The organism is Methylobacterium sp. E-065 (assembly GCF_022829605.1).
Lineage (GTDB): Bacteria > Pseudomonadota > Alphaproteobacteria > Rhizobiales > Beijerinckiaceae > Methylobacterium.
Genome location: NZ_JAKSYD010000026.1, coordinates 1 through 55,977 on the forward strand (window position 1 = coordinate 1; position 55,977 = coordinate 55,977).

Consider the following 55,977-nt stretch of genomic DNA (forward strand, 5'->3'; position numbering starts at 1 on the left):
GAAGCTGCTTCGCCCGCATGACCTTGACCCAGCAAACTGATCCAGACCAAGCGCGGACCAATTGGTTCGGTTAGGGTCAAAGTCATAGCGCACCGGAGAGAAGCCGGTCGTGCGCCGACAGGAGGCTGATGCCTCCATCTACGATCAGTATCGAGAGACATCCTGAAGCGCCACCGCACGGCGCCTTCGGCATCGCGAACGGCTGCGACGGAGTCCTGTCGACCGGGGCTATCGCTCAGGCCTTGCGCGATCCGGATCATGATCCTCAACGCCTGCGCACGCGCTGCATCCAGGTCAGGCAATTCGTATCCGTCTTTGTCATGAGCGACTTCAGTCCCATCGTGCAGGGCGATGAAGAAACAAGGCATCAGGCAGCTCGACGAATGCTGGGTACGCCCAGCTACGCAGGTTCTACGCCGTAGCGAATACGCCGTTCAGCGACCGCTATGAGATGGCGATCAAGATCGCGTGGCGGTTAACGGCGCCCGCGTGTCGGGAGGTGCGAGCCCCGCCGTGTCCGCAAGGCTACCCGGCCGATGGTCCAGGTTCAGCAGTTGTCGGAGCCACGCTTCACAGGCTGACCTTCAGGAGCCTTCTTCGAGCCGTCATCCTTCATGGCCGCGCCGGTGTTGTTCATCGCGCCCTGCCGTTCGCTCCTCGTAGATAGGGTGGCGTCTCCCCACATGGTGGACATGATCACCTTCAATCCGAACCCGCATACCCTGCGCGTGACGCCCTCTACGAAGGAGCCCGGCCGGTTCGACTGGTCGATCACGCGCGATGGTGTGGTCGTGCGTCAGTCAGTTCGATCCTTCGGCTCGGAAGACGCATCGGAGGCGAATGGCGACGTGGCCTTCCGAGACGTCACGTCTCGATGGCAGAACGCACGGTAAGTCTGACCGCAGAGCGCACGCCCCAACGTGAGCGGTCTGTAGCGGTACCCGGCACGCGCCGCTTGATAGTGAAGACCGCCGTGATCATGGGCTTCCCGGTTCAGCGATGTGTGAAGACGACTCGCCCAGACGCCTACACGCTAGGACGTAGCACAATGCGGTTCTATGGGATTGAGGAACCACATCAAGGCTGTTCGCGAGCAGTGCCAATTACGATAATTGTTTAGGATAGGGGTGCTGCTTCCTCTGTGGTAACATGAAATCCGGTCAGATTATTGGCCCCAAAAGTGAGTGTCAGCGGTACGTCTGCGGCATCGCGACCGTAGGAGATAAGGATCCGACCGATCCGCAAGCTGTTGTTGCGGGGGTCGAAGGTGTGCCAGCGGTCGCCGAGATACACTTCCATCCAGGCCGCGAAATCACCGGGTGCGTGCGGCAAAGGCAGACCGATGTCGCTCACATAGCCGTTGCAGTAGCGCGTTGGAATGTTCAGGCAGCGGCAGAACGCGATCGCCAGATGCGCGTAGTCGCGACAGACACCCCGCTGCTCTTCAAAGACGTCGAAGGCTGTCCGGGTCGCTCGTGCATGCTCGTATCCGAACGTAATCCGATCGTGAACGAAATCGCAGACCGCCTGCACCCGAGCCCAACCAGGCGTTACATGTCCAAATAGATCCCATGCGATGGACGAGAGCCGATCGGTTTCGCAATAACGGCTGCCGAGGAGAAACAGTAGGCAATCTGAGGGCAGTTTCTCTACGGCAATCTCCTGAGCGTCGAACTCCTGCACATCGCCGCTGCCGTGGTCCCGCACGATCGTGTCGGTCTTCAGCGTAAAGCTGCCGGCTGGTGCAACCATTCGATTGCACCAATTTCCAAAGCTGTCGCGATAGCCTTCTAAGGGAACCGAGGGACTTGTGATCAGATAGTCAGGCCGCTCAAGATCCGAGAAGCGGGATGCGTGGACGTTGAGCGTCGCGATGACGGGGGTGGGTTGCGGGAACTCGTAGGTCATCTCGCAGCCGACAAGAATGCGCATGGGCTCCGTCCTGAAAGGGGGGCATCAAGATCAGCGTTGGTGCCGCTGACCCGCAAGCTTCAGACCGCACTAGGCTGTGAGACGGTGATTTCAGGCATAATGATAACTTCCGAAGGGAGCGCATGTGCACCGTCCCGCAATAGGTGCGGCTTGCGCACCCTTCGTTGCGTCCCCACTCGCCACGGCAAAAGCTAGCTGCTTAGCGCCCCAGAAAGAAGCCTTTTAGGGATCACGAAAAATGGGGGGCTACCCAGGGATGCCCCTCTTCCCGAATAAAAAGGGGGTCGCTTTTTATGTGACGCCTCACGACGGATCGGTAGCGGGAAAAGTGGCTCCAGCGGTGCGCAGGGCCTGAACCAGAGCGTTCAGCTGCGCGATAGTGACCGTCGGTTCGCCTGGGCTGCCCTCGGCGCGTGCCACAACACCCAAAGGGACCTTAGCACGTCCGGCTAACCTCGCAGGTGACCAGCCGATGGAGATCCGGGCCGCGAGAAGCTGCAGGCCTGTAATCACCCCTGCCACTCCCTTGCTCAAATGGTGGAGGCCCTACTTGCCCCCACCGCCCTTGTAGGCCGTGATCGCGCGCCGGCAGTTCTCCGAGACCTTGTCCATATTCGTCTTGAAACAGGCGTCCATCTCGGGGCTATCTGGGTCCTTGCCGCTGCAGAAGGTGACGGCGTCCCCGGAGCAGTAGGTCTTCAGGTCTTCGTTGCCTCGCTTGGGCGCCTGTGCTGACGCAGGGGCGGTGATAGCGATCAGGCTGAGGGCGAGGATGAAGCTGCGCATTCTGGATACCTAGCCGGCGGGAGTTCGGTGACGCGCTAACCAACCTGGATCGGTATTCTATCCCTTCCGCTCCCGGAACCAGATCCCGGCCCCGCCCCCGTTCTCGGGGATGAACTTCAGGCCTGCGGTCATGGAGCGGTGGCCCATGTCAGAAGGGTCGCCGCAACGGCTGCAGCAAGGCAATCCCCCAGGGCTTCTTCCACGCCAGCAGCCTCCAACGCTCGCAGAGCGCCGACGAAGACGATGGCCACGCCGAGCGTCACGAGGCGCTTCGAGATCACCCGGGATCGTTCCGGCGAAGTTTCAAATTCAATCCGCCGCTAATGGCGAGTTCGCTGCCGGCGGCGGTCACCGTGTTGGCCGACGAGATGAAGGGCTGATCACCCCGCCCTTCGTAGCCGTGCGTACCGCCCCTGCCGGATCCGCCGGGCCTTCCCCTACATCCCGAGACCTAACCCCATGGGCGACGTCCTCACCTTCACCCCGCGGCCGAAGTCGGTTGCTCCTGCGATCCCAACTCAGCTCACGGGCCCCACGCTCCGCGTCAGCCTGGAGGAGGCGGCACAAACCGCCCTCGACGCGGGGGATCGCCTCATTGCCGTTCTGGACAGCCTGGACGGCGGCGCGGACCATGACCGCGGGGACTCTGGCCGTCCTTGGCCGCCCCGGAGAACACCGGGGGCAGCCAAGTCGTCTATATGCGCGGAGGCGACCAGAACTGCGAGCAGGAGGAAGCAGCCCAGCTCCTGTTGCCAGAGGTGGAGGCGACGCCCATCCCCGAAGCGACGATCCTGCTGTGGCGCGGGCACGGCAACGTCATCTCGGCGGCCGGCGTGGCGCTTCTCGGCTTGCTGGAGCGAGCATAATGCAGGGCCCGCTGCGGCTGAAAAACAGAAGTTCGCACGAGAGGCTGTTCGTTAGGCAGCTTCGCGAACCCCCTCTGAGGCGCGGTCGACTGCGGCGATAACCTCTGTCGGCGCCAGATGTTGGATCATGTGGCCCATGCCCGGTACGACGATGAGATCACTGTTGGGCAGCTCACCGTGCAGACGCTTCGACTGGCGGTCGACGTCGGCGATCTGATCGTCACCGCCCACAATGATGACCACCGGAAGCTTCAAGTCGCGGTAGTGCTTTTGCAGCTCGACAGTCACCGGTGTCATGAGTGCGGCGTCCTCCGCTGAGGCACGCAGCTGTCTCGGGCGCAGCATCATAGCCTTCGGGAACTGGCGGTCAAAGCGCTCTGTGACGGCGGCTGGCGCGAACATCGTTTTGATCATGGCAGGCTGCAGGATCCGACCGACCACGGGCGACACGGTGTGGCGCATCAAGTCGCCGATGCCTGGGATCGCCACCGGGGACGAGAGCATCACGTCGGCGCGCAGCGTCGGGTAGTAGTACCCGGAAGCTAGGACGAGGCTCCGGACGAGCTGCGGAGCCTGAAGCGCAAGGGCGACCGCGACCAGCGCACCCCAGGAGTGTCCAAGTACGACAGTCTGCGAGACGCCGAGCTGCTGGAGCGCTTTCTGGAACAGCGTTGCATGAGCGCGTGGCGTCCAGAGGCCACGAGGGCGATCGCTGTAGCCGTAACCGGGCCGGTCGATGATGATGACCCGGTAGCGCTTGGCTAGATCGTCGACGATGCCGCTGACCAGAAAATCCTGGATCATCATGCCGTTGCCGTGGATCAGCACCAGTGGCTCGCCACGGCCCCGCTCGACGTAGTGCAGCCGCACCCCGTCGACGGTCAGGAACTGGCCGATCGGGGGTGTCTCGCGCTCGGCCTCACGCGTCTTTGAGGCAGCGTACAGCGCCGATGCAGCGAGCGCCGCGGCAGATCCAAGTAGCGTCGGTCCGAGCCAACGACCGGCGGAGGAATGGCGTGTCATGCGGTGATCCTGGTGAAGTACGGGACATGCTCCTCGATCAACCGGATCGCTCTGAAGTCATGCAGTTGGGTCGGCGCGGGAACGAGCGTCGAGGCGGAAGCCGTCGCATGGCTCTACGGCAGCGCGCCGATCATGCCTTTGGCTTGGGTCATCGTATCCTCGCACGCGCGCTGATGACCCTGGCGATCCTCCTCAACCGCTCGGCTAAGAAGCCGACGTGCGTCAGCGACATGCCCTGACGTGGGGATCATCGCGGCATCACTGGGTTCGCCACCCGGGGCTGCTGCGAGAGCTTTTGGCGAATGGCTGCTGCGGATCGCATGGCCGTCCTGGAGACCTGCCACGTCAACAGCGCCGGCGCTATCGAGACGGCGTTCGATTGTCCCGATCTGCTCAGCGCAGGAGCTAGCTCGAGCTGGGAGCTGCGTGAGGCCGAGTAGAAGGGCTGAAGCCGCCAGGGAGAGTTCTAGGCGCATGAAGGGATCCATTGTACCGCAAGCGGATGATCCGCGCTCAGCCGGATGGGCACGTCGTGCAATCCGAGCGGCAGCAGGAGCTCCGCGCGGCCGACGGATGATCACTGAGATTGCTGCGGTGCAACATGCCAACCTACGTATCTCGCGAATGATCCCTGGGGTTGCGGAAAGATCTTGGGCTTGGCTCATCAAGCAGCATGGAAGCGGACCTTCCCAGGGTCCGTCTTGGGCTGGAACGAGCCGAACGCATGCTGCTGCACCTTGCCCGCTACTGGTTTGCCATCCACGAGCCGACCGGCAACCTGCTGATGGTCGAGGAGCCGGAGGCCGCGTTGCCCAGGTCCGAGTAGTCCCTACTCGTCTGCCAGGAACTGCAGACCGTCACGCTTCATGAGTAATTCATTGAGGTGGTGCCAATAAAGCTCGATGCTCGCTCGTTCTCGATTGGCAGCGTCCTCGGATAAGTTCGTGTCCCTGAGCGCGTGCGTCGAGGATCGGACGTTCTGCTGCAGGGTGGCGATCTCGCGCTCGACCTTCTCAAGCTCGGTCATCCTCGCCTCCAAAAAACGTTGCCGTGACTGAGTAGCCCGCGTGATAGCGCCTATTCGGACCCGGGGCTCTCCCACAATGCTCCTCGTTCGCGTACCCTCTGCCGATCATAGGCAGGTGCACGTTCATGACCGAGCGGCGAGAACTGTACCGAAGCGCGAATGGGGATACGTGGTATCTCGGACGTGAACCCCAAAGCGGCCGAGCCTTTGTCATCCACCAGCCGAATGCTCCCTCTGGGGGGCGGCTGTCTCACATCGAGCTGGGTGACTTCCTACGCGGAAGCGCTGGTGGGCCGGAACATCAGGCTCTGCTGCGTCTGATTGGTACGCTCGTAGACGTTCCCCCGTATGGGGATCGGCCATAAGGATCGATGCCGCCTCGCACACCTCGTTGAGACCGGTCAGGGGATAGCAGGACCTGTCAGAGCCACTGCACTCCATGCAGGCGCTGGCGACGACAAACTGATCCCATTCTACCGCTCCGGCTCGCCACCTTCGCCGAAGGCTCGCAAGCTGTCCCGCAGCGGCAGCAGCTCAAGCAACTCGGCCTCATAGCGCGCTATGGCCTGGCGCTCGCGCACTCTGCCTTCGTTGGAGAGCGGCTTCGTTGCGAGGTCGAGCAAGCCTTGGCGGATGCTCTCTAATAGCACGCCGATAGAGTCGTTGATCCGTTCGAGCTTCGTCATAGCCGAGCCCTTCAACGTTGACTTAGAGCGCCTAACAGAACCGTTTGATCTGGTTGAGGGTGATGAGGCTTGCGGCGAGACTTGTGAAGGCCTCGTAGATGTCGCTACGCCGCTCGTAGCGGATGGGCAGTCGGCGGAACCGGTTGAACCAGGCGTGGGTGCGCTCGACCACCCAGCGATGGCGGCCGAGCGGCTCGCTGCTCTCAATGCCCTTGCGCGCGATGCGCGGCACGATCCCGCGGGCCCGGCACTCCTGGCGGCGGGGCTTGGCATCGTAGGCCTTGTCGGCGTGCAGCTTGCCGGGCCGCTGGCGCGGCCGCCCCCGTCGACCGCTCCGCAGGGGCGGGATGGCGTCGAGCGTCGGGGCCAGCATCGGGCTGTCGTGCCGGTTGGCCCCGCTCAGGCAGAAGCCGAGCGGCGTGCCGCGCGCATCGGTGACGAGGTGACGCTTCGTGCCCGGCTTGCCCCGGTCGGTCGGGTTCGGGCCGGCGGTGGCAGAGCCCCCGCCGGGACAGACGCGCTGTCCAGGCTCGCCCGGCTCCAGTCGATCTCACCCGCCGCGTGCAGGCGCTCCAGCAGAACCTGATGCAGGCGCGCCCACACCCCTGCCTCCCGCCAGTCGCGAAGCCGGCGCCAGCACCTCATCCCGCAGCCGCAGCCCATCTCGGCCGATAGCATCTCCCAGGGCAGGCCCGAGCGCAGCACGAACAGGATACCGGTCAGCGCCGCTCGGTTCTCGATCGGACGGCGCCCGCCCTTCGGACGGGGCCGGGGCGGCGGAAGGAGCGGGGCGATCGCGTTCCAGAGATCATCGGGCAGAAGCGGGCGTGCCATGCTCAACAACGCCCGCCCAACCGATCCGCGCCCGTTCTGTTAGGCGCTCTAAGCCGGTGGGGCCCCCTCGCATGTTCCAATCGACTTCACCGCCGTGAAGGCCCACCGCTGAGCCGCGGAAGGCAGAGAGGGGAGCAGAGCCAAACCATGGGTCGCTCGCGGGGCGGGCGCACGATCAGGATCCACGCCCTGACCGATCGCTTCTGCCGCCTGCTCGCCTTTCTGCTGACCGGCGGGCAGGCCGCCGATTGCACGGCCGGCGCGCTGCTGCTCGAACGCCTGCCCGCCTGCCGCATCGTGCTGGCGGACAAGGGCTACGACAGCGACACCATTCGGCGGCAGATCGAGGCGGCTGGGGCCGCGCCCAACATCACGCACGAGATCAACCGCCGCTGGAAACCCTGCTTCTCGCCCGTGCTCTATTGGGGGTGGAACGCCATCGAACGCATGTTCGGCCGACCCAAAGACTTCCGCCGCATCGCCACCCGCTACGACCGTTTGGCGATCAACTATCTCGCTGCCGTCTGCCTCGCTGCCAAGATCGGCTACTGGTTATGAGTCCGGACGGTAGGGGAGGGGGATCGGTGTGCTGTCCGCCTGTGTCTTCCAGGATCGCACCGCGGAGCTGCGCATCATGTCTGCCAAGCTGCGTGCAACGCGATCTGAGTTGCATGCATGAGGTCCGAGCAGCACAAGATCGGCCAGAACTTTGACATGGGCATGCGGATGGCCGATGACGCCGAACCCGGTGTCCGCTCGGGCCAACTCGTCAATCCTCCGTCGATCTGCCACTCGGTTGAGGGATCGAGGACTGCCCTCCCCCGAACAGCCGGGAATCGCGGTTTGGTTCCATAATGTTCATTATGCGAATGCACGACATACTGAGTAAAGAAGTTTTTGCGAAGGCGTGGCGCCGCTAGGGCCAGCAGATTTTAGCATAGCGCGGTAGCGGTCAATGCATGCACGGCAGTACTCAACAACCCAGCGCTAGGCCCGCTTGTCGAGATCTGGCTTATTGGCGACTTCCACGCAGCGCCGCTGCAGGTGCGGTAGGAAACCGTACTGCGCTGCCGTCTCGCGCGAACTAACTGAGGCTTCATTTCTGTCGAGGCGCAGATACTGTGGCGCGAGGGAGTCCGGGAAGGTCGGGACACCGGGGCCGCTTCGATCATCTCATGCAGCAGGCGAGCGTTGACATCGATGCCGGCAATCGCCCGCCCGACAGGCACTTCGCGCCTTTCGACGAGCATCGAGCGCTAGCCGAGATCGCTCGGTCGAGCACAGTTTTCCCCACCCAGCGGCGCTTCGACCTGCGCTCCAAGGAGAGATAGACACGTCCAGTCGATGCCGATCAACGCCTCGTCAGCCAGAAACCCCCAACGTCAGAACGCCGCGGAAACCCCTGCTTTCGTCCGCGCTTGGGACCGGCGCTGGGCCGGGGACGAGGTGCAGATCCCGGTCGCATTAAGCGCGTTCCACCGGCAGCCAGCGCACAGCGGGAAGACGATCGCGTCCCCCGCCATACACTCGGGTGCGCGCGGGTTGTGGCATCCAAGGGGATGCGGCGGCCGGGACGGTAGAGGCGGTTCCGTCCGCATCCTCACTTCGTCGGAAAGGCGCCAGCCGTCGTCCGCTATCGCAGGACTCCGCCCTGCCCTGCCCTCGAGCGTCGGCATCCAACGCGGACGCAAACACCACGACCACCCGTCGACCGAGGCAGGCTCCCAGGTCTCGATCCGTAACCACGATCTGCTCGATATGCCCTGTCGTGTTCAGGAGTCCGCCGTCAGATCCACGAGCAGCGGTGGCGTTCTGGCTCCAGAAGGCGCATAGCCCTAAGATCCCTCCGCGCAATCCCGTGCCCTGGGCGACGAAGCGGAGACCAGCATGGCACGCGAATTCACGACCGGCAAAGCGCAGGCCGTTACGCCCGAGGACTTCAACGAGCGGGTGAAGCAACTTCTGGCCAACAAGCCCGAGGTTCTCAAGCCTGAGCCGAAGACCAGAAATTTCAAGACGAACAGGCCGCCGCAGAAAGCTTGAGGTCCCGTCTCTGGCGGCGTCCGCCCGAGTGCGGGCGCCGATCAGGTCCGCTGCATCGTAGGGCGCCGGTCACACGATGCTTCTCAGCGGGCGCGCTGGGCATCACCGCGAGATGGACTCTGTTCACCGCGGAGTACGACAACGAGACAGTGAGAGCACGCCGATCACGCGCGAATCACGAGTCCGCCCTGGCAGACGCACCGCGCCACCGAGGTCGGCCATGCCTCCGGATCGGTCATGTGGCTCCTGCACGCAGTGTTGTCAGGCTTTGGAGATTCAGATTCTCGACAAGCCCGCGGGAATCCTGTGCCACCACAACACCGGAACGGGCTGCGGGATTTACCCTGAGCGCCCGGAGGTCTGCGCCCGGTGGTATTGCCTCTGGCGCCGGATTGAAGCGCTGCCAGCTGCGCTGAGGCCAGATCGATCGGGCGTGATCTTCTCGTTGGAAAGCCGTCCCCCCGTCGCCGATTCTCCCGACGCAGCCTGCATCGTGGGCCGCGCCGTGGACGGAATCCAAGCCTTCGACCGCTGGGAGGCGGTCGAAGCATTCGCCATGTTCGTTCGCGAGGGATCGTTGCCGGTCTGGAAGGTTTCGGACGGCGATGCCACCCTGGTGAACCCTGGCCTCGATACCGCTCGCCAGTGACGTCAATGACGAGGCGATTTCATCATCTCCGGCGCGAGCCGATACGCAACACGGCTCGCAACCCGGATGGGAGATCCGATCGGACCAAGCGGGATGAGGCGCACGCCTCATCCCGTCAGTCGAAGGCTCAGGCGCTCTTCAGGTTGGCGGCGCTCTCCTTGCCGCTACGCCGGTCAGCCTCGACGTCGTAGTCGATCTTCTGACCCTCGATCAGATTGCGCATCCCGGCGCGTTCCACAGCGGAGATATGGACGAACACGTCCTTGCCCCCGTCATCGGGCTGGATGAAGCCGTAGCCCTTGGTCTCGTTGAACCACTTAACAGTACCGGTAGCCATAGCGGTAACCCTAGTCGCCAGCACGCCAACGCGGCGTGCCGTTACGTTCGAACCACCTAGGCCGGTCGACCGTTCCATGCAATGCTCAGATCGGTTCACCCAGAGCCGATGACCGCAAGCGCATTGACAGCGTTGCCGACGTTCGTCCCAGTTGCCGCATCGTCTCAGCTATCTTTGCGGCGCGCCTAGGCGCAGAATGTCGACGTTGCGGATCTCGTGCCTCGATCTCGAGCCGCTTCGGACTCGTGGTCTCGACGGCAGCGAACGGGCACCCGAATGGCAGATGTCGTGAGCTTTCCAGCCGGTCGCCGTTCGTCCTGCGCGCTCACACCTTACCGGGCCTACCGGTTCGCCCCGGATGGCAGCGTCAGCGCGACCATACCGATCGAGGCCGCCACCGACGCGGAAGCCGTGGAATGCGCCTTTCATCTGAGCGACGGAGACCGCGTCGAACTTTGGTCCCGTGCACGCTTCGTCGCCCACGTGGGACCGCACGACGGCCTGATTGCGGCCTCGATCGCATTGGTCGAAGAGGATCCGACGCCCGATCCGTGAACGCGGCCTTCCGCCGACGCGGTTGATCGGTCCATGAGATCGCGTCGCCTGATACGTATCGTGACAGACGGTCCGCTTCCTGCTCGCCCCTAACGCGAGACGTGCGCCCGTGGTGGCCGAACCGGGAAACTCCGTATGCGTCGATCCCCGCACACGGACGAGGCGCTCGCCGTCCCGTTGGACGCGGCGGCAGCGCGGTAGGCCTGGGCAAGCATCGCAAGAGCGGCGGGGCGGTGCCAGCCGACATCGGAATGAGCCGCGTACCGGTCAGGCCCAACCTCGCCCTTGGCCTGGTCGACAATGTTGTCGATAATCGAGCGCTGAGCGGCAATGCGCATCGGACGCGCGCACCCGCGCTCGTCACCGTCAACCCGGACCACCGCCGCCACGACAACGCAAAAACCCGGCTGTCGTATCGGCCCGCCCGGGACGAGGGACCGGCACCGCATCCTGCAGCGGTATCGCCGAACACGCGCCGTCAGCCGTCAAGCTCAGACAGGAAGGCGCTTGTCCCGCCCCGTAGCGGACGAGCACGGCACCTCAATAGGTCGTGAGGCTCCAGCCCGCCAAGGCCGCTGACCGGAGGTGGCGGCGCGGATGGCACGCTTCTTGTGAGTATCTCACCAGCGCAGCGTCGCTCCTGGGCGGCGAATAAAGGTTGGCGTGCCGTCGAGACCGCGAGGTGCCGGGTGATCCGGATCGCATCGACCGCCCTCACCTCTTTCCGAGCCTAGCATCTCCGCGCGCACGGCCGAGCGCCGGCACGCACCGCCTGAAAGCCCCCGACATCCGCCTCCTGAGGAGAGCCGATATGTGCGACCGTCACGGCGAGTACCGCGTTCCCCATCTTGCGTTCGATCTCTCGCGGTTCAAGCCCAGCCGCAGACGCTTCCTCGGCGGCACCGCCGCCGCCCTCACGGTCGCGGTGGGGCCCGGCATGACCGGCCGGGCGGCGGCCGCCACCGGCATCCGGGCGACCCACGGGACTGGCTTCTGCAACCTGAACTTCTTCTTGGCCGAGGCGATGCAACTCGCCAAGGATGACGGGCTGACCATCGACTTCGTCAACACCCCGACCTTCTCCGATCAGGTCACCTTCCTCGGCATGGGTCAGGTCGATGCCGGCGTGATGCCCTATACGAGCTTCATGGCGCTCTACGACGCCGGCGCCCCGGTGAAGATCGTGGCGGGCGGCGGCATCGAGGGCTGCGTGCTCGTGGCCCAGCCGGGCCTCGACAGCCCCGAGAAGCTCAAGGGCAAGACGCTCGGCACCTTCCAGCTCGATACGCTGGAGGTGCTGCCCTACGACTGGCTGAAGAAGAACGGCGTCGCCTTCAAGGACATCACGGTCCGCTACATGGGCTCGACCCCGGAGGCCGTGGAAGCGTTCCGCGCCGGCGCCCTCGACATCATCTCGACGATCGAGCCCTACGGCACGGCCCTGCTCACCGACGTGAAGGGTGCGGTCAAACTCTCCGACGGCACCGACATCTACGGCAAGGGCTACACCGACTGCGTTCTGGCGGTCCGGAACGAATTGATCGCCAAGAACCCGGCCGCGGTCAAAGCCATGATCAAAGGCATGATGAAGGCCCAAGCCCTGGCCGAGAGCGACCCGCAGACCGCCCTGAACACGCTGGTCGGCTCCTATTACAAGACCTCGATGAGCAACGCCCAGCTCGCCATGGGCCGGCAGCCCTCGGTGGTGGACGCCCGCAATCAGACGCAGTTCATCCTCGACCGGACCGATTCCGTCGCCGAGATGGGCTACATCAAGAAGAAGCCCGGCCGCGACGCGATCGACTGGACCCTGCTGGAGCAGGTCATCGCCGAGAACCCGGATCTCTACGGCAAGCTCAAGCTGAAGTCGGCCTGAGCGAATGGCTGTGGATCTCGCCCGCGCCGCCGCCGTCCCGCACGTCCGGCCGCGCCTCCCGTTCGGTCAGCGCCTCGCGCTGCCCGACGGCTTCGTCCCGCTCCTGCAACGGACCGGCTGGATGCTGGTTTCGGTCGGCTGCTTCGCCGGCCTCTGGGAGCTGCTCTGGGCCTTCGGCATCGCGGACGCCAAGCTGCTGCCGCCGCCGCACATCTTCCTCGGCAACCTCGCCGAGCAGGCGCGCTTCTTCAACACCGCCCAGCGCTGGCAGATCGGCACCGGCATGAATGCCGGCCCGAGCCCGGCCATGGCGGTGCTGATCACCGTGCTCGCCTCAACCGGCCGGGTTCTGGCGGGCCTCGCCCTGGCCGCGACCCTGTCGATCCTGGTCGGCGTTGCGATCCGCTACGTCGTGCTGTTCGAGCGGCTGACGTTGCCGACCATCACACTCTTGGCGCCGGTCTCGCCGATCGCGTGGCTGCCGGTGGCGATCTTCATGTTCGGGATCGGCAACGCGCCCGCCATCTTCATGGTGTTCATCGCCCTGTTCTTCACGATGGTCCTCTCGACCATCCACCAGATCGACGGGGTCAATCGGAACTATATCAACGTCGCCCGCACCATGGGGGCGTCGAAGCGCCAGATCTACGCGCGGGTGATCGTGCCGGCGATCCTCCCGGGGCTGCTCGCCGTGCTGCGCCTCAACCTGTTCGGCGCCTGGATGGTGGTGCTCGTCGCCGAGGCGACCGGCGTCGGCTACGGGCTCGGCCAGGTGATCATGCTGGCGCGCAACACCTTCAACCCGTCGCTCGTCTTCTTCACCATCACGCTGATCGGCCTGCTCGGCTTCGCCTTCGACCTGCTGTTCCGGCTGGTCCAGCGGCGGATGCTGTACTGGCTGCCGCGCGACGCGGGGTCCTCCCTTGGTCTTTGATTCCTTGGCCTCCGATGTCATGGCCTCTGATCCCGCCTCCGACGACGCCGTCTCCTGCCGGGGCGTCGCCAAGGTCTGGGCGGCCGGCACCACCCGCGCGCACGAGGCGCTGCGCGACATCGACCTCACCGTGAAGCCCGGCGAGTTCGTGGTGTTCCTCGGCCCCTCGGGCTGCGGGAAGAGCACGCTGCTCTACCTGATCGCCGGGCTCGAAGCCGCCTCCGGGGGTGAGCTCCTGGCGTTCGGCGCCCCAGTCACCGGCCCCTCGCCCGAGCGCAGCCTGATCTTCCAGGAGACTTCGCTGCTCCCTTGGCTCAGCGTCTGGCAGAACGTTAGCTTCGGCCTGTCGCTGAAGGGCGTGCCGGAGGCCGAGCGGCGGAGCATCGCCCGGGCCGCGCTCCAGCGCGTCGGCCTCGTCGAAGCTTTCGACAAGCGGCCGGACGAATTGTCCGGCGGCATGCGCCAGCGGGTGGCGGTGGCGCGCGCCCTCGCCATGCGCCCGAAGGTTCTGCTGATGGACGAGCCGTTCGCGGCGCTCGACGTCCAGACCCGCCAGAAGATGCAGGACTTCCTGCTCGACGTCTGGCGCGACAGCGCCGCCTCGGTGCTGTTCGTGACCCACCACATCGACGAGGCGGTGGCGCTTGCCGACCGGGTGGTGGTGTTCACCGCCCGCCCCGGGCGGATCAAGACCATCGTCCGCAACGACCTCGCCCGCCCGCGCGACCCGTTCTCCCCCGAGGCCGAGGCGATGCGGCGGCATCTGACGGAACTCCTGCGCGACGAGGTCGACCGGGCCTTCGCCGAGCAGGAAGCGCTCGTCTGATCCCTCCCCCAACACGGACACGACCATGACCACATCGCTGATCCGCAGCCGGCGGATGATCACCCGTACCCTCGACCACGATCGCTGGGAGGAGATGGCCGATGGCGCGGTGCTGCAGAAGGATGGGATCATCGAGGCCCTCGGCACCTACGCGGACCTGCACGCCCGCTACCCCGACGCCCCCGTGATCGGCTCCGGCCGCGAGATCCTGCTGCCGGGCTTCGTCAACGGCCACCACCATGTCGGCCTGACGCCGGTGCAGCTCGGCTCGCCCGACATGCCGCTGGAGCTGTGGTTCGTCACCCGCATGGTGGCGCGCAACCTGAACCTCTATCTCGACACCCTGTACTCGGCCTTCGAGATGGTCGGCTCCGGCATCACCACGGTCCAGCACATCCACGGCTGGATGCCCGGCAGCCTGGAGGAGGTCGAGGCGCGCTCCAACGAGGTGCTGCGCGCCTATCGCGACATCGGTATGCGGGTCTCGTACTGCTTTGCGGTCCGCGACCAGAATCGCCTCGTCTACCAGGCCGACATGGACTTCGTGTCGAGCCTCCCGGCGTCGCTGCAGGACCCGATGAAGCGCTGGTTCGAGCGCTTCCAGATGTCTCTGGAGGACAACTTTTCGCTGTTTCGCAGCCTGCATTCCGGCCAGGCCGGGGCGTCGCGGGCCAAGATCCAGCTCGCGCCGGCCAACCTGCACTGGTGCTCCGACGCGGCCCTCGAAGGGCTCGCCGGTCTGTCCGAATCCTACGACGTGCCGATGCACATGCACCTCGTCGAGACCGCCTACCAGAAGGCCTACGCGGAGAAGCGCGGCGGCGGCACCGCGGTCGAGTACCTCGACCGGTTCGGCATGCTGGGCCCCCGCCTCACGCTCGGCCACGGCGTCTGGCTGAACGAATCCGACATCGACCGGGTGGCGGCGACCGGCACCTGCATCTGTCACAACTGCTCGTCAAACTTCCGGCTGCGCTCCGGCGTGGCGGCGCTCAACCAATTCGAGGCGAAGGGGATCAACACGGCGATCGGTCTCGACGAGGCCGGCATCAATGACGACCGCGACATGCTCCAGGAGATGCGCCTCGTGCTGCGCGCCCACCGGGTGCCCGGCATGGAGGAGGGCGACGTGCCGAGCATGGCCCAGGTGCTGCGCATGGCCACCGTCGGCGGCGCCCGCACCACCCCGTACGGCGACAGCCTGGGCACCATCGAGGTCGGCAAGGGCGCCGACCTCGTCCTGATCGACTGGGACCAGATCGCCTATCCGTATCTCGACCCGGAGACGCCGCTGCTCGACGCGGTGATCCAGCGGGCCAAGACCGGGGGCGTCACCACGGTGCTGTGCGAGGGCGAGGTCCTGTACGCCGACGGCCGCTTCACCCGGGTCGACAAGGACGCCGCCCTCAAGGCGCTGCATGACGACCTGTCGCGGGCGCTGTCGGACGACGAGGTCGAGCGGCGCCAGCTCTCCAAGGCTTTGCTGCCGCACGCGAAACGCTTCTATGCCGACTACATCGACCCGTCGCGGCACGAACCGTTCTACCGGCCGAGCTCGCGCGTCTGACGGCGTGCGGCTCCTCCTCCTCAATCCGAACACCTCGGCCGCCATGACGGCCCGGATGGAGCAGGCCGCCGCGGCCGCCCTTGCCCCGGACGTGACGCTCACAGCGCTGACGGCCGCCCGGGGCCTGCCCTACATCGCGAGTCGCGCGGAGGCGCAGCTCGCGGGGGCCGCGGTGCTGGAAGCCCTTGCGGAGCACCAAGCCGGCTTCGACGCCGCCGTCATCGCGGCCTTCGGCGATCCTGGGTTGATCGCGGCGCGGGAGCTGTTCGACCTGCCCATCGTCGGCATGGCCGAGGCGGCGATGCTGACTGCCTGCCAGCTCGGTCAGCGCTTCGGCATCGTGACCTTCTCGGGCACTTTGCTGCCCTGGTACGAGGATGCTGTTGCGCTCTCGGGGCTCTCGGCACGCTGCGCCTGTGTCCGCGCGGTCTCGGCGGCCTTCCGCTCGGTCACGGAAGTGCAGCACGAACTGGAGGTGGAGATCGGCGCCCTGGCGAACCGGGTCGTCGCCGAGGATGGGGCCGACGCGGTGATCCTCGCCGGCGCCCCGCTGACCGGCCTCGCCGCGCGGATCGGCGACACGGTGCCGGTGCCGCTGGTCGATCCGCTGGCGGCCGCCCTTGGTCAGGCGCAGGCGCTGGTCCGGCTCGGGGCGCGTCCGCCGCACGCGGGCCGCTTCGCCCGGCCTCCGGCCAAGCCCGCCACCGGGCTGGCACCGGCCCTGCGGCGCTGGATCGAGCGGCAAGACACCTGAATCCAGCTTTTCAGGCCGGCGCGAACACGCGGCCCCATCCGGTGATCGCCGCCGTGTCCAGCGCGGCGAGATCCATTGCCTTCCACAGACTGACCGTCACCGAATCGTAGACTGGGATCCCGAGCTCGTCTTCAAGAGCGGGCGCGAGGGCGGCGCCCGCGAGGTTGGTACAGACGATGGCGGCCGCCTCGGCACCCTCGGCCGCCACGGCGCGGACCATCCCGGCGATCTCGGCCTCATCGGCCTCCGCGAACGCAAAGTTCTCCGACAGGCCAAGGTGCCGCTCGGCCGAGCAGTCTAGCCCATCGGCCTGCCAGTTCGCCTGGATTTGCGCCTGGACGTCCCCCGTATAGGGCGTCACCAGCCCGACACGCCCGATCCCGCGCCGCCGGAACAGGTCACGGAAGGCGAGCGCCGATGTCGAAGCCGGAACGCCGGTCCGCTGCGTGATCGCCGCAGACAGGGCCATATCGTTCTCGAAGCCGAGCCAGGACCCCGCCGTGCCATTCCACAGGATCGCGGCGACCCGGGCATCCGCGAGCAGCTCCGAGGCGGCCAGCATCGGCGCCTGATCGAATTGGTTGAGCGCGGCCGTCGACAGCCCGATCTGCGTCACCCGTAAACGTGCGAAGTGAGCGGTGATCCCCGGTTGCCCGGCCAGCAGGCGGGCTGTCATCGGTTCGAGGACGCTGTTCGAAGACGGCGTCAGCATCCCGAGCCTGACCGTCTGCCGCCTGTCTATCATTTCGGCCCGTCCCCGGTACGGCTCGGCGCGAGCCCGGCGGTCGCGGCTGGCAAGGATCGTTCCGGCGCAGCTGTGCGGCCGGCATCGTCGCGGCCCTCGAGAAGGCGGGCCTGAGCATCTCCGACGTGAAGCGCGCCTCCCTGCTGTCCTTCGAGGCCGCCGCGGCTTTCCGCGCATCCCAAGGCCCCGTATGGAGGGATCCGCCCCGCGCAGAGAACCGGAGCCGTCATGGCGCGCATCGTGTTGAAGTTTTGGTCGACCTGCCGCCCCGGAGCGCTCGCCCTGGCGGCCCTCGGGCTGCTCGCGTCGGATGCGGCCCGTGCGGACGCGACCCTCGACCGGATCAAGGGCCGGCAGAAACTCACGGTCGGCATCATCCTGTCGGGGGCCCCGTTCGGATACATCGACCCGCAGACCCGCGCCGAGAAAGGCTTCAACATCGACCTCGCCCGGGCGCTGGCCGAGAAGCTCGGCGTGAAGGTCGAGCTCGTCACCGTCACGCCGCCCAACCGCGTGCAGTTCCTGCAGCAGGGCAAGGTCGATGTCCTGATCGCCAACATGCAGTATACGGAGGACCGCGCGAAGATCCTCGACCACGTGCCGACCCCCTACGACCGAGCCGGGGGCGCCGCGCTGGGGCGCAAGGACAGCGGCATCCACGACTGGGCGGACCTCAAGGGCAAGCCGGTCTGCATCTCGCAGGGCTCGAACTACGCGCAGCCGCTCGCCGACACCTACGGCGCCGTGGTGAAGGGGATCCCGAGCCAGCCCGAGTCGATGCTGGCGCTCCAGGGCGGCAACTGCGTGGTCGCGGTCCACGTGGCGCCGACGCTCAAGCTCCTGCTCGCCGACCGTCCGAACGACTGGAAGGACTACGCCATCGTCATCCCCACCGAGCTGGATCCGGCTGACTCCGTGATCTGGCTGCGCAAGGGCGAGCGCGACACCGCGGCGGCTCTCGATGCCGCCGTGCGCGACCTGCACGGCTCGGGGGCCATGCTGGACATGGCCAAGGCCAACCGGCTGGTCGATCCGGCCTTCCTGGAGGAGGAGCAGCGCAAGTTCGCCGCGCAGGCCAAGCCGTGATTCAGGCTGTGATCCGGTCGCGCCCGGCATGATCGACGCGGCCCTGCAGCGCTTCATCGAACTGGCGGCTACTCTGGGCCTGCATTACGACTTCCTGCTGAGCGGCACCGAGGTCCGGTCGTGGCTCGCCGGGATGGGCACGACGCTTCTGCTCGTCGCCCTGGCGATCCCGCTGAGCCTCGCCGCCGGGATCGCCTTCGCGGCGGCCCTGACCTCCGGTCGCCCGTGGCTCGCCCTGCCAGTGCGGGCCTATGTGGAGCTGACGCGCAACACGCCGACGCTCGTGCAGCTCATGTTCGCGTTCTTCGCTCTGAACATGCTCCTGTCCCGGGCGCTGGGCGGGGCGGCCCATAACCCGTTCACGCCGTTTTTCTGGGTGGTGGCGGTGACGGGTCTGCACGTCGCGGCCTTCCACGCGGAGGCCTTGCGCGGCGGGATCGAGGCCGTGCCGGCGCCCCTGGTCGAGGCCGCGCAGGCAACCGGCTTTTCAAGCTTGGAGATCCTGCGCTTCGTGACGCTGCCGCTGGCGTTGCGCACGGCCTTGCCGGCTTTGGTGAACAACCTCGTCAACCTCGTGAAGCTGACCACGATCGGCTCCGCGATCGCGGTCGGTGAGGTGACCTACGCGTCGATCATGATCTGGACGCAGCGCGACAACGTCCTCGAGCTGATGATCGGGATCCTGCTGTTCTTCGGGCTCATCAACCTGACCGTGTCGCGGATCGGCCGCCTCGTGGAGCGCCGCCTCGCCGTGCCGGGATACGGCGCGTGAGCGCCGCCGCGCTGCCCGCCCGCGGAGCCCTCCGCTGGGCCTGGCCGTGGCTCGCCGCCGCCTGCAGCGCCATCCTCCTGTGGTGGCTCCTCGATGCGCGTCTGACGCGCGATCTCCTCGACTGGCTGCCCTACCTCGCCTCAGGCTTCGCCATGAACGTCCTGATCAGTATGCTCGCCATGACGCTGGGCACGCTGGGCGGGGTCGCACTCGGCGCGATGGAACTCTCCGCCACGCGGATCGTGCGCGCGCCGGCCGTGGCCTACGTGCAGGTGTTCCGCAACGCGCCGCACCTCGTGCTGATCTTCGCCACAACCTACATCTTTCCGTTCGAGATCATTGTGGCCGGCCATTACCTGCCGTTCCCCGATTGGCTGAAGGCGGTGCTCGGCTTGGCCATTCCGGCCGCCGCCTACGTGGCCGAGATCGCCCGGGGCGCGATCCAGTCCGTGCCGACGACGCAGTGGGACGCCGCTAAGGGCATCGGCCTGTCGCGGGGGCAGACCCTGCGCTGGATCATCCTGCCCCAGTGCCTGCGCCGGGCGCTGCCGCCCTGGATGAACCTCTACGCCTCGATCACCATGAGCACGGCGCTGGCCTCGCTGGTCGGCGTCCACGAGTTGCTGCACGCCGCGACCGATGCCAGCACCGCCGTGCGGCGGGACGACTTCACCATCGCGATCTACCTGACGGTACTGCTGGCGTTCTTCCTGTTCTGCTACCCGATCTCGCGCCTGACGCGGCGTCTCGAACGCCATCTCGCGCGCCGCTGACAACGAAAGCCGATGGCTCACGATTCGATGGCTCAGGATTTCGCAAACCGGCCGAACCTCGTGGACCTTCAGGACGTCCACCTGTCCTTCGGCGAGGTCGAGGTGCTGAAGGGCATCGACCTCACGGTGGCGAAGGGCGATGCGGTCTCGATCATCGGCCCGTCCGGCTCGGGCAAGTCCACCATCCTGCGCTGCATCAACGGTCTCGCGCAGCCGCAGGCCGGTCGAATCACCGTGGCGGGCGTGCGCGTCGATACCCTGCGCAGCGAGGCCGAGCGGATCGCCCTGCGCAAGCGCATCGGGGTGGTGTTCCAGCAGTACAACCTGTTCCCGCACCTCACGGTGCTCGAGAACATCACCCTGGCGCCCGTCCGGATCCTCAAGGTGCCGCGCGCCGAGGCGGAGGGCCACGCCCGGGACCTGCTCGCCCGGGTCCGGCTGGCCGACAAGGTCTTGGCCTATCCGGGCGAACTCTCGGGCGGCCAGCAGCAGCGTGTAGCCATCGCGCGGGCGCTCGCCATGCGGCCGGAACTCGTGCTGTTCGACGAGGTGACCTCGGCCCTCGATCCCGAGATGGTCGGCGAGGTGCTGGCCGTGATCCGCGAGTTGGTGCGCGAGGGGCTGACCAGCATCCTGGTCACCCACGAGATGCGCTTCGCAGAGGAGATCAGCGACACGATCGCGTTCACAGAGAACGGCCGCATCGTCGCCCAGGCGCCGCCGGCCGAGCTGTTCTACCGATCCGATAACCCACGCATCCGGCAGTTCATCGGCGGCTTCCAGGGGTTTCGCGACGCAGTGCAGGACCGGGAGGGCATCTGATGCCAGATTCACGCAGCACGGCCCTGGCTGAGGCCATCGTGGCCGCCCGTCCGGACGCGGAAGCCGCCGCGATGGCGGCGGCGCGCTTGGCGCTGGTCGACTTTCTCGCCTGCGCCCTAGCGGGGAGCCCGGACCGCACCGTCGCGACCGTGCGAACTGCCATGGGCGACACGCCCGGCCGGTCCCCGGTGATCGGCTCCGGACGGCCCGCAGAACCGCTTCTCGCCGCCTTGCTCAATGGCTATGCCGGACACGTGCTCGACTACGACGACGTCCACGCGAGCGTGCGCGGGCACCCCACCACGGTGATCGTGCCGGCGCTCCTGGCGGCCCTCGATCCCGGGGCGCTGCCCTCCGCCGACGCGTTCCTCGCCGCCTATCTGGTCGGCCTGGAGACGATGGCGCATCTCGGCCGCGCCATCGGTCCCGCCCATTACGAGCGCGGCTTCCACGCTACAGCGACGCTGGGTCCCTTCGGCGCGGCCGCCGCGATCGCGCATCTGAGCGGGTTCTCAGCCAAGACCACCGGGATCGCCCTCAGCCTCAGTGCCACGCAGGCGGCCGGGCTGCGCCTGCAGTTCGGGTTCGACGCCAAGCCGCTCCATGCCGGACTCGCCGCCCGCAATGGCCTGATGGCAGCCCGGCTCGCCGAGGCCGGCCTGTCCGGCGCCCCCGAAAGCCTCGATGGCGCCAACGGTTTTTTCGAGATCTATGGGTTCGGCGAGGCGCGGCCCGAGCGCGTCCTGGAGGATTGGGGATCGCCCTGGCAGATCCTTCGCCCCGGCCTGACCCTGAAGGCGTTCCCGTGCTGCACTGCGGCCCACCCGGTGGCTATGGCCGGCCTCGCCTTCCACGGTGAGGGATTCCGGGATCTGGCGCGGGCGACCATCACCTTCCCGCCGGGAGGTGACGCCGCCCTGGTTGTTCGGACGCCGCGCACCGGGATCGAGGCCCGCTTCAGCCCGGAATACATCCTGGCCGCTTCCCTGGTGGACGGCGCGGTGCGCCTCGATCACTTCGACGAAAGGCCAGTCCGCCCCGACCTCGCGGCACTCGCCGAACGGGTGGAACGCCGGCACGACACGTCCGCGCCGCACCTGTCCTCGGATCCGGGCACACGGTTCGTGGTGGTGGAGATCGCCGACGCGCAGGGCCGCACCGCCCGGCAGCGCATCGACGGCCTGCCGGGGCTCGACGACGCCGACGCCAAGTTCCGGGACGCCACCGCGGGGTCCGACGCATTCCAAGCGGTGCCCGATCTCGTGCGCACCATGCGCACGCCCGGCGACCTCGCGCGCCTCCTCCAGCTCCTCGCCCAGCCGTGAGCCACCCCATGACGACCGACCGGACCAAGCCCGACGCCGCGCCGCGCCAGATGCATCTCGGACTGTTCCTCCAGGGGGCCGGTCATCACGTCTCGGGCTGGCGTCATCCGAACGCGGAAGCCGGAAGCGAGAATTTCGATCTGCTGCGCCGGGTCACCCAGGCGGCCGAGGCCGCCAAGTTCGACATGGTCTTCCTGGCGGACGGGCTCACCAGCGCGGTGGACGCCCACCCGTCCATGATCGCCCGGTTCGAGCCGCTGACGCTGCTCAGCGCGCTCGCCATGGTGACGGAGCGGATCGGTCTCGCGGCGACCGCCTCGACCACCTACGGCGAGCCCTACCATGTGGCCCGCGCCTTCGCGTCGCTCGACCACCTCAGCGGCGGCCGGGCAGCCTGGAACGTCGTCACCACCTCGTACGCGCGCACCGCCAACAACTTCTCCAAGGCGCATCCGGCGCATGACGAGCGCTACGCGGTCGCCGAGGAGTTCGTGGACGTGGTCTGCGGCCTTTGGGACAGCTGGGACGACGATGCCTTCGTGAAGGACAAGACCCGCGGGGTCTACGCCGATCCCGCCAAGGTCCGGATCCTCGACCATGCGGGTCGCTACTTCAACGTGAAGGGACCGCTCAACATCCCGCGCTCGCCACAGGGACACCCGATCCTGATCCAGGCCGGCTCGTCGGGGCCCGGGCAGGACCTCGCGGCCCGGCGGGCCGACGTGGTGTTCACCGCCCAGCAGGATATCGCGGAGGCGCAGAGCTTCTATGCGAGCCTCAAGCAGCGGGTCGCCGGTTTCGGGCGCGATCCGGCCTCGGTGGCGGTGATGCCGGGCTTCCTGCCGGTGATCGGTCGCACGCTCGCGGAGGCGAGCGCGAAGCTCTTCGAGCTCGATCAGTGGACCCCCATCGCCAGCGCGATGCCGCTCCTGGAGGAGCGCGTCGGTCATTCGCTCGCATCCTACGGCCTCGACGGCCCCTTGCCAGACCTGCCTATCTCGGACCAGCTTCGCAGCCGAGCCGAACTCCTCACCGCCCTGGCGCGCCGGGAGGGGCTGACCATCCGCCAGCTCGCCCTGCGGGTGGCGGCGGGGCGCGGACACCACATGATCGTCGGCACGGCCGCGGACGTGGCCGACCGCATGCAAGCGTGGTTCGAGGGCGGCGCGGCGGACGGCTTCAACGTCATGCCGCCCTTCTTTCCCGAAGGACTGGACGACTTCGTGCGCGAGGTCGTGCCGCTGCTGCAGGAGCGCGGCCTGTTCCGGACGGAGTATGCGGGCACGACCCTGCGGGACCATCTCGACTTGGAGCGTCCAACGCCTGCAGAGCCGATTTCGCGGTCCTGATCGGAACCGCGATCGCGCCGCGCTCTACGCCGGAACGCGCGTCCCGTCCCAGGCGAAGACGCCGCCCGTATCCTTCACGTCGAGGGTGCCGAGCACGCGCAGGAGATGCGCCGCGCTCTCGTCAGGCTGCAGGATGCCCCCGGCCTGCGGGTCCGGTCGGAAGGGGCGCGACAGGTTGGAGGCGACCGTGCCCGGATGCAGGCCGACGACGATCGCGTCCGGCCGGTTGCGGGTGACCTCGATCGAGAGGGTTCGCAGGATCTGGTTCAGGGCCGCCTTCGAGGCGCGATAGGCGTACCAGCCGCCAAGCCGATTGTCCTCGATCGATCCGACCCGCGCCGACAATGCAGCGAACACGCACCGTCCGGTCCGCGCCAGCAGCGGGACGAAATGCTTGGCGACCAGGGCGGGGCCGATCGTGTTGATCGCGAAGACGGCAGCCATCGCGGTGGGATCGAGCGCCTTGAACGTCTTCTCGGGCGAGACGCCATCCTGATGCAGGATGCCGGTCGCGACGATGATGAGGCCAACGGGTCCGGCCTCACCGACCTTGGCCGCAGCCGCAGCGATCGACGCCTCGTCGCCGAGGTCGATCGCCTCGGTGCGGACACCGTGCGGGCATGGCGGCTGCGATCGGGAGAGCGCGAAGACCGACGCGTAGGCTTCGCTCGCGGCGAGTTGGGATACCAGAGCCTGGCCGATGCCGCCGGACGCGCCGATCACGACCGCGCTGGTCGAGGCCGAGAGGGTCATCGCGCTGGCACCCGGACCGCCGCACGGGATGGGCCTTCCGATTGGCGGATTGGGGCAGGCTTCGCAGCCGCAGCCCTGTCCGGCACCGCGCTCATCAGGGCGGCCTCGACCGTTGCCCGAAAGCTGCTGACTGGCACTGCGATCGAGGTCCCCGTCCGGGAACTGGCCACTAGGATGCCGACGATCCCGGGCTCACCGTCCTGCAGGATCAACGCCGAGCCGGATTCGCCCGGCACGACCGGGCAGAAATGATCGAGGAGCGGCAGGGTGGCGGGTTCGTAACGGGCTCGGCAGCCGTGCTCCACGCTGATGATCTGGTTCGCGTAGGATTTGTAGCCCGCGTGAACGATGCCTGTCAGCGTCGTCGCCCGGGTGTCCGGGCCGATGGCTTTGCTGAGGCCCAGCGGCTTCAGGGATAGAGGCTCGGCCAGCTCCACCACGGCCCAGTCGCGACTGAGATCCTCCCGACTCGTACCGAACCGGTACGCATCCGGTTTCGTGTAGGCCTTGGCGATCGAATGTGCGGTGTAGCGTCCCTGCTCGTAGCCGGCGACGAAGTGAACGCCGGCCGCATCGACCCAGCGCTGCCGCGCTCCGTCCCACAGGCAATGGGCGGCCGTGAGCACATGGCGCGGTCCGACGAGCGTGGCCGTGCAGTATTTCCGACTTCCGGGCCCCGTTACGACGTTCAACTTGCCCACGGCGCTCAGGGGCCAGACCCTGGGATCGAGATCGGGCGTCGGCGCCTGCGGCAGCGGCTGGACTAGGGATTGGGCATGCAGGGCCGATGTCGCGACTAGGCCGAGCACCGCACAGGCCAAGCTTCTGGAAACCGGGCCCATACTTACTGGCTCCGCTCGCTGATCCCGACGGACGAGCCGTGTGTCTTGGCTGACATAGGGGAAACGGCGGTGCTTTGTCCAAAGTCGTTTGAGACTGAGGACGCTCCCGCTTGCTCAGCACGATGGGGATACAAGACTTCGACAGCGCATGCGGCTGACGAGACGCGACATGGGTCTTCGAACGGTAGCTCGCAGCTGACCTGGCCGTCCGTCCGTCCGCAACAGCGTCGTCGACACGCGCAGCGCTGCGCAGGGGATTTGTATCCGCTTGGGCGGATCGCGCTGGCGGCGGCCTCGGATCGTGCACCGCGTCAGACCGGTTCCCGATTGAGCCGAACGACGAGCTGATCGGCGAACTTCGCAGCCGCGACGGAGAGCGACCGCCCGCGCAACTGTGCGAGGACCAGGGTCATCGGCGTCAGGTCGCGGACGTCGATCGGGCGGCTGTGCAGGCGCGGATCCTGGGGAATGCCGCTCGGGATCTGCAGGCTGACGAGATCCTCGCGCAGAACGAGATTGCGCAGGAATTCCAGCGAGCCCGACTCGACGACCGCCCGGAGCTCGACCCCACGCCGAGCCAGCGCGTGTTCAATGTGATGGCGGATGGCGAGCGAGTGGTCGGGCAAGGCCAGGGCATGGCCGAGGCAGTCGCGCAGCCGGACCGGTCCGGTTTCCGACGCCAGCGGATGCCCTGTGCGCATCAGCGCGCAGAGGGTCTGGTGTCCGGAGAAGAGCGGATGCAGTTCCGCCGAGGGCGGCGGTTGCAGGATCAGGGCGAGATCGGCCTCGAACGCCGCCAGGGCCGTCACGGCCTGCGCATGGTCGCGGACCTGGATCATGAAGCCGACCTGGGGAAACCGGGCGCGGTAGGCCTCGACCTCCGCGGGCACCACCTGCGTGACGAAAGCCTGGCTGCAGGCGAGCGACACGTGACCGCGGCGCACCCCCGACAGATCGGCGATCTGCGAGCGCACCCGGTCGAGGTCCGCCGCTTGGTCGCGGATGTGCCGCGCGAAGAGTTCGCCGGCCGCGTTGAGCCGCATGCCCTGCGGCAGACGTTCGAAGATCGGCGTGCCGAGCTCGTACTCGAGATCCTGGATCTGCCGGGTCAACGCCGAAGGCGTCAGGTTCAGCCGTTCCGCGGCGCGCCGGATCGAGCCGGCGCGCGCGACCTCGGCGACGTAGGTGACGGTGCGCAGATGCTTCACACCCCCATCGTGCACGCCCGTTGCCGGAACAGCAACAATACGCTCAGAAAATAGCACTTCCTTGCAACAGGGGCTGCACCTAGCGTTGTGGCATTACGACCCTGCAGGAGCCGTTCGATGATCCGCCGCCGCACCCTTTTGGCCGGTCTCGGGGCCGGCCTCGCCCTCGGTCCTCTGTCGCGGGCCAACGCACAGGAGGCGCCCGTCACGATCCGGATGGGATCGCTCAAGCTGATCCACTCGATCGCGCCGAGCTTCTACGAGCGCTTCACCCCTGCGGGCGTGACGGTCGAAGTGGTGCCCTTCGAGAGCCCGACCGAGTGCAAGAACGCCGTTGTCACCAAGTCGGTGGATTTCGGAACCTTCGGCATCGCCGCCGCCACGCTGGGCGCCGCTGCCGGCGAGCCGCTCGTGGTCATCGCCTCCACCTGCAACCGCGGGATGGCGGTGATCGCCAAGAAGGATTCCGACATCCACGCCATCAAGGACCTGCGCGGCAAGCGGGTCGCGATCTGGCCCGGAAGCACCCAGGAGGTCTTCGTCCTGGAGCGGATGCGCATGGAGGGCCTGTCCGTGAAGGACATCACGCCGGTGCGGGTCTCCTTCTCGGAGATGCACATCGCGCTCGCCCGCGGCGACGTCGACGCCTATGTCGGCGCCGAGCCGGGGCCCGGTGTCAGCCTCGCCTCGGGCATCGGCCAGCTCGTCGAGTATCCCTACGGCACCGAGATGGGCGCCCTCAACATGGTGTTCGGCGCCCATCGAGACACGCTGGCCGAGCGGCCCGATCTCGTCCGGACCATGCTGGAGATCCACCGCAAGGCGACGGACTTCGCGGCCGGCGACCGCAACGCGATGATCGCCATGGCGGTGGCCAAGCTCGGCCAGAAGCGCGAGGCGCTGGAACTCTCGGCCCCGAACGTCGAGCTGACCTGGCGCCTCGGTCCGAATGAGGTCCGGCAGGCCGACGCCTACGCGCATCACATGCTCGCGCTCAAGCAGATCAAGCGGCTGCCCGAGCCCGGCTTCATCGATACCCGCTTCGTCGACGCGATGGGGCGGGCGTGAGCACCGGCGTCGAAGCCAGCGCCCTGCCGGTGACGGCGCCGGCCTCCGTCACTCGACGGTCCGGCGTTGGCCTCGCCTCTCTGCGCCGGCTGACCCTGGCCTGCGTGGTTCCGGCGATGCTGCTCGCGGTCTGGCAGGTCACCACGGCGGGCCGGCCTTACAGCCTGATCCCGCCGCCCGCGGAGGTCTGGTCCGAACTGCGCGATCTCGCCATCGGCGGCGTCAACGACGACGCGTTCAGCGGCACCCTCTGGACCCATCTCGCAGCCTCGCTGAGCCGGGTCTACGGTGGCTTCGCGCTGGCGGCCGCGGCTGCCCTGCCGCTCGGCCTGCTGATCGGTCGCGTCCCGCTGATCCGGGCATTGCTCGATCCGGTCCTGCAGGTGTTGCGACCCGTACCGGTGACCGCGTGGCTGCCGCTCGCCATGATTCTGTTCGGCCTGGGACCCCGCTCGGCCTTCTTCCTCGTGTTTCTCGGGGCGTTCTACCCGATCCTGGTCAACACCGTGTTCGGGGTCCGATCTGTGGAGCCACGCCTGTTCGAGGCGGCCGCGATGCTCGGCTGCACCGGTCCGGCGCAGTTCGTCCGCGTGGTACTGCCGGCGGCGCTGCCGTCGATCTTCACCGGCCTGCGGCTGGGGCTGGGCTTCGCCTGGGTGGTGATCGTGGTCGGCGAGATGACCGGGGTCCAGACCGGTCTCGGCGCGATCATCATGGAGGCGCGCCAGCTCTCGCGCACCGAGATCGTGATCTGCGGCATGGCGGTGATCGGGGTCGCAGGCTTCGTCTCGGACTGGCTGGTCATGCAGCTCGGCCGCCGGCTGCTCGCCTGGAGCCCCACTCATGGCTGACCCCACGATTCCAATCCTCGACATGCGCGCGGTCTCCAAGACCTACACGGCCGGCGGCCGACGGACCGAAGCGTTGCGCGAGGCGAACCTCACCGTATCGCGGGGCGAGTTTGTCTGTCTGCTCGGCGCCTCGGGCTGCGGGAAGTCGACGCTGCTGCGGGTCGCCGCCGGCTTCGAAGCCCCGACCTCCGGCGAGGCCCTGATGTGGGGCAAGCCCATTGCCGGACCGGGACCGAGCCGCGGCATGGTGTTCCAGGATTACGGCCTGTTCCCGTGGCTCACCGTGCGTGACAATATCGGCTTCGGCCCGAAGGCGCGCGGGCGCCCCGCCGCCGAGGTGCGCGACACAGCCGAGCGCTACATCGCCCTCGTGGGTCTCCAAGCCTTCGCCGACGCCTTCCCGCACCAGCTCTCGGGCGGGATGAAGCAGCGGGTCGCCATCGCCCGGGTGCTCGCCAACGAGGCCGAGGTGGTGCTGATGGACGAGCCTTTCGGGGCGCTCGACGCCATGACCCGCGAGCGTTTGCAGGACGAGTTGCTCGACCTCTGGTCGCGGACGGGCCTGACGATCCTGTTCGTCACCCACGCGATCGAGGAAGCGATTTTTTTGGCCGACCGCATCGTGATGATGTCGCCCGGCCCCGGTCGGATCGAGGCGGTGCACACAATCGACCTGCCGCGGCGGCGCGACGTCTCGAGCCCGGCCTTCAACGACCTGCGCCGGATGCTGGCCGCTCAGCTCCACAGCCACCACGCGCCGCGGGCCGCCGCCTGATGGAGACCGCCTTCGACGATCCCCGGCGGCCCGAGAACCGCCTCGCCTACCGCGCCGCCGTGGACCGGCCCCGGCTCACCTTGCCCGGGGGCAAGCACGTCGCCGTCTGGCCCGTGGTCAATGTCGAGCACTGGCTGATCGACCATCCGATGCCACGCCAGATCCTGGTGCCGCCGACCGCCGCGAGCCTGCTACCGGACATCCCGAATTGGGCGTGGCACGAGTACGGGATGCGGGTCGGTTTCTGGCGCTTTCTTGAGGCGTTCGAGAGCCGCGGTATCCGCCCGACCCTGTCGATCAACGGCTCGGTCTGCACGGCCTATCCCCGCATCGCCGAAGCCGCCCACGCGGCCGGCTGGGAGTTCATGGCCCACGGGTTCCACCAAGTCCCCACCCACCGGGTCGAAGACCAACCCGGGATGATGGCTCGTACCGTCGCGGCGATCACCGAGGTCACGGGGCGTCCGCCGCGCGGCTGGCTGGGGCCCGGCCTCACCGAGACCCTCGATACGCCCGATCACCTGCACGCGGCCGGCATCGAATACGTCGGTGACTTCGTGGTCGATGACCGCCCGTGCCGGGTATCGACGCGCACGGGCGACCTCGTCGCCCTCCCCTACTCTGTCGAGCTGAACGACATCCCGTTGCTCGCCATCCAGCATCACCGTGCCGACGAGTTCGTCGAGCGGGCGCTTGCCAATCTCGACCGCCTCGCCACCGAGGCCGCGGGTCCCGGCCTGCTCAGCGGCGCTAAAGTGATGGGCTTCGCGATCCACCCCTACATCACCGGCGTCCCGCACCGGATCGGCCTGCTGGAGCGGCTGCTCGAAGCCATCCTGGCGCGCAGCGATGCGGTCTTCATGCAGGGGGCCGAGATTCTCGACTGGTACCGCGCCACCGGCGACGAAGCCTGAGCCTCGATGCGAGGATTGACCGTGCCTCCCTTCCCGACGATCCCCGCGCTGCACGCGGCCTATGCCACGGGCCAGGACCCGCGCACCGTCGTTGCCGAAGCCTACCGCCGGCTCGCCGCGGTGGACGATCCCGGCATCTTCCTCGCCCTGGTACCGGAGGCTGAGGCTCAGGCTGCCGCAGCGGCGCTGCCGTTCTTCGACCCCGTGTCGATGCCGCTTTGGGGCGTGCCCTTCGCCGTCAAGGACAACATCGACGTGGCCGGCCTGCCGACCACCGCCGCCTGCCCGGATTTCGCCTATACGCCGACCGAGACGGCGCCCGCGGTGGCGCGGCTGCTGGCCGCCGGGGCGATCCTGATCGGCAAGACCAACCTCGACCAGTTCGCCACCGGTCTCGTCGGTGTGCGCACGCCCTACCCGGCCCCGCGCAACGCGATCGACCCGGCCTACGTGCCCGGTGGTTCCAGCAGCGGCTCCGCCGTCGCGGTGGCCCACGGTATCGTTACCTTCGCGCTTGGGACCGACACGGCGGGCTCCGGCCGGGTGCCCGCGGCGCTCAACAATATCGTCGGGCTGAAGCCGTCCCTCGGGGCGGTCTCCAGCCGCGGGATGCTGCCGGCCTGCCGGACCCTCGACACGCTCTCGGTCTTCGCCGGCACCGTCGCCGACGCCGACGCGGCTTTCCGGGCCATGCTGGGCTTCGACGGCGCCGATCCCTGGTCGCGGGCCTTGCCGGTCCCGCCAGCGCCCGCCGGCTTGCCGCCGGGCCTGCGCCTCGGAGCGCCGGACGCGGCGAACCTCCGCTTCTGCGGCGACGGCCTCTCGGAGGCGGCCTTTGCGGCGGCGATTGCTGATCTCGAAACGCTCGCCGGGGCGGCCGCGCTGGTTGATTTCGCGCCGATGTTCGCTGTCGCGGCTCTACTCTACGACGGGCCCTGGGTCGCCGAGCGCTACGCGGCGATCCGGCCGATCATGGAGATGCGCCCCGAAATCCTGCACCCGACGACGCGGGCCGTGATCGCCGCCGCCGGACGCTACAGCGCCGCCGACGCCTTCGCGGGCCTCTACCGCCTCGCGGAGCTGCGCCGGGACATCGACGCGATCTGGGATCGCGTCGATGTGCTCGCCGTGCCGACCTATCCGCGTCCGCAGACCTGCGCGGACTTGGTCGCCGACGCGATCGGCCCCAACAGCGAGCTCGGCACCTACACCAACTTCGTCAACCTGCTCGACTGGTGTGCCCTCGCGGTCCCGGGGCGGCCCCGCGCCGATGGCTTTCCCTCCGGGATCACCCTGCTGGCGCCACGCGGGTCCGACGGGCTCCTCGCCGCTCTGGGCGCGCGCCTGCACGCGGCGTCCGCCGGCCGGATCGGCTCGGGGGAGTCGCCGGTGCCAGCCGCGGAACCGGGGCCGGTCCGGGCGCGGCCCGGCGAGATCGAGCTGGCGGTCGTTGGAGCGCATCTGTCGGGCCTGCCGCTGAACCACGAACTTGCCGCGCACGGCGCCCGGTACCTGCGGACCGTGGCGACCCGACCGGAATATCACCTCTACGCCCTGCCCGGCGGGCCTCCGCATCGTCCCGGACTGCTCCGGGTGGCCGGCGACGAAGGGGGGGCGATCGAGACGGAGGTCTGGGCCCTGCCGCCAGCCGCCTTCGGGGCCTTCGTGGCCGCCATCCCGGAACCGCTCGCGATCGGCACCCTGCGGCTCGCCGACGGGACCGCGCCGAAGGGCTTCCTGGTGGAACTGGCGGGGGCAACCGGTGCGACTGACATTACGCGGTTCGGCGGCTGGCGCCGCTACGTCGCCAGTCGTTCCGCAGCGTAACCGATCTGGCAACGCTGAGAATTTTTGGATCCTCGGATCGAACCCGCACGTGCCTGACGACTGTTTTCGTCGGGCAGCGTCACCGCACGATGCGTCGCCGCGGCCGAATGATTGCCCGGGATCAGCGTGACGAGTTCAGGCGGACCTGAGCGTTTTTCGCGCCCACGGGATCATCTGCTAAGGTCTTCAGTGAGCCGCAGATATTGGTCGAAAAATCCACAGATAGCTTCACGAAAACTGTTCATAGCCCGATGTTCCGACCCGGATGCGCGTCCGAAAGCTTCGCGCGGCGGACATAGCCGCGCATCGTCTTGAGATCGCGATGGCGCGAGTGGCTCATGATCTCCTCGTCGCGCGATCCGCGCTTGTAGGCCTCGGTGATGAAGCCCGCGCGGAACCCGTGGGCCGAAATGCGCTCGCGCGGCCCGGCGACGAGGCCGGCCTCCGCGGCGCGCTTCTGGACGATGCGGCCGATCGAGTCGGGATGAAGCCCGTCATCCATCACGGTCCCGTCGGCTAGGACGGCTCGGAAGACGTAGCCTTGGGTCGGGGCGGCCTGCAGCCAGCGCCGAAGCGCGGCAACGGGGCACGTTGCGATGTTCTCGCCGGCCACGACAGTCACGATCGTGCCCTCACCTTCCTGATCACCTTTGGATTGCGGCAGGAACACATCGACCGCGCCGTCGCGGAAGCCGAGATCCTCGAAATGGATCCGCGCGACTTCAGAGCGCCGAAACGCGCCGGCGAAGCTCATCAGGAACAGGGCGCGGTCGCGCAAAGCCGCCACCGTCCCCTCGCAGGCTGCGACGATCTGGAGTGTTTCCGGTACGCCGAACGCCGCGGCCTGCTTCTTCGGCCTGCCGTACCGCCGGAACATGCCGCGCAGAGCCGCCCGGACCGCGGGATGCGCTGGGATCCACGGAAGACCTTGGAGCTTGTGGGCTTGACCGATCGTGACGAGCCGGCGCTCGATCGTGGCGCGCTTATGGGTCTCGGCCATCGAGGTCAGGTAGCTCGCAACCTGCTCGGGGCCCGCGGGCAGCGGCTCGATCCCGTGGCCACGGCACCACGCCGTGTAGTGCTGCCAGTCGGCGCGATAGGCCCGACGGGAATTTTCGGAGAGCGCCTGATCGGCAAATGCGCGGGCTTGTGCCGCAAGCGTGGCGGGTAGCATCATAGCTCTTTCCCTCGATCGAGCCTGAGCGTAGCGCTACGTCTGATAAGGAAGCGTTATCAGACGTTGGCCATCGCGAAGAAATCCATACGAACGGAGACCGGCGCGGCGGTGAACCGCACCAGGTTTTCCGGCGACTCCAACACGCGGGGGGATGGGGCCATGATGACCGATGGCGTGCACCGAGCGGATCAGGTGTTCTTTGAGGTACCCCGAGGACACGGGCTGTTCACCAAGGGCAGCTCGGGATCTGCGACGCTCGCGCGCCCGGGAACTCCTCTCACCATGCGAGGCAGGATGGGCGGTCAGACGTCGGAGCCTACCACCTGGCAGCATCCGGTCTGTCTGACCGGCATCGTGAACTACGGCATCAAGCAGTGGTACGGGGTACAAGGAGCTCCCGGATTGCTCGATCGGACGGCATGCAAGGACATTCTTGTTGAGGGGCGCGTGGCGTCAGATGGAACAGCGGTGATCGACGGCTTCACAGTGGCGGGCAAACCCTTCGCCAAGACTGTTCGTCTCAGGTGAGGATCGGCTTCAAGCGCAGGAGCAGCACCGAGAGACATCAGCCGGCCGTTTGTCTTTTTGGCCGCATTGCGCGACTCGACGTGCTGGCCGTGGGCGCCGCAAGCAGAGCCTCATTGCCCGCTGGCAGGAACGCATCCGGGGTGAACCCAGTTCTTCTGGCCACCAACCGGGAGAACCAGTATGCGACTCGTCGGACACGCATCGGCCATCGCCCTCGCGACACTCATGAGTGTCGGGGCCGCCGAGGCGAAGGGCTGTATCAAGGGCGCAATCATCGGCGGCTTGGCGGGCCACTATCTGGCCGAGCGTGGCGTCGTCGGTGCCGTGGCAGGCTGCCTCGGTGGCCGCTACCTCGCCAACCGGCGGGCTCGGCGAGAGATCGACTACGGCGCTCGCGTCCAGCCGAGGGGAACGGGCTACGGCCAGCCACAAGCTTACCCGGGCCGCGATTACAGCTACTGACTGCCGCGCGCGAGAAGCATTGCGTCGGAGACTGGCTGAACGCGGCTTGTCCGCTTCAATGAAGGTTCACTGGAAAAGCGCTTAGTCTGCTGCCGACCCACGGTGGACCTTCTCCTCGCCCTCGCCGCTTGCTCGGAGTGGCGCTTGTAAGCCTCCCGGCAGCGTCGTCGGTGAATGGAACGCGGACCCGCCACCGAACGGGTCTGCACATCTTTACGCTTCAAGCGCAACAAGCGACCCTGGAGCCCGATGCGGAGGCAATTTGGTGGCTTGATTTGAATCTCGAACTAGCTGCGCAGTCATTCAATTGATGAGGCAGAAGCCGGCGTCCTCGTGCTCCACACCCCCGACGCGCTTGCCCGACTCGCAGGGCGGAGCAATCGCGCGAACCTCACGGATGCGCGGCGACGCGGGCGCTAGAATCACAGCCGAAGGCTCGATTCGCGCCCTTAGATCAGTGCCGGCTGTTGCATCGCCGGATGTTACGAGCGGTATGGTGCTCGCCGCCGCCGCGATGGAGGCATGGCCCGGCGTGATCGTGATCGCAGGCCGGTCGCCGATCCGTCCGGCGGAGCTGTGCTGAACTACGGCAGTGGCGGGGGCCGGCATGACGGGCCGCTGGGTTGCCACCGTACGCCCGAAGGACAAGCGCAGCCGTGCACGCGCCTCCGCCATGGTAACACTTCCCATCATCGCGAGAAATGCCAAGCCTACCGCCATCGACGTCCGCATGGTCTACCTCCATCGTTCTGGGCAGAATGCGCGTGCTCCCTTTCGAAAATGATGTCCTGATCACTCACTTTCGACGAATTGAATAATCAGCGAGCCGACCAGCAACATCCGCCGCAGGTCATCGACCGATTCACCGAGGTGGTCGGGCTGGACACCGACGCGCTCTATGTTTTCGACTGCGGCGCGCCTACCGGCTTCCGGGTGGCCCTGGCGCATCCAGAACGGGTGACGGCCATCATCGCGCAGAACGGCAACGCTCACGAGAAGGGGCTGAACGCGGGCTGGATCCGGATCGGCGCAAGTCCGCAGCGTAACCAACCAATTCCGCTGGCAGCCATCGCCGCCGCGAACGGTTGGTCCACGAAACCGCCACAGAGCATCACCGCGATGAACAAATTTATCTATTACCTCGTCACCCTGTGCGAGTCCGTCCTCGGGGTCTTCGGTGTCCGGAGCTTCTATGATCAGCCGAGGTATACCGTGGTCGAACGTCTCGACCGCGGTGTCGAAATCAGGGCCTATGAGCCTCGCCTCGCCGTGGAAACTGACGGGCGTGGGCTTGGAGATGGCGCGGCGTTTGGGCGCCTCTTTCGCTATATCACCGGCGCAAACCAGCGGGGCGACCGCATCGCCATGACCGCACCCGTCGAGACGGGTGGTCAGCGCATCGCGATGACGGTCCCGGTCGAGCAGGGCACTGGCGGAACCATGCGGTTCTTCCTCCCCCACGACGTTGCCGAGGCCGGGGCTCCGAAGCCCACTGAGGCAGGCGTTCGTCTCGTCCACGTTCCGGCCGAGACGATCGCCGCCCTTCGCTTCTCAGGCTCGACTATACCTGAGGTTCGCGCCGAACAGGAACGTATCCTTATCGAGGTCCTGGTTGCGGGGGATAGAAAGGTCGCCGCTTCCCCCGTCTTCATGGGTTACGATCCACCTTTTGCGATTCCGTTTCTTCGACGGAACGAAGTGGCCGTCCAGTTGGCCGCTGACTAAGCAAGTTACGTTACCGCTGCCCGGGGCAAGCAAACGCGTTCGAGCCGTCTCACAGAAAATGAGTTGGTTCAAGCCCCGGCTAATGCGACACGACATGCTGACGTTATGACCATCCGTGACGCGTCTGTTTCAGGCCGCAGCGCAGATTTTTGAAGTGGTGATGCTCGACGTTACCTTAGGTCTGTTTTGCGCTGAGCATGTTGTGTTTTTTTTCGGTAGAATCCGATTATCGCAGCACCATGATAGAGGCCTCAATACATCCAGCCCGCAACGCCTCTGGTGCTCAGAGGCGCATCGCGCCAACCACATAGGACGAACGATTACCGTATCGGAAGATCGTAAGCAGCGAGTTTGGGCAGCATCGCCTTAACGACGAAATCTAACGCCGACGGCACATCCAAGCACAACTCGCGACTGGTATAGGCAACGAGACGAACGGGTAGCCCCCGCGCAGCGAACCATGCAGCCAGCCGGTCAGGGTCAGCTTCTGGATGGTAACTGAGGAATGAGATCCGCAAGCGCTCCCGGCGGCGATTGCAGTGCGCGATTATGAGCAGGTCGGCAGTAAGACAGGGGGGGGAGGAATAAAAATATCATGTCTCGGTTGCTGAACCGCCCGGCCCTGTAGCCATACAGGTAGCTAGCACATCGACATCTGTTTGCCGCCGTTTGCGCATCTCTACCGGTGCGGAAGGCATCGGATGCCTGAGCGTTGGGATGAAGCGATCATGACCATGAGCAGGCAGGCCGGCGCTGGACCACGCCGCGTCCTGCTTCTAGGGGCCACCGGTACGATCGGGCGGGCTACCGTTCGGGCGCTGGTGTCACACGGCCATGAGGTCGTCTGCCTGGTCAGGCGCCGTGCCGACTTCGCTATCCCGATTGGTGCGACTGAGCGGATCGTGAGGCTGGCCGACCCGTCATCGTTGACGCGCGACGGTATCCGCGGCGAACCCTTCGACGTTTTGGTGTCGTGCCTGGCGTCACGCACCGGGTTACCCGACGACGCTTGGGCCATCGATTACAGGGCGCATGTCACTGCCCTCGATGTCAGCCGGGCAGCCGGCGTCACGCACGTCGTGCTTCTCTCAGCAATCTGCGTCCAGAAGCCGATCCTGGCCTTTCAGCATGCCAAGCTAGCCTTCGAAGCGGCGCTGATCGCCTCCGGGCTCGACTACACGATCGTTCGGCCGACAGCCTTCTTCAAATCGCTTTCCGGGCAGATCGATCGCGTGCGACGTGGCAAGCCCTTCCTAATTTTCGGGGATGGGACGCTGACGGCCTGCAAGCCAATCAGTGATGATGACCTCGGTCGCTACCTCGCTGACTGCCTCGACCGCGATGAGAGACGCAATCGCGTGCTGCCGATCGGTGGACCAGGCGAAGCGATCACACCGAAGGCGCAGGGCGAGCGGCTGTTCGCCCTACTGGGGCGTCAACCGCACTTCAAGCACGTCCCGGTGGTGCTGCTGGATGTAATCATCGCGACTCTGGCAACGACCGGACGATGGATGCCAGCCCTGGCTGCCAAGGCCGAACTCGCGCGGATCGGGCGCTACTACGCGACCGAGTCGATGCTCGTGCTGGATCCAGCGACCGGACGATACGATGCGCAGGCCACCCCTTCGACGGGGTCGGAGACGCTGTTGGACTATTATGCCCGCGTGATCCGCGGAGAGGCAGTTGCCGAGCGTGGCGACCATGCGGTGTTCTGAGCATGCTGGCAGCTAAATAAGGCGCGCTGACGTGGCGAAACTCCGATCCGGCCATGAAGAAAAGCGGTGGCACTCATCGGAAGGCATTTTCGTAACGAGGGTCGGTGCACCTAAGCTATACCGATAACCAGTTTTAGACTGTCGCCGGAACGTCAAAAAATTAGTCTTTCGGAGGTCTGATTAGACGCGAATGACTGTAAGTGCTCGTGGGCGGGATGGCTGCTTCTGAGCAGGCCGGCCGGAAAAGCGGACGGGCACCTATCGACCCAGTCGTCGCGACTCGGGGAAGCGGTTCCTGAACGCCAACATGTCCCGAAGGCAAAACGGCTTCGCTGAAGTGGAGCCGTTGCTGATGCACATGGCGACGGTCGCTCGGGCCTGCCTGCGCCAATCGCGCTGACGCTCGATACGCTCACATTGAACCAAGCCGGCGCTCGACGAAAGGAAGCGATCTCCGCCATGGCCGCCACGCCGCGCTTGCGCAGATCGATAGACAACGATGAAGGAGTCGCGGGCCCCGTCACCACTTGACGCCGCAACCGTAATTTCATCACCACGCACCCGGGAACGGCTCTCGTTTGCTGGGTCTGGTCACCCACGGAACAGCTTAGATCTGCTGATGTTGAGAAATTAATAACCAACTCACATCCACGCTCACGGCTTAAACACCTGGTCCGGGGGGGGCGGTTATTAGCGCTAACCAAGTATCGGTCACGAAATTTTTTTAAACATTTGTCATAATCAACCTGACTTGATCGAACGCTTCGCCAGCAGGGTGTAGGACATATTGTCGGATATCGTGTATTAATTTTGAAACTGCGACCTACCAAGATGTATATATGAAGAGAGGTTTTTACGGTTTTTTGGGCTGATCACCAGTATTGACGGCAATATTATATTCAATGTCGTACTCTCGGTATATAGTATTTTGATCATAGTTAGAACAATGATGACGACGGCTCACTTGATGGGCGCGGCGTTAGGATATACGTGATTTTAGAGCCTGATCTTGCGCATTAGATCAGACTGGGTCAGGGTGCCCTGCGCGATAGTGTGTTCGGAAGTTAGTTAGGTACGGAATAACGTTGCTGCGTTCGCGGCCGGCCTCGGACGCGTCTCCATGATCGCCGGCGATATGCGCCTCGTGTGAACGCCATCGAACTGACAGCGGTATGGGGCCATGGTGGTGTCATCGCGTGCCATATTGGCGTAACTCGATCGCCGGATACGGAATAGACCGATGAATGCTCAATCTGCAGTACGCGTCGCAGACGTTATAGGCAAAATCGGCGTCAATTCGCACATAAACTATACCGACGGACAGTATGCCAATATTAATCAAGATCTGAGTGACATTCAGTATCTTGGTCTGACAAATCTTCGTGACGCCGCACCGAATCCGGTCTTGGCGGGTCAGGACAATCTTGCCGCCGCGGCACTGGCAGGAATGAAGTTTGATTTCATCGTACAAGGTTCGCTCAATCCCGTGGATGCTGTCAAGCAAATCCATGCGTTTGTCGTGGCTCATCCAGGTTCGGTGACCGCGATCGAGGGACCGAATGAGGTGAACAACTTCCCGGTTACCTATCATGGTCTTACCGGGACTGCGGCTGCTCAAGCTTATCAGCAGGATCTCTATGCTGCTGTGAAGGCCGATCCCATCCTCAAAACTATACCCGTACTAAGCTTTACTGATTTTCCAATCTCCAAAACATTCTCAGATTTAAATAACATACACCTCTACAACAAAATTGGCGGCCAGCCTCGAAGTGATATTAGTGGCGGTGATGCCGATGCGGTTGCAGCCGATCCTGGTAAGCCGGTCGCAATTACAGAGCTCGGTTATCAGACCTCGATCCCGGCAGGGGTAGCCATCAATTGGGAAGGCGTCGATGAGGCGGCCCAAGCAAAGCTGATCATTAATAGCGTTCTGGATGCTGGTCAACTTGGTTCAAATAAGATTTATCTATATCAACTGCTTGACGCGTATTCGGATCCGCAAAACACGAATATAGAGAATCACTTTGGTCTTTTCCGCCTCGACAATACGCCGAAGCCTGCCGCAACGGCACTCCACAATCTGACGTCAATCCTGAGCGATCCGGGCTCTGATGCATCTAATTTCAGCCCTGGAGGACTTGCCTATTCGCTGAGTGGAATGCCAAGTTCGGCCTACAGCCTTCTCACGCAAAAATCCGACAGTTCGTACCAGATCGTACTCTGGAATGAGCCTGATATCTGGAATGAACAGGCACATCGATCGATACCTACGGCATCAAGCCCGATTACAGTACAATTAGATCAAGTATTTTCAACAATCCAGATCTATGATCCGGTGAATGGTTCTACACCGGTGCAGACCTTGCACAACGTGTCCAGCGTTTCTTTGGCCATGGCCGACCATCCATTCATCATTCAAGTATCCGGTGTCGCTGCATCCGGCACGGGCGCGTCGAGCGCCGGCACCGGCGCCGCGGTGGCGACCACGGTGGGCACCGGCCCGGACAAGCTGGTGCTGAAGCTCAGCGAGGACGCCTACAAGGGCGATGCGCAGTACACGGTCTCGGTCGACGGTCAGCAGGTCGGTGGGACCCTGACCGCGCACGCCGCCCACGTCGCGGGCTCGACCGCGCTGGACGATACGCTCACCGTGCCGGGCAACTTCGGCGCCGGGCCGCACACGGTCAGCCTCAACTTCCTTAACGACGCCTACGATGGCCCGGGCAACGACCGCAACCTGTACGTGGATGCGGCCAGCTACAACGGCGCCGGGGTCGCCAACAGCAGCCTGACCTTCCTCAACCCCGGGCCCCAGCAGTTCGCCGTCCCGGGAACGGCTGCGAGTACCGGCGGCGGTACGCCCGGAGCATCCACGAGCGCCGTCATGAAGACGGGCGCAGCCGCTACCGCACCAGTCGCCCCGACTGTCGCGCTCACGCACGACACCGGAACAGGCGGAACCCACGTCTCCAGCGACGGTCTGATCACCTATGCGCCGTCCGTGAGCGGCGATACGCTACACTACAAGCTCGACACCGGCGCATTCACCACGACGGCTCCAGTCCTGGCCACCGACGGCAGCACCGACGGCCAGCATACGGTCACCGTCTACGAGACCAATGCGGCCGGTCTCACGTCAGCCGAGGCCAGCCTGGTCTTCTCGCTCGAGACGCATCATGGCAGCAACGGATTCCACTTGACGTGAGGGGCGGCACAGAGCGCTCTCGGTTTGCTCCGCCGCGGTGATCAATCGGCGGTCGTGAACAAGGCCCAGATCGGCGGTGACCCTCGCAGTCGAGACATTGAGCGGTGCCGTCCCGCATCGGATTGTATTTTGCCGGTTTTACAAGATTTGATCCATTAGGCCGCGTCTATAAGATTATAGCTCAGCATCGAAAGGTCGAATCGTCACCCGCTCCACTAAAATCGCTCTCTCAGTGCCGCAATTGGATCCAAGCACCGCAATGGTTCGCTTAAGACTTGATTCATTATAGCGGAGCCTGCGATACACCTTTAGAAACTAAAATTTTGCATCGCAGCAAACTAGAGAGAATCGAGGCACCGCATCGAAGCGGCGGCCCTATTCCTTACCGGCAGTGAGCTGACGCGGATCTTGGGTCGGTCGGGTGTGGCAAGCCGCATCGTGTACAGGCCGGAGCCGCTGGTCGTGTCCGCAGGCTACCCGAGCGGAAGCAGCAAGCCGTCGCAATGACATTGACGTTCGACGCACTTAGGCATGCCTGGCCAAGGCGCCGATGCAGGCGCCTTCAGGGGCGATCCGAACGAACACCGGCGAGGAAGAGCGCTACGGCCGCGCGGCGCCGTTTTTCCTGCGCTTCCGGATCCACCTCTACGCCATAGAGCGCCTGCTTCGAGCTGCGCCCCATGATAAGGTTGAGGAAGAGATCGGCGGCAATCTCAGGGTCGTCCACCGAGATCTGCCCCTGCTCGGCCATCACGCCGAGTAGACCTCCCACCGCCCGGACGCCGCGAAGCCAGCCTTCCTCGTAGGCAAGCTTGGCGAGATTGGGGAACTGCATCGCCTGGGCGGCGATGCAGCGGGTCAGGGCAGCGGCTCCCGGCGCCTGGGAGCGGTCGAGGAGGTTGCGGCTCAGCTCGTCCAGCACCGTCGCGGCATCCAGCGGGGTCGCCCGCAACGCCTGCGCCTCGGTCGCCGCCGAGAGAGGCGCGAGCCATTCCCGGATGCGGTCCTGCAGGACTGCCTCGAACAGCGCGCGCTTGTCTTGGTACCGGGCATACAGCGTCGGCTTGCTGACGCCTGCGGCTTCCGCCACCGCATCGATCGATGTGCCGTCGAAGCCGCGCTCGATGAACAGCCGGGTCGCGACCTCGACGATGCGTGCCTCGCGCCGCGCGGCCTCTTCGCGCGTCGGCCGCCCGCCGGAACCACGCTTCGCTATCACCTCGGGCTCGGCGGGGATGGCCGCTGCCATCGTCGTGCTCCTTGTCATGGTCCACTCCGTCATGTATCGATACTTTACCGTATCGTATTGATGTTGGCCACCGTCATGGACGTTCGACCCAGCGATCTTTCCGAGCCCGCGGCACGAACCGCTACCGCGGCCGGGGCTGGTGGTCACGCACCGGCCTCTGCAGGGCTTGCCGCCCGTTCGTCTGCTCCCAGACGCCGCAAGTCGCGCCTGATCCTGTCGGTCCTTCTCCTCGCGGCTCTCGGCGGCGCGGGAAGCTACGGCTGGCACTGGTGGACCATCGGTCGGTTCCTGGAGACGACCGAGGACGCCTACCTGCAGGCCGACAAGGTTACGGTCGCCCCGCGCATCGCCGGCCACGTCGCCGAGGTCCTCGTCGGCGACAACGCGCCGGTGAAGGCCGGTGACGTGATCGCGCGCCTCGACGACCGCGAGTCCCGGGTCATGCTCAAGCAGGCCGAGGCCGAGGTCGGGAAGAGCCGGGCCCAGTTGCTCGGGACCGCGGCCGCAATCCTGCAGCAGCAGGCGCAGGTCGCCTCGGCCAAAGCCGAGGTCGAGAATACCGATGCGGCCCTCGACTTCGCCGGCAAGGAATACACCCGGTATCAGAACCTGTTGCAGACCGGCTCCGGCACCGCGCAGCGCCAGCAACAGGCGGATTCCGACCTGCGCCAGAAGCGGGCCGCCCACGACAAGTCCGTCGCTTCCCTGGAAGCGGCCAGGAAGCAGGTCGACAGCCTGAGAGCGCTGGAGGGCAGCGCCCGGGCGAGCCTGGAGGCTGCCCAGGCCAAGGTCGAGCAGGCGCAGCTCAACCTCAGCTACACGACCATCACGGCGCCGGTAGACGGCATGGTCGGCGACCGCTCGCTCCGCGTCGGACAGTTCGTCTCGGCCGGCACCGGGCTGCTCACCGTCGTCCCGATGGGTCGCGACATCTACCTCGTGGCGAACTTCAAGGAGACCCAGACCGGGCAGATGGTCGAGGGCCAGCACGTGACCTTCACGGTCGACGCCCTGGGCGACCACGAGTTCGAGGGACGGGTCGAGAGCTTCTCGCCCGGTACCGGTGCGCAGTTCGCCTTGCTTCCCCCGGAGAATGCCACCGGCAACTTCACCAAGGTCGTCCAGCGCGTGCCGGTGCGGGTCGCGCTCGACGATGCCGATCCGATGCTCGGACGCCTGAGACCCGGCCTGTCGGTCGAGGCGACCGTCCACATCCATGACGCGGTCGGGACGGTGAAGCCACGCAACGGCCGATCCGGACATGCCCTGGTCAGCGAGGCGCTTTCCCGATGAACGCCGTACCGGCCGTCGCCACGCCCGAGGTCAAGGCGAGTGTGCGCGACTGGCTCGCGGTGTTCGGCGCGATCCTCGGCGCGTTCACCGCCATCCTCGATATCCAGATCACCAACGCCTCGCTCTCCGATATCCAGGGCGCGCTGGGCGCCTCCACCGAGGAAGGGAGCTGGATCTCGACCGCCTACCTGATGGCCGAGATCATCGTGATCCCGCTCACCGGCTGGCTGTCCTCGGTGATCGGCCTGCGCCGGTACCTGTCGGTGAACACGATGCTGTTCACCGGCTTCTCGCTCGCCTGCGCGCTCTCGACCTCGCTGTCGCAGATGATCCTGTTCCGCGCCGGCCAGGGCTTCACCGGCGGCGTGCTCATCCCGACCGCCATCGTCATCGTGCGCACCCGCCTGTCGAAGAGCCAGCAGCCGATCGGCATCGCGATGTTCGGGCTGACCGCCACCTTCGCGCCGGCCATCGGCCCGACGGTGGGCGGCTGGCTCACCGACAACCTGTCGTGGCACTACATCTTCTACCTGAACCTGATCTTCGGTCCGCTCGCCGCCGCGATCCAGCTCGGCGCCTTCGACAGCGTCCCGGCGCGCTGGGCCGAGCTCCTGAAGGGCGACTGGATCGGCATCGGCCTGATGGCTACCGGCCTGCCGGCCCTGACCTACGTTCTGGAGGAGGGCCAGCGGAAAGACTGGTTCGGCTCCCCCATCATCGTCCAGGTCAGCCTCCTGGCGGCGGTCGGCATCGCCGGCTTCATCGTCCGCGAACTGATGACCGAACGCCCCTTCATCAACCTGCGGGTACTGGCCAACCGCTCGGTCGGGGGATCGTGCGTGCTGATGACGGTGCTCGGCGCCGTCTCGTTCGGTTCGATCTACATCATCCCGGTCTACTGCGCGCAGATCCAGGGCTACAACGCCCAGCAGATCGGCTACGTGGTGATGTGGTCCGGGCTGCCGCAACTGCTGCTCTTCCCGCTGATGCCGCTGTTCATGCGGGCCTTCGACGCCCGTATCCTGGTGGTGACCGGCACGCTGTTCTTCATCGCGAGTTGCTGGATCAATGTCGGCCTGACCCACGACGTCGGCGCCGACCAGCTGATCCTGCCGCAACTCCTGCGCGCCATCGGCCAGCCGCTCTTCACCATCCCGCTCTCGCAACTCTCGACGGCGGGCCTCGCCCCGCGCGACACGGCGGACGCCTCGGCACTATCGAACATGATGCGAAACCTCGGCGGATCTATCGGCATCGCGATGCTGTCCACGATGATCGACCGGCGCGAGCACATGCACTTCTCGGTGCTGGCCGAGGCCATCACGGTCAATGCCACGCGCACCCAGGAACGCCTCGCCGCGCTCGCCGCCGGCCTGCACGGGCACATCGCCGACCAAGCAGCGGCCAAGGGCGCCGCCATCGGCATGCTGGGCGCCCAGGTCCGCCGCGAGGCCTACGTCATGGCCTACGCGGACGGGTTCTGGCTGGTCGGCGTCAGCCTCGTGTTGAGCCTCGCCGTCGTCGCCATCCTGAAGAAGCCGCAGCGGACGTCTGGCCCCATCGAGGCCCACTGACCCGACGGCGCTAACGGATCGTGCGGTTCGATCTCCTCCGACTGCACGATGGACGACCGGTCTGCGCATCGCCCCTTCACGCAGGCCGGTGGTGCCCCGCCGCGCGACCCCCGGCGCCCCTGCCGCCGGACCTATTAACCGACGTCAAGCGCGGCCCTCCGGCCTTACGGTCCGGCATCCCGGGTGGGGCGGAGGACCACGACGTTTTCGGCCGTCGCCGTCGCCGCTCCCGTCGCGGCAGTACCGAGAACCTCGGCGACCTTGCGAGCGAGTTGCTCCCGCTTGAACGGTTTTCCGACGAGATGCACCCCGTCGTCGAGCCGGCCGTGATGCACGATGGAGTTCTCCGTGTAGCCGGACATGAACACCACCCGCACGTCCGGCCGGATGGCCTGAACCCGCTCGGCGAGCTCGCGGCCCCGGACCTTGCCGGGCAGGACCACGTCGGTCAGCAGCAGGTCGACGGCCGCCGCGTTCGCGCCGAACACCCGCAGCCCCTCTTCGCCGTCGGTCGCCTCCAGCACCCGGTAGCCGAGGTCGGACAGGATCGCGCAGGCAATCTCGCGTACCCCCGCCTCGTCCTCGACGACCAGCACCGTGGCCGAGCCACGCGGCAGCTCCACCGGGGACGCCGTACGCTGCCCGGCTGCGGCCAAGGCCCCAACTGCCCGGGGCAGATAGATCTTCACGGTCGTACCCTCGCCGGGCTCGGAATAGATCTTCACGTGCCCGCCCGACTGCTTGACGAAGCCGAACACCATGGCGAGGCCGAGCCCGGTGCCCTTGCCGTCGGGCTTGGTCGTGAAGAACGGCTCGAACACGCGCGCCACCACCTCCGGCGTCATGCCGTGGCCGGTGTCGGAGACCGCCACCATGGCGTAGTCGCCGGGTGCGACCTTGGCGTTGTCTCGGGCATAGGCCTCGTCGAGGACCTTGTTGCCGAGCTCGATGGTGAGCCTGCCGCCGCCCGGCATCGCATCCCGGGCGTTCAGCGCGAGGTTGAGGACCGCGCTCTCCAGCTGGGCCGGGTCTGCCATCGCTGGCCATAGCCCGGCGGTCTCGACGTAGCGGACCTCGATGTGCTCGCCGAGGGTTCGCCGCAGAAGCGGGATCAGGTCCGGCATCGTGGCGGCGAGGTCGACGGGCGCAGGCGCGAGCGGTTGCTTGCGCGCGAAGGCGAGGAGTTGGCCCGTCAGCGTCGCGCCGCGCTGGGCCGCCCAGGCCGCGCGCTCGATCCGCTGCTGCAGCCTCGCGTCGCCGTCGAGCTTCGCCCGGACGAACTCCAGATTTCCGAGGATGACCTGCAGCAGGTTGTTGAAATCGTGTGCGATGCCCCCGGTCAGTTGCCCGACCGCCTGCATCTTCTGGGCTTCGCGCAGCACGGCCTCGGCCTGGGCGCGCTTGGTCATATCGGAAATCGTCAGGACGAAGCCGCCGTCCGGCATCGGGGTCCGGCGGATCTCCAGGTGATGGCCGTCGGCGCGCTCGCGCTCGTAGGTCACCGCCTCGCGCGGATTCCAGCTGCCGTGGCGGACCTGATCCTCGGTCTCCAGGGTGAGGCGGCCGGGCTCGCCGGTGTGATCGGCGAAGGTGCCGTAGGCGGTACCCAGCCGAAGCATGGCCTTCGGCAGGTCCAGCAGCACTTGGAAGCACTCATTCCAGTTCGCGAGCCTGCGGTCGGGCCCGAACACCGCAACGCCCTGGCTGAGGCTGTCGAGGGTGGTGCGTAGGCGAAGCGCCAGTGATCGCTGCTCGGCCCCGGTCGCGTTGGAGCGCGACCACGCCTGGTTCAGGAGGCGTGCCGCCCAGAGCATGGTGAGGACGGCCAGCGCCGACCCGGCGATAACCATCCAACGCACCCAGGCCGCCCGGGCGTCATTCTGGGCGAGGCGTTCGTCGAGCAGCCGCTGCTCGTCGCCGAGCATGCCATCGAGTACCGCCTCGGCGTCCCGCATGTGATTGCGGCCGGCATCGCCGTTGATGATGCGCAAGGCATTCTCAAGCCCGCCGTCGCGGCGTGCTTGCAAGGTCTGAGCGAGCTCCTCAAGCTTCTGCTGGATGGCCGGCGCGATGGCGCGGATGCGCTCCTGCTGCGCGGGGTTGTCGGCGGTGAGCTTCTGCAATTCGCCCTGGAGCAGGCCGAGCCGGTCGCGGGCCGCGTCGTAGGGCGCCAGGTACTCGTCCCGGCCGGTGAGGACGTAGCCGCGCTGGCCGCGCTCCGCGTCGCGCAGGGCGATGGCGAGGTCTTTGGTGCTGCTGAGAACGCGGTAGCTGTGCTGCGACCACTCCCGGGCCGCCCGCGAGGCGTTGAGGCGCTCCCACGTCACCGCGCCGACAAGGGCAACGATGGCCATGAGGACGCCGAGCACGAGGAGGTTGGCGCGCCTGACGAGATACTGGGTCATGGTGTCCGTGACTGCACCGGCCGCTCGCGGCCGCCCTTCGGACGCAAGCGCCATGCGACCTTGGCCGGAAGCGAAAAACCCAGGCATTGCCTGCCCGCGGGTTCATGGCCACCGCTTATGTCGCGATTGCGGGAATTTGCGGGCGGGCCGACGGAGGGGGCGCACCTCAAAGTGGTCGCTGCCATGGAGGCCACCAACACCCTGATGGCGGGCCGCGGCCGCGGCGCTGTCGGCGAGCGCGGCCTTTTCGGCCGAGTGGGTCTCGATCATCCCGAGCGCGTGCGCGCGGTTCGGCTTGTCGAACGCAGCCAGGTCCGCGTCTGGGCCTGACCGATGAGGTGCCAAGGGCTGGAACGGGCGCCAAGCGGCTGTCCGCATCTGGCCGAAAGCCGCTGGGCCGCTTCGGAATAGGTTCGCCGAAAAAAGCGGGCAGTCTCTTTCGGTGATGCGCGACAACAACGCTCGTGAAGGAAAGGACGGTATCGCCCCCTCCCCGCTGCCAACCCCAGTGAGCTCTGCTCGCAGGGTTTGATGAAGCGCACCGTGCGCATCCCGGCCGGCTTGTGACAGGCGATCGTAGCCGGGAGCTTCCATCTGTCGGTCGACGGCCGCTACGCGCTGACCGAGGCCGCGTACTTCGGACTATGGGGTTTGGCTGGGCAGCAGGATCATCGCGGTGTCCGGGTCGGAGACGTCACCCTCCTGCTGCTGATCGAGGGTAAGCTTGGCCGCGAGGTCCGGCACCTGTCTGTTCGCCAATTGCTGCACGGCTGTGACTTGCTTATCCCGTGCCTGCTCCGCCGTGAGCTCGCCTCGCACCACCGCCCGGGCCAGGTTCAAGCTCAGGACGTTCTCGGCCTCGCTGGCGCCGTAGGCGGTGAGCGTGCCCCGCGTCCGGTCCGGGATGACGCTGCCGTTGAAGGTCGCGACGGCGCTGAAGAGGTTGAGCGGAACCTTGTAGGGCAGGCTCTGCTCCAGCACGTCGCTGTGCTTGGCCGGGAAGTCGTGCTCGGCTCCGACCTTGTGTACCACCGTCCGGATCCACGGCCCGTTGCGGTGCCAGATCAGCAGCGTCGCCGTCTGCTCCTGCGGTGCGCCGTACTTGTCCGCCACGGTCTCAGCAGCCTTCCGGGACGGCTCCGGCCAGTCCTGCGGGAGGCGCTCGGCGGCCCGCACTTGGCCGGCGGACAGCGCGAGGACGAGAGCGAGGAGGCATCGACTGCAGTTCTGCGAAGGCATGCGCTTCCCTGACGGCGCCGGGGGCCAGCACGGCCCGTGCAGCGAATGGGGATCGCTGTCACGCCGCCGCGTTGCTCCGGATCTACGCCGGGTATAGGCCGAGCACCCCAGAATGGTTCCAGGGAGACGCGCGATGGCGCAGCCGATGTCGCTGGACGTGAACGGACGCGCGGCGCCCGTGAGCGTGGACGACCTTGATACGCCGCTCCTCTACGTGCTGCGCGACGACCTGGGCCTACACGGGCCCCGCTTCGGCTGCGGGCTGGGCCAGTGCGGCGCCTGCACGGTGCATGTCGATGGGCAGGCGGTGCGCTCCTGCATCACCCCGGTCTCGAGCCTGAAGGCGGGGGCCAAGATCGTGACGCTCGAAGGGCTCGGCAGCCTGGACAAGGCGCACCCGGTGCAGGCGGCCTTCATCGCCGAGCAGGCGGCGCAATGCGGCTACTGCATCAACGGCATGATCATGCAGTCGGCCGCCCTGCTCAACGAGACGCCGAAGCCGGACGAGACCGCGATCCGGCAGGCGCTCGCCCAGAATCTCTGCCGATGCGGCACCCATCAGCGGATCGTGCGCGCCGTCCAGCGCGCGGCCGGCACGCTCTGACGGAGGTTGTTGCCATGACCGCACCCGCCCTCTCCCGCCGTAGCCTGCTCCTCCAGGGCGGCGCCCTCGTGGTCGGCTTCTCGCTGTCCGGCCGCAGCGCCAGCGCCCAGACCGTCGCGCCGGTCGCCACCAACGGCTTCGCGAAGTCCGTCGCCCCGGACCACGTCGACAGTTTCCTGGCGCTCGGCGCCGACGGTCGCGTCACGATCTTCTCCGGAAAGGTCGATCTCGGCACCGGTGTCGAGACCGCCCTGACCCAGATCGCGGCCGAGGAACTAGACCTGCCGCTCGACCGCGTGATCATCGTCCAGGGCGATACGGCGTTGACGCCGGATCAGGGACCGACCTACGGCAGCCTCTCGATCCAGAAGGGCGGCGTCGAGATCCGGCAGGCGGCGGCGACGGCGCGCGCGCGCCTCGTGCAGATGGCCAGCGAGCGCCTCGGCGTACCTGCCGACGCGCTGGTGAGCGAGAACGGCACCGTCCGCCCGAAAGCTGGTGGCCAGGGCCTCTCCTACGCCGACCTCGTGAAGGATGGGCGCCTCGACCTCAAGGTCGATCCGGCAGTCAAGACGAAGGACCCGGCGCGCTTCGCCCTCGTCGGCAAATCAGTGGCGCGGGTCGACATCCCCGGGAAGATGACCGGGCACTTCACCTACATGCAGGATTACCGCGTGCCCGGCATGGTGCATGCCCGGGTGGTCCGTCCCCCGACCATCGGGGCGGATCTGCAGAGCGTGGACGAGGCCTCGGTCGCGGACATCCCGGGACTGATCAAGGTCGTGCGCCAGGGCAACTTCCTGGCCGTCGTCACCGAGAAGGAGTGGGCGGCCGTGAAGGCCGCCAAGCAGCTGAAGGCGACGTGGTCGAAATGGGAGGGCCTGCCCGAGCAGGACAAACTCTGGCAGCACGTGCGCGCCACGAAGGTCACCAAGGACGACGTCACGAGCAGCACGGGCGATGCCGAGGTGGCGCTCGGCCGCGCGGCCCGGAGGCTCGAAGCCACCTACGACTTCGCCATCCACACCCACGGCTCGATCGGGCCGTCCTGCGCCATCGCGGAGCTGAAGGACGGGTTCCTGACCTGCTGGACGGCCTCGCAGATGACGCACGCCCTGCGCAAGCAGCTCGCGGCCATGACCGGCCTCGCGCCGGAGGCGGTGCGGTGCGTCTACGTAGAGGGCTCAGGCTGCTACGGCCGCAACGGCCACGAGGATGCGGCGGGCGATGCGGCCCTCCTCGCCCGCGCAACAGGCCGGCCGGTGCGGGTCCAGTGGTCGCGCGCCGACGAGCATGGCTGGGATCCGAAAGGACCGCCGACCCTGATCGACCTGAAGGCCGGCCTTGATCCGCAGGGCAACGTCATCGCCTGGTCCTCCCAGTTCTATATTCCGGAGGGGGCAGCAGGCAACGTGCCGCTGGTGGCAGCGTCACTGGCCGACCTGCCGCACGAGACCACGATGGCGCCCGGCAACATCATCGGCAACTCGGCCCTGCCCTACGCCTTCCCGAACGTGCACACGGTCTGTCATCGTCTGGCCTCGACGCCGTTCCGGCCCTCCTGGATCCGCACACCCGGACGGATGCAGAACACCTACGCCAACGAGGCTTTCCTCGACGAATGCGCGGCGGCGGCCGGCGCCGACCCGCTGGAATACCGCCTGCGCGCGCTCAAGGATCCGCGCGGCATCGAAGTGCTGAAGCGGGTTGCCGATCTCGCCAAGTGGCAGGCGCGCCCCTCGCCGGTGAAGGACGTCGCGGGCGACGTGCTGCGCGGGCGTGGCCTCTCCTACGTGAAGTACGAGCTCAACCGCACCTACGTGGCCGGCGTGGCCGAGGTCGAGGTCAATCGCAGCACCGGGCAGGTGCGGGTGCCGCGCTTCTTCGTGGTTCAGGACTGCGGTCAGATCATCAACCCCGATGGCGTGCGCAACCAGCTCGACGGCAACGTCATCCAGACCATCAGCCGGGTGCTGCTGGAGGAGGTCACCTTTGATCGCGGCGCCGTGACGAGTCTCGACTGGTCGAGCTACCCGATCCTCACCTTCCCGGACGTGCCCGAGGTGGTGATCGACCTGATAGACCGGCCGACCGAGAAGCCGTGGGGCGCCGGCGAGCCGTCCGCCGCCATCGTGCCGGCGGCGGTCTCGAACGCGATCTTCGACGCGACCGGCGTGCGCGTGCGGTCCGTGCCGTTCACCCCGGCCAAGGTTAAGGCCGCCCTGCAGGGGGCCTGAACCGCCAACGATCAGGGTCGTCGCGCTGGTCGCGCGGCGCGGGCCCTGATCGTTGGTTTGCCGGTCGCGCCGCAGATATTGGGCGGTGCGCCGGCCGCCGGGATCGATACGGCTTGGTCGACGCGGCCGGCATGGGCGTGCCCCCGCCGAGGTCCGATCCGGCATCCACTGACCACGCCACGGCGGCGCTCGAGCATCTGCTGCTCCGCGTTCGTTCCGCAGCCGTTGTGTGCCGGTGACGGACCGGCCCTATCACGGCCGGGATTTGGAAGATCCGAGGACATTGACCCATAGCACAATGGTCGGCCCGTCCGGGTTGGGATTGCTGAAGCGATGCGGCCGTCTGCTCTCGAACCGGAAGCTGTCTCCTTCCATCAGGTGAAGCGTTCGCGCCTCGACGACGAGAGTGAGGCGGCCCTCTAGGACGAGGCCGGCCTCCTCGCCTTGATGGCTGAACAACTCGTTGCCCGTGCTGGCGCTGGGTTTCAGGACCATATGGAACAGGCTCAGGCCCTGCGTTCCGCCGGGCGGCGTCAGCAACTGCTTGGTAATGCCGGCCCGCCAGAGCTGCAGTTCAGGCCGGTCCTTCCGGAACACCACGATCGGATCCGGATCGGGCTCGTCCAGGGTGGCTTCGAAGAGCCCCCCGATCCCGATCTGCAGGGTGTCCGCGAGAAGCGCCAGCACACGGAGGGACGGTGAGGACAAGCCCCGCTCGACCTGACTGATAAAGCCGATCGATAACCCGGTGCTGGACGCCACCGCTTCCAGCGAGAGTCCGCGTGCTCGTCGAAGGTTGCGCAGGCGTTGCCCCACGGCCCTGTCCACGGGTTCTGGGCCCGTCGACCCATCACGGGAAATGCTCACCACCACACCAGCCTGCCTCTCGTCGTCCCCTTCATGCACGTGAAAACGTCTTGCGTCGATGACGAAAACATGCGGTATTCTTCACTAATGTGAAATCGGGCGCGGCCTTCGCCGTACATCCGGGCCACATGCGGGAGCGGCATGATGAGAAGACGGTTGGCAAGACTGTGTCTGGCGTCGACGCTGCTCTTCGGGCTGCTGGGTCAGGGGGGTGGTGCCCAGCCACTCAAGGTCGGCGCGACGCCCACCGGCCTGCCCTTCACGTTCCTCGACACCAAGACCAACACCATCCAGGGCGTCATGGTCGACCTCGTCAACGCAGTCGGTAAAGAGGCGGGCTTCACGGTGGCGGTGGAGCCGCTGCAGTTCTCGACGCTGATCCCGGCGCTCACCGCCTCGAAGATCGACATCATCTCGGCGGCGATGTTTATCACACCTCAGCGCAAGGAGGTCGTAGCCTTCTCGGCGCCGGTCTACAGCTATGGCGAGGGCTTGATCGTCCCGAAGAGCGACACCAAGGACTACATCTCCTTCACCGACTTGAAGGGCGAGACCGTCGGGGCCCAGGTCGGCACCGCCTTCGTCGAGCCGCTGAAGAAGTCGGGCCTCTTCGGCGAGGTGAAGATCTACGACACGATCCCCGACATCATCCGTGACGTCAATTCAGGCCGGTTGAAGGCCGGCTTCGCCGACGCGCCGATCCTGGCCTACTACGTCAAGCAGGGCGTGTTCCCGGGCGTGCGCCTGGTCGAGACCTTCAAGCCGACCGTCGTCGCCTCGGTGGGTCTCAGCGTGCGCAAGACCGACTCCGCGCTCCTCGCCAAGATCGACGCGGCGCTCGCCAAGCTCAAGGCCGATGGGACGCTCCAGGCGATCCTCACGAAGTGGGGCCTGCCGCCCTCCGCCGACCGGTCCTGAGCCTCATGCGCGAGTTCCTGGTCGACGCGCAGGAGTATCTGCCGATCCTGCTCCAGGGCGTGCAGCTCACAGTTCTGATCACCCTCGCCTCGCTGGTCGTGTCGACGCTCCTGGGCCTCGTCTGGGCGATGCTGCGGGTCTCCGGGATTGCAATCCTCGCAGGCTTCAGCGCGGTCATGATCAACATTCTGCGCGGTATCCCGATCATCGTGCAACTGTTCTACCTCTACTTCGTGATGCCCGATTTCGGCCTGTCGCTGACAGCCGTTCAGGCGGCGATCATCGGGCTCGGCATCGCCTACTCGGCCTACCAGGCCGAGAATTTCCGCGCCGGCATCGAGGCGGTGGATCGCGGGCAGGTCGAGGCGGCGCTGTCGATCGGCATGGGCTGGGGGATGACCATGCGGCGGGTGATCCTGCCGCAGGCGATCCGGATCGCGCTGCCGCCCTACGGCAACATCATGATCATGATGCTCAAGGACTCGTCCCAGGCCTCGACCATCACGGTCGCGGAACTCGCCCTCCAGGGCAAGCTCATTGCGTCGTCGACCTTCAAGAATACCAGCGTCTACACGATGGTGGCGCTGATGTACCTCGCACTCAGCCTGCCACTGATCCTGCTGGTTCGGCATTTCGAGGCGAAGGGTCGGCGCCGATGATCGTCCTGCAGGATGTTCGGAAGCATTACGGCGCCCTGGAGGTGATCAAGGGCGTCTCGGCCGAAGTCGCAAAGGGCGAAGTGGTGTGCATCATCGGACCGTCGGGCTCCGGCAAGTCGACCCTGCTCCGATGCATCAACGGGCTCGAGGCCTATGACGGCGGCGAGATCCACGTCGGCGATCAGAGGGTCGACCGGGATGCGCGGAGTATCAAGGCGATCCGTACTCAGGTTTCCATGGTGTTCCAGCGCTTCAACCTGTTCGCCAACCGCACCGCCCTGGAGAACGTCGTCGAGGGGCCGATCTACGTGAAGGGCGAGTCCCGTCCGGAGGCCGAGGAGCGGGCCGCCGCGCTGCTCGCCCGGGTCGGCCTTTCGGGCAAGGAGTACGCCCGGCCGGACCAGCTCTCCGGCGGTCAGCAGCAGCGGGTCGCCATAGCGCGGGCGCTCGCCATGCGGCCGGAGGCGATCCTGTTCGACGAGCCGACCTCGGCTCTCGACCCTGAACTCGTCGGCGACGTGCTGCGGGTGATGCGGGGGCTCGCCGACGAGGGGATGACGATGATCGTCGTGACCCACGAGATCGGCTTCGCCCGGGAGGTGGCCGACAGGGTGCTCTTCCTCGATGGCGGCCGCCTCGTCGAGCAGGGGCCTGCGGCCGAGGTCCTCAACCGCCCGCAGAACCCCCGCACCCAGGACTTCCTGCAGCGCGTGCTGCATCCCCTGTAGGAGAGGCTGTGGCTGAACCCTTTCCGCTCGCCCCATCGCTCTGGGCCACCACGGCGGCCCCGGCGCCAGAAACGCCGCCGCTCGCCGAATCCGGGCAGGCCGACGTGGTCATTGTCGGCGGCGGCTTCTGTGGCCTGTCCACGGCGCTGCATCTCGCCGAGAGGGGCATCCGCCCAGTCGTGCTGGAGGCGCGCGAGGTCGGCTTCGGTGGCTCCGGGCGCAACGGCGGGCAGGTCATCCCGGGGCTTAAATATGATCCTGCCGACCTCGTCGCCCGCTTCGGGCACGAGCGCGGCGAACGGCTCGCCCGGTTCGCTGGTGGCACCGCCGATACGGTCTTCGATCTCATCGCCCGGCACGAGATGGACGTGCCGCACCGGCGCGAGGGCTGGATCCAGGGCGCCCACACTGAGGCCGGTCTAGAGGAGGTCGCGCGGCGGGCACACCAATGGGCCGACCTCGGCGCCCCGGCGCGCGTTCTCGACAAGGCCGAGACCGACCGGCTGCTCGGCACGGAACGCTATCTCGGCGGCTGGTTCGACGGCCGAGGCGGCGCGGTCCAGCCGCTGAGCTATGCCCGCGGCCTCGCCCGAGCCGCCCTCAAGGCCGGGGCCGCAATTTACGGCGGATCACCTGTGACCGCCCTCGATCGCACGGGATCGGGCTGGATCGTCACCACCGCGCAGGGCGCCCGCCTCACCACCGAGCGCGTCGTCCTCTGTACCAACGGCTACACCGGCGGGCTCTGGCCCGGCCTCGCCCAAACGGTGATCGCGGCAAACTCCTTCCAGGTCGCCACGGTGCCGCTCTCCGACAACCTTCGCCGCTCGATCCTGCGCGAGGGGCAGGTCTCCTCGGACACGCGCAAGCTGCTGCTCTACTTCCGCCTCGACCACACCGGTCGGCTGCTGATGGGCGGCCGCGGCCCATTCCGGGAGCCGCACGGCCCGCAGGACTGGGCGCATCTGGAACGGATCGTCACCAAGCTCTTTCCGCAGCTCGACGGCGTTGCCTTCGACCACCGCTGGTGCGGCCGCGTGGCGATCACCCGGGATTACCTGCCGCATCTTCACGATGCGGCGCCCGGCCTGCTCATCGACATCGGCTGCCAGGGCCGGGGCGTGGGCCTTCAATCGGCGATGGGTCGGGTGATCGCTGAGTACCTCGCGACTGGCGATGCCGACAGCCTCCCCCTATCACCGACGCCCATCGCGCCGCTGCCATTCCATGCGCTGCACCGCCTGTACGTTTCCGCGATCATCGCTTGGTATCGTTTGAGCGATGGCGGGATTCGCTGAGGGATCGCTCTGTCTCGAGATCGCTTCTGGCATGGATGCCAGGGGCGCCGTTGCCGGACCGCCGCCGAACTCATTTTGACGGTGAGAATGGACGCACAGCAGACGACTGAAGTTGGCCGAGGCTGTGTGAAAACGCGCTCCCCGCGCGGCTCGTGGTGAGCGCGACGACAAACCTCACGAGCGGACTATGATGACGGCGCCCCGCCTTTTGTCCCAAACCGAGTTCTCAGCCTGCTTCACCGCTCCGATGCGGAACGTGACCGCAACCGCTGAAGCAGTCGTCGATGTC

55 protein-coding genes and 2 pseudogenes (1 of these 57 only partly in view) are annotated in these 55,977 nt (G+C 66.6%); 39 read left to right on the top strand and 18 right to left on the bottom strand.

The annotated features are described in order from the left end of the window. The coding region (locus MKK84_RS35825; protein WP_409566428.1) for a DUF6894 family protein at nt 1–368 on the bottom strand (368 nt) is incomplete at its 3' end. Between the two features lie 246 nt (nt 369–614). Between MKK84_RS35825 and MKK84_RS01990 the strand changes: the two genes are divergently transcribed. Continuing rightward, nucleotides 615–893 (top strand): hypothetical protein, encoded by a 279-nt coding sequence (locus tag MKK84_RS01990; protein WP_243916362.1) that lies wholly within the window; start codon nt 615–617, stop codon nt 891–893. 223 nt (nt 894–1,116) lie between these two features. Here the strand turns inward: MKK84_RS01990 and MKK84_RS01995 are convergent, their stop codons facing one another. After that, nucleotides 1,117–1,932, bottom strand: coding sequence for a transglutaminase-like domain-containing protein (locus MKK84_RS01995; RefSeq protein ID WP_243916363.1), 816 nt, complete (start codon nt 1,930–1,932; stop codon nt 1,117–1,119). A gap of 546 nt (nt 1,933–2,478) precedes the next feature. After that, nucleotides 2,479–2,718 (bottom strand): 3',5'-cyclic-nucleotide phosphodiesterase, encoded by a 240-nt coding sequence (locus tag MKK84_RS02000; RefSeq protein WP_243916364.1) that lies wholly within the window; start codon nt 2,716–2,718, stop codon nt 2,479–2,481. A gap of 656 nt (nt 2,719–3,374) precedes the next feature. Here MKK84_RS02000 and MKK84_RS02005 point away from each other — a divergent pair. Beyond that, on the top strand, nt 3,375–3,584 hold the full coding sequence (locus MKK84_RS02005) for a hypothetical protein (protein WP_243916365.1): 210 nt from the start codon (nt 3,375–3,377) through the stop codon (nt 3,582–3,584). 51 nt (nt 3,585–3,635) lie between these two features. Here the strand turns inward: MKK84_RS02005 and MKK84_RS02010 are convergent, their stop codons facing one another. Beyond that, complete coding sequence (locus MKK84_RS02010; protein WP_243916366.1) at nt 3,636–4,607, bottom strand: alpha/beta fold hydrolase; 972 nt, start codon at nt 4,605–4,607, stop codon at nt 3,636–3,638. Between the two features lie 3 nt (nt 4,608–4,610). Here MKK84_RS02010 and MKK84_RS02015 point away from each other — a divergent pair, with 3 nt between their 5' ends. Beyond that, nucleotides 4,611–4,781 (top strand): hypothetical protein, encoded by a 171-nt coding sequence (locus MKK84_RS02015; RefSeq protein ID WP_243916367.1) that lies wholly within the window; start codon nt 4,611–4,613, stop codon nt 4,779–4,781. Nucleotides 4,782–5,436: 655 nt separating this feature from the next. On the opposite strand, the gene MKK84_RS02020 is transcribed toward MKK84_RS02015, so the two are convergent. The 3 genes from MKK84_RS02020 to MKK84_RS02030 all read right to left on the bottom strand — a co-directional run bounded on the left by MKK84_RS02020 (nt 5,437) and on the right by MKK84_RS02030 (nt 7,154). Next, a complete protein-coding gene (locus MKK84_RS02020) occupies nt 5,437–5,634 on the bottom strand; it encodes a hypothetical protein (protein ID WP_243916368.1) in 198 nt (65 codons plus the stop codon). A 473-nt stretch (nt 5,635–6,107) separates the two neighbouring features. Beyond that, complete coding sequence (locus tag MKK84_RS02025; protein WP_243916369.1) at nt 6,108–6,320, bottom strand: hypothetical protein; 213 nt, start codon at nt 6,318–6,320, stop codon at nt 6,108–6,110. A gap of 31 nt (nt 6,321–6,351) precedes the next feature. After that, nucleotides 6,352–7,154 (bottom strand): IS5 family transposase gene (locus tag MKK84_RS02030; RefSeq protein ID WP_279599321.1). Its coding sequence is split into 2 segments (ribosomal slippage): nt 6,352–6,822 and nt 6,825–7,154, totalling 801 coding nucleotides; the frame shifts between segments, so codons are not numbered across the junction. Nucleotides 7,155–7,206: 52 nt separating this feature from the next. Between MKK84_RS02030 and MKK84_RS02035 the strand changes: the two are divergent. The 3 genes and pseudogenes from MKK84_RS02035 to MKK84_RS02045 form a co-directional block, all read left to right on the top strand. Beyond that, nucleotides 7,207–7,712 (top strand): annotated as a pseudogene (locus tag MKK84_RS02035) (IS5 family transposase); the annotation flags it as partial. 1,329 nt (nt 7,713–9,041) lie between these two features. After that, nucleotides 9,042–9,197: a hypothetical protein gene (locus MKK84_RS02040; protein ID WP_243916370.1), complete on the top strand. Its 156-nt coding sequence runs from the start codon at nt 9,042–9,044 to the stop codon at nt 9,195–9,197. 220 nt (nt 9,198–9,417) lie between these two features. Further along, nucleotides 9,418–9,846 carry a hypothetical protein gene (locus MKK84_RS02045; protein WP_243916371.1) on the top strand — a complete coding sequence of 143 codons (429 nt, stop codon included), beginning with the start codon at nt 9,418–9,420 and terminating at the stop codon, nt 9,844–9,846. Nucleotides 9,847–9,973: 127 nt separating this feature from the next. On the opposite strand, the gene MKK84_RS02050 is transcribed toward MKK84_RS02045, so the two are convergent. Further along, the gene (locus tag MKK84_RS02050; RefSeq protein WP_243916372.1) at nt 9,974–10,183 is read right to left on the bottom strand and encodes a cold-shock protein; all 210 of its coding nucleotides are present in this window, start codon (nt 10,181–10,183) and stop codon (nt 9,974–9,976) included. 276 nt (nt 10,184–10,459) lie between these two features. Here MKK84_RS02050 and MKK84_RS02055 point away from each other — a divergent pair, with 276 nt between their 5' ends. From MKK84_RS02055 to MKK84_RS02080, 6 genes are all read left to right on the top strand, one after another. Continuing rightward, a complete protein-coding gene (locus tag MKK84_RS02055; RefSeq protein ID WP_243916373.1) occupies nt 10,460–10,738 on the top strand; it encodes a hypothetical protein in 279 nt (92 codons plus the stop codon). A gap of 811 nt (nt 10,739–11,549) precedes the next feature. Then, entirely contained in the window at nt 11,550–12,614 is a 1,065-nt protein-coding gene (locus MKK84_RS02060) for an ABC transporter substrate-binding protein (protein ID WP_243916374.1), read from the top strand. A 4-nt stretch (nt 12,615–12,618) separates the two neighbouring features. After that, nucleotides 12,619–13,548: an ABC transporter permease gene (locus MKK84_RS02065; RefSeq protein ID WP_243916375.1), complete on the top strand. Its 930-nt coding sequence runs from the start codon at nt 12,619–12,621 to the stop codon at nt 13,546–13,548. A 19-nt stretch (nt 13,549–13,567) separates the two neighbouring features. Continuing rightward, nucleotides 13,568–14,374, top strand: coding sequence for an ABC transporter ATP-binding protein (locus MKK84_RS02070; RefSeq protein ID WP_243916376.1), 807 nt, complete (start codon nt 13,568–13,570; stop codon nt 14,372–14,374). Nucleotides 14,375–14,399: 25 nt separating this feature from the next. Next, on the top strand, nt 14,400–15,941 hold the full coding sequence (locus MKK84_RS02075) for an amidohydrolase family protein (protein WP_243916377.1): 1,542 nt from the start codon (nt 14,400–14,402) through the stop codon (nt 15,939–15,941). 4 nt (nt 15,942–15,945) lie between these two features. Next, on the top strand, nt 15,946–16,695 hold the full coding sequence (locus MKK84_RS02080) for an aspartate/glutamate racemase family protein (protein WP_243916378.1): 750 nt from the start codon (nt 15,946–15,948) through the stop codon (nt 16,693–16,695). A gap of 10 nt (nt 16,696–16,705) precedes the next feature. Here the strand turns inward: MKK84_RS02080 and MKK84_RS02085 are convergent, their stop codons facing one another. Further along, nucleotides 16,706–17,440 (bottom strand): aspartate/glutamate racemase family protein, encoded by a 735-nt coding sequence (locus MKK84_RS02085; protein WP_243916379.1) that lies wholly within the window; start codon nt 17,438–17,440, stop codon nt 16,706–16,708. Nucleotides 17,441–17,668: 228 nt separating this feature from the next. Here MKK84_RS02085 and MKK84_RS02090 point away from each other — a divergent pair, with 228 nt between their 5' ends. From MKK84_RS02090 to MKK84_RS02115, 6 genes are read left to right on the top strand one after another with little or no spacing between them, the layout of a single operon-like run. Beyond that, a complete protein-coding gene (locus MKK84_RS02090) occupies nt 17,669–18,526 on the top strand; it encodes a transporter substrate-binding domain-containing protein (RefSeq protein WP_243916380.1) in 858 nt (285 codons plus the stop codon). 28 nt (nt 18,527–18,554) lie between these two features. Continuing rightward, on the top strand, nt 18,555–19,298 hold the full coding sequence (locus MKK84_RS02095) for an amino acid ABC transporter permease (RefSeq protein WP_243916381.1): 744 nt from the start codon (nt 18,555–18,557) through the stop codon (nt 19,296–19,298). Nucleotides 19,299–19,309: 11 nt separating this feature from the next. Next, complete coding sequence (locus MKK84_RS02100; RefSeq protein ID WP_243916426.1) at nt 19,310–20,071, top strand: amino acid ABC transporter permease; 762 nt, start codon at nt 19,310–19,312, stop codon at nt 20,069–20,071. A 27-nt stretch (nt 20,072–20,098) separates the two neighbouring features. After that, entirely contained in the window at nt 20,099–20,893 is a 795-nt protein-coding gene (locus tag MKK84_RS02105) for an amino acid ABC transporter ATP-binding protein (protein ID WP_243916427.1), read from the top strand. Further along, a complete protein-coding gene (locus tag MKK84_RS02110) occupies nt 20,893–22,218 on the top strand; it encodes an MmgE/PrpD family protein (protein WP_243916382.1) in 1,326 nt (441 codons plus the stop codon). Before MKK84_RS02105 ends, MKK84_RS02110 begins: the two co-directional genes overlap by 1 nt. A gap of 8 nt (nt 22,219–22,226) precedes the next feature. Continuing rightward, on the top strand, nt 22,227–23,567 hold the full coding sequence (locus MKK84_RS02115; RefSeq protein ID WP_243916383.1) for an LLM class flavin-dependent oxidoreductase: 1,341 nt from the start codon (nt 22,227–22,229) through the stop codon (nt 23,565–23,567). Between the two features lie 24 nt (nt 23,568–23,591). Here the strand turns inward: MKK84_RS02115 and MKK84_RS02120 are convergent, their stop codons facing one another. From MKK84_RS02120 to MKK84_RS02130, 3 genes are all read right to left on the bottom strand, one after another. Next, a complete protein-coding gene (locus MKK84_RS02120; protein ID WP_243916384.1) occupies nt 23,592–24,320 on the bottom strand; it encodes an SDR family NAD(P)-dependent oxidoreductase in 729 nt (242 codons plus the stop codon). Further along, a complete protein-coding gene (locus tag MKK84_RS02125) occupies nt 24,317–25,162 on the bottom strand; it encodes a trypsin-like serine peptidase (RefSeq protein ID WP_243916385.1) in 846 nt (281 codons plus the stop codon). Before MKK84_RS02125 ends, MKK84_RS02120 begins: the two co-directional genes overlap by 4 nt. A 311-nt stretch (nt 25,163–25,473) precedes the next feature. After that, nucleotides 25,474–26,370: a LysR family transcriptional regulator gene (locus tag MKK84_RS02130; RefSeq protein ID WP_243916386.1), complete on the bottom strand. Its 897-nt coding sequence runs from the start codon at nt 26,368–26,370 to the stop codon at nt 25,474–25,476. Between the two features lie 117 nt (nt 26,371–26,487). Between MKK84_RS02130 and MKK84_RS02135 the strand changes: the two genes are divergently transcribed. Genes MKK84_RS02135 through atzF form a run of 5 tightly spaced genes read left to right on the top strand, consistent with a single transcriptional unit; the run spans nt 26,488 to nt 31,805 of the window. Beyond that, on the top strand, nt 26,488–27,438 hold the full coding sequence (locus tag MKK84_RS02135; protein ID WP_243916387.1) for an ABC transporter substrate-binding protein: 951 nt from the start codon (nt 26,488–26,490) through the stop codon (nt 27,436–27,438). Next, nucleotides 27,435–28,289, top strand: coding sequence for an ABC transporter permease (locus MKK84_RS02140; RefSeq protein ID WP_243916388.1), 855 nt, complete (start codon nt 27,435–27,437; stop codon nt 28,287–28,289). The genes MKK84_RS02135 and MKK84_RS02140 overlap by 4 nt, the downstream gene beginning before the upstream one ends. Further along, nucleotides 28,282–29,064, top strand: coding sequence for an ABC transporter ATP-binding protein (locus tag MKK84_RS02145; protein ID WP_243916389.1), 783 nt, complete (start codon nt 28,282–28,284; stop codon nt 29,062–29,064). The genes MKK84_RS02140 and MKK84_RS02145 overlap by 8 nt, the downstream gene beginning before the upstream one ends. Then, the gene (locus tag MKK84_RS02150; protein WP_243916390.1) at nt 29,064–29,978 is read left to right on the top strand and encodes a polysaccharide deacetylase family protein; all 915 of its coding nucleotides are present in this window, start codon (nt 29,064–29,066) and stop codon (nt 29,976–29,978) included. Before MKK84_RS02145 ends, MKK84_RS02150 begins: the two co-directional genes overlap by 1 nt. 15 nt (nt 29,979–29,993) lie before the next feature. Beyond that, nucleotides 29,994–31,805, top strand: coding sequence for an allophanate hydrolase (atzF, locus tag MKK84_RS02155; protein ID WP_243916391.1), 1,812 nt, complete (start codon nt 29,994–29,996; stop codon nt 31,803–31,805). Nucleotides 31,806–32,046: 241 nt separating this feature from the next. Here the strand turns inward: atzF and MKK84_RS02160 are convergent, their stop codons facing one another. After that, nucleotides 32,047–32,982: a site-specific integrase gene (locus tag MKK84_RS02160; RefSeq protein WP_243916392.1), complete on the bottom strand. Its 936-nt coding sequence runs from the start codon at nt 32,980–32,982 to the stop codon at nt 32,047–32,049. A 63-nt stretch (nt 32,983–33,045) separates the two neighbouring features. On the opposite strand from MKK84_RS02160, the gene MKK84_RS02165 reads away from it, so the two are divergent. Both MKK84_RS02165 and MKK84_RS02170 read left to right on the top strand, forming a co-directional pair. Further along, complete coding sequence (locus tag MKK84_RS02165) at nt 33,046–33,510, top strand: hypothetical protein (protein WP_243916393.1); 465 nt, start codon at nt 33,046–33,048, stop codon at nt 33,508–33,510. 180 nt (nt 33,511–33,690) lie between these two features. Continuing rightward, the gene (locus tag MKK84_RS02170; protein WP_243916394.1) at nt 33,691–33,972 is read left to right on the top strand and encodes a hypothetical protein; all 282 of its coding nucleotides are present in this window, start codon (nt 33,691–33,693) and stop codon (nt 33,970–33,972) included. Between the two features lie 303 nt (nt 33,973–34,275). Here MKK84_RS02170 and MKK84_RS02175 read toward each other — a convergent pair whose 3' ends face one another. Continuing rightward, the gene (locus tag MKK84_RS02175) at nt 34,276–34,704 is read right to left on the bottom strand and encodes a hypothetical protein (RefSeq protein ID WP_243916395.1); all 429 of its coding nucleotides are present in this window, start codon (nt 34,702–34,704) and stop codon (nt 34,276–34,278) included. 114 nt (nt 34,705–34,818) lie between these two features. Between MKK84_RS02175 and MKK84_RS02180 the strand changes: the two are divergent. The 4 genes and pseudogenes from MKK84_RS02180 to MKK84_RS02195 all read left to right on the top strand — a co-directional run. After that, nucleotides 34,819–35,004 (top strand): annotated as a pseudogene (locus MKK84_RS02180) (alpha/beta hydrolase); the annotation flags it as partial. A gap of 87 nt (nt 35,005–35,091) precedes the next feature. Beyond that, on the top strand, nt 35,092–35,697 hold the full coding sequence (locus MKK84_RS02185) for an SOUL family heme-binding protein (RefSeq protein WP_243916428.1): 606 nt from the start codon (nt 35,092–35,094) through the stop codon (nt 35,695–35,697). Nucleotides 35,698–36,425: 728 nt separating this feature from the next. After that, nucleotides 36,426–37,412 carry an NAD(P)H-binding protein gene (locus MKK84_RS02190; RefSeq protein WP_243916429.1) on the top strand — a complete coding sequence of 329 codons (987 nt, stop codon included), beginning with the start codon at nt 36,426–36,428 and terminating at the stop codon, nt 37,410–37,412. A gap of 1,240 nt (nt 37,413–38,652) precedes the next feature. Next, nucleotides 38,653–40,617: a carbohydrate-binding domain-containing protein gene (locus MKK84_RS02195; RefSeq protein WP_243916396.1), complete on the top strand. Its 1,965-nt coding sequence runs from the start codon at nt 38,653–38,655 to the stop codon at nt 40,615–40,617. Nucleotides 40,618–41,179: 562 nt separating this feature from the next. Here MKK84_RS02195 and MKK84_RS02200 read toward each other — a convergent pair. Continuing rightward, nucleotides 41,180–41,866 (bottom strand): TetR/AcrR family transcriptional regulator, encoded by a 687-nt coding sequence (locus tag MKK84_RS02200; protein ID WP_243916397.1) that lies wholly within the window; start codon nt 41,864–41,866, stop codon nt 41,180–41,182. Between the two features lie 75 nt (nt 41,867–41,941). On the opposite strand from MKK84_RS02200, the gene MKK84_RS02205 reads away from it, so the two are divergent. Continuing rightward, complete coding sequence (locus tag MKK84_RS02205) at nt 41,942–43,159, top strand: HlyD family secretion protein (protein ID WP_243916398.1); 1,218 nt, start codon at nt 41,942–41,944, stop codon at nt 43,157–43,159. Further along, entirely contained in the window at nt 43,156–44,733 is a 1,578-nt protein-coding gene (locus MKK84_RS02210; RefSeq protein ID WP_243916399.1) for a DHA2 family efflux MFS transporter permease subunit, read from the top strand. Before MKK84_RS02205 ends, MKK84_RS02210 begins: the two co-directional genes overlap by 4 nt. A 164-nt stretch (nt 44,734–44,897) precedes the next feature. On the opposite strand, the gene MKK84_RS02215 is transcribed toward MKK84_RS02210, so the two are convergent. Further along, nucleotides 44,898–47,138: a CHASE3 domain-containing protein gene (locus MKK84_RS02215; protein ID WP_243916400.1), complete on the bottom strand. Its 2,241-nt coding sequence runs from the start codon at nt 47,136–47,138 to the stop codon at nt 44,898–44,900. Between the two features lie 183 nt (nt 47,139–47,321). On the opposite strand from MKK84_RS02215, the gene MKK84_RS02220 reads away from it, so the two are divergent. Further along, on the top strand, nt 47,322–47,468 hold the full coding sequence (locus tag MKK84_RS02220) for a hypothetical protein (protein WP_243916401.1): 147 nt from the start codon (nt 47,322–47,324) through the stop codon (nt 47,466–47,468). A 312-nt stretch (nt 47,469–47,780) separates the two neighbouring features. Here the strand turns inward: MKK84_RS02220 and MKK84_RS02225 are convergent, their stop codons facing one another. Next, complete coding sequence (locus tag MKK84_RS02225; protein ID WP_243916402.1) at nt 47,781–48,377, bottom strand: hypothetical protein; 597 nt, start codon at nt 48,375–48,377, stop codon at nt 47,781–47,783. A gap of 133 nt (nt 48,378–48,510) precedes the next feature. Between MKK84_RS02225 and MKK84_RS02230 the strand changes: the two genes are divergently transcribed. After that, on the top strand, nt 48,511–48,981 hold the full coding sequence (locus tag MKK84_RS02230) for a (2Fe-2S)-binding protein (RefSeq protein WP_243916403.1): 471 nt from the start codon (nt 48,511–48,513) through the stop codon (nt 48,979–48,981). 14 nt (nt 48,982–48,995) lie between these two features. Beyond that, the gene (locus MKK84_RS02235) at nt 48,996–51,218 is read left to right on the top strand and encodes a xanthine dehydrogenase family protein molybdopterin-binding subunit (protein ID WP_243916404.1); all 2,223 of its coding nucleotides are present in this window, start codon (nt 48,996–48,998) and stop codon (nt 51,216–51,218) included. Nucleotides 51,219–51,470: 252 nt separating this feature from the next. Here MKK84_RS02235 and MKK84_RS02240 read toward each other — a convergent pair whose 3' ends face one another. Continuing rightward, nucleotides 51,471–52,034 carry a cupin domain-containing protein gene (locus MKK84_RS02240; RefSeq protein ID WP_243916405.1) on the bottom strand — a complete coding sequence of 188 codons (564 nt, stop codon included), beginning with the start codon at nt 52,032–52,034 and terminating at the stop codon, nt 51,471–51,473. Between the two features lie 195 nt (nt 52,035–52,229). On the opposite strand from MKK84_RS02240, the gene MKK84_RS02245 reads away from it, so the two are divergent. From MKK84_RS02245 to MKK84_RS02265, 5 genes are all read left to right on the top strand, one after another. Continuing rightward, the gene (locus MKK84_RS02245) at nt 52,230–53,003 is read left to right on the top strand and encodes an ABC transporter substrate-binding protein (protein WP_243916430.1); all 774 of its coding nucleotides are present in this window, start codon (nt 52,230–52,232) and stop codon (nt 53,001–53,003) included. Between the two features lie 5 nt (nt 53,004–53,008). Further along, nucleotides 53,009–53,662, top strand: a complete 654-nt coding sequence (locus MKK84_RS02250) for an amino acid ABC transporter permease (protein ID WP_243916406.1) — start codon at nt 53,009–53,011, stop codon at nt 53,660–53,662. Next, nucleotides 53,659–54,390 carry an amino acid ABC transporter ATP-binding protein gene (locus tag MKK84_RS02255; RefSeq protein ID WP_243916407.1) on the top strand — a complete coding sequence of 244 codons (732 nt, stop codon included), beginning with the start codon at nt 53,659–53,661 and terminating at the stop codon, nt 54,388–54,390. Before MKK84_RS02250 ends, MKK84_RS02255 begins: the two co-directional genes overlap by 4 nt. 8 nt (nt 54,391–54,398) lie before the next feature. Then, nucleotides 54,399–55,688 carry an NAD(P)/FAD-dependent oxidoreductase gene (locus MKK84_RS02260; protein WP_243916409.1) on the top strand — a complete coding sequence of 430 codons (1,290 nt, stop codon included), beginning with the start codon at nt 54,399–54,401 and terminating at the stop codon, nt 55,686–55,688. A 187-nt stretch (nt 55,689–55,875) separates the two neighbouring features. Then, a protein-coding gene (locus tag MKK84_RS02265; protein ID WP_243916410.1) for a hypothetical protein crosses the window boundary here: on the top strand, nt 55,876–55,977 show its 5' portion. Its footprint extends 222 nt past the window's final position; 102 of the gene's 324 nt are visible here — the first part of the coding sequence; its start codon is at nt 55,876–55,878; the stop codon falls past the right edge of the window.

Bases quoted from the DNA above. Each gene is read 5' to 3' on its own strand.
- MKK84_RS01990 (WP_243916362.1), top strand. From the start codon at position 615: ATGGCCGCGCCGGTGTTGTTCATCGCGCCCTGCCGTTCGCTCCTCGTA.
- MKK84_RS01995 (WP_243916363.1), bottom strand. From the start codon at position 1,932: ATGCGCATTCTTGTCGGCTGCGAGATGACCTACGAGTTCCCGCAACCC.
- MKK84_RS02000 (WP_243916364.1), bottom strand. From the start codon at position 2,718: ATGCGCAGCTTCATCCTCGCCCTCAGCCTGATCGCTATCACCGCCCCT.
- MKK84_RS02010 (WP_243916366.1), bottom strand. From the start codon at position 4,607: ATGACACGCCATTCCTCCGCCGGTCGTTGGCTCGGACCGACGCTACTT.
- MKK84_RS02020 (WP_243916368.1), bottom strand. From the start codon at position 5,634: ATGACCGAGCTTGAGAAGGTCGAGCGCGAGATCGCCACCCTGCAGCAG.
- MKK84_RS02025 (WP_243916369.1), bottom strand. From the start codon at position 6,320: ATGACGAAGCTCGAACGGATCAACGACTCTATCGGCGTGCTATTAGAG.
- MKK84_RS02040 (WP_243916370.1), top strand. From the start codon at position 9,042: ATGGCACGCGAATTCACGACCGGCAAAGCGCAGGCCGTTACGCCCGAG.
- MKK84_RS02045 (WP_243916371.1), top strand. From the start codon at position 9,418: ATGCCTCCGGATCGGTCATGTGGCTCCTGCACGCAGTGTTGTCAGGCT.
- MKK84_RS02050 (WP_243916372.1), bottom strand. From the start codon at position 10,183: ATGGCTACCGGTACTGTTAAGTGGTTCAACGAGACCAAGGGCTACGGC.
- MKK84_RS02055 (WP_243916373.1), top strand. From the start codon at position 10,460: ATGGCAGATGTCGTGAGCTTTCCAGCCGGTCGCCGTTCGTCCTGCGCG.
- MKK84_RS02060 (WP_243916374.1), top strand. From the start codon at position 11,550: ATGTGCGACCGTCACGGCGAGTACCGCGTTCCCCATCTTGCGTTCGAT.
- MKK84_RS02065 (WP_243916375.1), top strand. From the start codon at position 12,619: ATGGCTGTGGATCTCGCCCGCGCCGCCGCCGTCCCGCACGTCCGGCCG.
- MKK84_RS02070 (WP_243916376.1), top strand. From the start codon at position 13,568: ATGGCCTCTGATCCCGCCTCCGACGACGCCGTCTCCTGCCGGGGCGTC.
- MKK84_RS02075 (WP_243916377.1), top strand. From the start codon at position 14,400: ATGACCACATCGCTGATCCGCAGCCGGCGGATGATCACCCGTACCCTC.
- MKK84_RS02085 (WP_243916379.1), bottom strand. From the start codon at position 17,440: ATGATAGACAGGCGGCAGACGGTCAGGCTCGGGATGCTGACGCCGTCT.
- MKK84_RS02090 (WP_243916380.1), top strand. From the start codon at position 17,669: ATGGCGCGCATCGTGTTGAAGTTTTGGTCGACCTGCCGCCCCGGAGCG.
- MKK84_RS02095 (WP_243916381.1), top strand. From the start codon at position 18,555: ATGATCGACGCGGCCCTGCAGCGCTTCATCGAACTGGCGGCTACTCTG.
- MKK84_RS02105 (WP_243916427.1), top strand. From the start codon at position 20,099: ATGGCTCAGGATTTCGCAAACCGGCCGAACCTCGTGGACCTTCAGGAC.
- MKK84_RS02110 (WP_243916382.1), top strand. From the start codon at position 20,893: ATGCCAGATTCACGCAGCACGGCCCTGGCTGAGGCCATCGTGGCCGCC.
- MKK84_RS02115 (WP_243916383.1), top strand. From the start codon at position 22,227: ATGACGACCGACCGGACCAAGCCCGACGCCGCGCCGCGCCAGATGCAT.
- MKK84_RS02120 (WP_243916384.1), bottom strand. From the start codon at position 24,320: ATGACCCTCTCGGCCTCGACCAGCGCGGTCGTGATCGGCGCGTCCGGC.
- MKK84_RS02125 (WP_243916385.1), bottom strand. From the start codon at position 25,162: ATGGGCCCGGTTTCCAGAAGCTTGGCCTGTGCGGTGCTCGGCCTAGTC.
- MKK84_RS02135 (WP_243916387.1), top strand. From the start codon at position 26,488: ATGATCCGCCGCCGCACCCTTTTGGCCGGTCTCGGGGCCGGCCTCGCC.
- MKK84_RS02145 (WP_243916389.1), top strand. From the start codon at position 28,282: ATGGCTGACCCCACGATTCCAATCCTCGACATGCGCGCGGTCTCCAAG.
- MKK84_RS02150 (WP_243916390.1), top strand. From the start codon at position 29,064: ATGGAGACCGCCTTCGACGATCCCCGGCGGCCCGAGAACCGCCTCGCC.
- MKK84_RS02160 (WP_243916392.1), bottom strand. From the start codon at position 32,982: ATGATGCTACCCGCCACGCTTGCGGCACAAGCCCGCGCATTTGCCGAT.
- MKK84_RS02170 (WP_243916394.1), top strand. From the start codon at position 33,691: ATGCGACTCGTCGGACACGCATCGGCCATCGCCCTCGCGACACTCATG.
- MKK84_RS02175 (WP_243916395.1), bottom strand. From the start codon at position 34,704: ATGCGGACGTCGATGGCGGTAGGCTTGGCATTTCTCGCGATGATGGGA.
- MKK84_RS02185 (WP_243916428.1), top strand. From the start codon at position 35,092: ATGAACAAATTTATCTATTACCTCGTCACCCTGTGCGAGTCCGTCCTC.
- MKK84_RS02190 (WP_243916429.1), top strand. From the start codon at position 36,426: ATGACCATGAGCAGGCAGGCCGGCGCTGGACCACGCCGCGTCCTGCTT.
- MKK84_RS02195 (WP_243916396.1), top strand. From the start codon at position 38,653: ATGAATGCTCAATCTGCAGTACGCGTCGCAGACGTTATAGGCAAAATC.
- MKK84_RS02200 (WP_243916397.1), bottom strand. From the start codon at position 41,866: ATGGCAGCGGCCATCCCCGCCGAGCCCGAGGTGATAGCGAAGCGTGGT.
- MKK84_RS02205 (WP_243916398.1), top strand. From the start codon at position 41,942: ATGGACGTTCGACCCAGCGATCTTTCCGAGCCCGCGGCACGAACCGCT.
- MKK84_RS02210 (WP_243916399.1), top strand. From the start codon at position 43,156: ATGAACGCCGTACCGGCCGTCGCCACGCCCGAGGTCAAGGCGAGTGTG.
- MKK84_RS02215 (WP_243916400.1), bottom strand. From the start codon at position 47,138: ATGACCCAGTATCTCGTCAGGCGCGCCAACCTCCTCGTGCTCGGCGTC.
- MKK84_RS02220 (WP_243916401.1), top strand. From the start codon at position 47,322: ATGGAGGCCACCAACACCCTGATGGCGGGCCGCGGCCGCGGCGCTGTC.
- MKK84_RS02225 (WP_243916402.1), bottom strand. From the start codon at position 48,377: ATGCCTTCGCAGAACTGCAGTCGATGCCTCCTCGCTCTCGTCCTCGCG.
- MKK84_RS02230 (WP_243916403.1), top strand. From the start codon at position 48,511: ATGGCGCAGCCGATGTCGCTGGACGTGAACGGACGCGCGGCGCCCGTG.
- MKK84_RS02235 (WP_243916404.1), top strand. From the start codon at position 48,996: ATGACCGCACCCGCCCTCTCCCGCCGTAGCCTGCTCCTCCAGGGCGGC.
- MKK84_RS02245 (WP_243916430.1), top strand. From the start codon at position 52,230: ATGAGAAGACGGTTGGCAAGACTGTGTCTGGCGTCGACGCTGCTCTTC.
- MKK84_RS02250 (WP_243916406.1), top strand. From the start codon at position 53,009: ATGCGCGAGTTCCTGGTCGACGCGCAGGAGTATCTGCCGATCCTGCTC.
- MKK84_RS02255 (WP_243916407.1), top strand. From the start codon at position 53,659: ATGATCGTCCTGCAGGATGTTCGGAAGCATTACGGCGCCCTGGAGGTG.